Origin of the sequence: Bosea sp. F3-2, assembly GCF_008253865.1 — a bacterium.
GTDB lineage: Bacteria > Pseudomonadota > Alphaproteobacteria > Rhizobiales > Beijerinckiaceae > Allobosea.
In genome coordinates, this window is record NZ_CP042331.1 from 558,273 (window position 1) to 613,514 (window position 55,242).

Annotated in this window: 53 protein-coding genes and 1 pseudogene (2 of these 54 running past the window's edge); 27 read left to right on the forward strand and 27 right to left on the reverse strand. The window is 66.0% G+C overall.

What is annotated here, in order from left to right; all coding sequences use genetic code 11:
• The 4 genes from FQV39_RS02670 to FQV39_RS02685 form a co-directional block, all read left to right on the forward strand.
• A protein-coding gene (locus FQV39_RS02670) for a sarcosine oxidase subunit beta family protein (protein WP_149128904.1) crosses the window boundary here: on the forward strand, positions 1-85 show its 3' end. It extends 1,166 nt beyond the left edge of the window; 85 of the gene's 1,251 nt are visible here — the last part of the coding sequence; the start codon falls outside the window, past its left edge; the stop codon is at positions 83-85.
• Positions 86-311: 226 nt separating this feature from the next.
• Positions 312-623 (forward strand): sarcosine oxidase subunit delta, encoded by a 312-nt coding sequence (locus tag FQV39_RS02675; protein WP_149128905.1) that lies wholly within the window; start codon positions 312-314, stop codon positions 621-623.
• Positions 620-3,604, forward strand: a complete 2,985-nt coding sequence (locus tag FQV39_RS02680; protein WP_149128906.1) for a sarcosine oxidase subunit alpha family protein — start codon at positions 620-622, stop codon at positions 3,602-3,604. Before FQV39_RS02675 ends, FQV39_RS02680 begins: the two co-directional genes overlap by 4 nt.
• Complete coding sequence (locus FQV39_RS02685) at positions 3,597-4,214, forward strand: sarcosine oxidase subunit gamma (protein ID WP_149128907.1); 618 nt, start codon at positions 3,597-3,599, stop codon at positions 4,212-4,214. The genes FQV39_RS02680 and FQV39_RS02685 overlap by 8 nt, the downstream gene beginning before the upstream one ends.
• Before the next feature lie 22 nt (positions 4,215-4,236).
• Here FQV39_RS02685 and FQV39_RS02690 read toward each other — a convergent pair whose 3' ends face one another.
• The 11 genes from FQV39_RS02690 to FQV39_RS02745 form a co-directional block, all read right to left on the reverse strand.
• Positions 4,237-5,226 (reverse strand): ABC transporter ATP-binding protein, encoded by a 990-nt coding sequence (locus tag FQV39_RS02690; protein ID WP_149128908.1) that lies wholly within the window; start codon positions 5,224-5,226, stop codon positions 4,237-4,239.
• The gene (locus FQV39_RS02695) at positions 5,223-5,858 is read right to left on the reverse strand and encodes an ABC transporter permease (RefSeq protein ID WP_149128909.1); all 636 of its coding nucleotides are present in this window, start codon (positions 5,856-5,858) and stop codon (positions 5,223-5,225) included. The genes FQV39_RS02690 and FQV39_RS02695 overlap by 4 nt, the downstream gene beginning before the upstream one ends.
• Positions 5,851-6,486 carry an ABC transporter permease gene (locus FQV39_RS02700; RefSeq protein ID WP_149128910.1) on the reverse strand — a complete coding sequence of 212 codons (636 nt, stop codon included), beginning with the start codon at positions 6,484-6,486 and terminating at the stop codon, positions 5,851-5,853. Before FQV39_RS02700 ends, FQV39_RS02695 begins: the two co-directional genes overlap by 8 nt.
• Positions 6,487-6,739: 253 nt before the next feature.
• Positions 6,740-7,615 (reverse strand): glycine betaine ABC transporter substrate-binding protein, encoded by an 876-nt coding sequence (locus tag FQV39_RS02705; RefSeq protein WP_149128911.1) that lies wholly within the window; start codon positions 7,613-7,615, stop codon positions 6,740-6,742.
• Between the two features lie 116 nt (positions 7,616-7,731).
• Positions 7,732-8,403, reverse strand: coding sequence for a DUF1684 domain-containing protein (locus FQV39_RS02710; protein WP_149128912.1), 672 nt, complete (start codon positions 8,401-8,403; stop codon positions 7,732-7,734).
• Positions 8,404-8,541: 138 nt separating this feature from the next.
• On the reverse strand, positions 8,542-9,921 hold the full coding sequence (locus tag FQV39_RS02715) for an FAD-containing oxidoreductase (RefSeq protein ID WP_149128913.1): 1,380 nt from the start codon (positions 9,919-9,921) through the stop codon (positions 8,542-8,544).
• Positions 9,922-10,452: 531 nt separating this feature from the next.
• Positions 10,453-11,469 carry an ABC transporter ATP-binding protein gene (locus FQV39_RS02725; RefSeq protein ID WP_149128914.1) on the reverse strand — a complete coding sequence of 339 codons (1,017 nt, stop codon included), beginning with the start codon at positions 11,467-11,469 and terminating at the stop codon, positions 10,453-10,455.
• Entirely contained in the window at positions 11,466-12,503 is a 1,038-nt protein-coding gene (locus FQV39_RS02730) for an ABC transporter ATP-binding protein (RefSeq protein ID WP_149128915.1), read from the reverse strand. Before FQV39_RS02730 ends, FQV39_RS02725 begins: the two co-directional genes overlap by 4 nt.
• Positions 12,500-13,387 carry an ABC transporter permease gene (locus FQV39_RS02735; RefSeq protein ID WP_149128916.1) on the reverse strand — a complete coding sequence of 296 codons (888 nt, stop codon included), beginning with the start codon at positions 13,385-13,387 and terminating at the stop codon, positions 12,500-12,502. The genes FQV39_RS02730 and FQV39_RS02735 overlap by 4 nt, the downstream gene beginning before the upstream one ends.
• Positions 13,388-13,391: 4 nt before the next feature.
• Positions 13,392-14,345 (reverse strand): ABC transporter permease, encoded by a 954-nt coding sequence (locus FQV39_RS02740; RefSeq protein WP_149128917.1) that lies wholly within the window; start codon positions 14,343-14,345, stop codon positions 13,392-13,394.
• A 55-nt stretch (positions 14,346-14,400) separates the two neighbouring features.
• Positions 14,401-16,008 (reverse strand): ABC transporter substrate-binding protein, encoded by a 1,608-nt coding sequence (locus FQV39_RS02745; protein ID WP_149128918.1) that lies wholly within the window; start codon positions 16,006-16,008, stop codon positions 14,401-14,403.
• Positions 16,009-16,794: 786 nt separating this feature from the next.
• Here FQV39_RS02745 and FQV39_RS02750 point away from each other — a divergent pair.
• The 6 genes from FQV39_RS02750 (at position 16,795) to FQV39_RS02775 (ending at position 23,156) form a co-directional block, all read left to right on the forward strand.
• Entirely contained in the window at positions 16,795-18,387 is a 1,593-nt protein-coding gene (locus FQV39_RS02750; RefSeq protein ID WP_149128919.1) for an ABC transporter substrate-binding protein, read from the forward strand.
• Positions 18,388-18,453: 66 nt separating this feature from the next.
• Positions 18,454-19,467 (forward strand): ABC transporter permease, encoded by a 1,014-nt coding sequence (locus tag FQV39_RS02755; RefSeq protein ID WP_149128920.1) that lies wholly within the window; start codon positions 18,454-18,456, stop codon positions 19,465-19,467.
• A 3-nt stretch (positions 19,468-19,470) separates the two neighbouring features.
• On the forward strand, positions 19,471-20,370 hold the full coding sequence (locus FQV39_RS02760; protein ID WP_149128921.1) for an ABC transporter permease: 900 nt from the start codon (positions 19,471-19,473) through the stop codon (positions 20,368-20,370).
• 2 nt (positions 20,371-20,372) lie between these two features.
• Positions 20,373-22,091 (forward strand): dipeptide ABC transporter ATP-binding protein, encoded by a 1,719-nt coding sequence (locus FQV39_RS02765; protein WP_149128922.1) that lies wholly within the window; start codon positions 20,373-20,375, stop codon positions 22,089-22,091.
• Between the two features lie 38 nt (positions 22,092-22,129).
• Complete coding sequence (hpxZ, locus tag FQV39_RS02770) at positions 22,130-22,510, forward strand: oxalurate catabolism protein HpxZ (protein WP_149128923.1); 381 nt, start codon at positions 22,130-22,132, stop codon at positions 22,508-22,510.
• Complete coding sequence (locus tag FQV39_RS02775) at positions 22,488-23,156, forward strand: GntR family transcriptional regulator (RefSeq protein WP_149128924.1); 669 nt, start codon at positions 22,488-22,490, stop codon at positions 23,154-23,156. The genes hpxZ and FQV39_RS02775 overlap by 23 nt, the downstream gene beginning before the upstream one ends.
• On the opposite strand, the gene atzF is transcribed toward FQV39_RS02775, so the two are convergent.
• A complete protein-coding gene (gene atzF / locus FQV39_RS02780; protein WP_149128925.1) occupies positions 23,138-24,943 on the reverse strand; it encodes an allophanate hydrolase in 1,806 nt (601 codons plus the stop codon). The two genes, FQV39_RS02775 and atzF, sit on opposite strands and share 19 nt — an antisense overlap.
• Before the next feature lie 188 nt (positions 24,944-25,131).
• Here atzF and FQV39_RS02785 point away from each other — a divergent pair, with 188 nt between their 5' ends.
• Genes FQV39_RS02785 through FQV39_RS02795 form a run of 3 tightly spaced genes read left to right on the forward strand, consistent with a single transcriptional unit; the run spans position 25,132 to position 27,457 of the window.
• Positions 25,132-25,833: a cysteine hydrolase family protein gene (locus FQV39_RS02785; protein WP_149128926.1), complete on the forward strand. Its 702-nt coding sequence runs from the start codon at positions 25,132-25,134 to the stop codon at positions 25,831-25,833.
• Positions 25,830-26,057 (forward strand): DUF4089 domain-containing protein, encoded by a 228-nt coding sequence (locus FQV39_RS02790; protein ID WP_149128927.1) that lies wholly within the window; start codon positions 25,830-25,832, stop codon positions 26,055-26,057. The genes FQV39_RS02785 and FQV39_RS02790 overlap by 4 nt, the downstream gene beginning before the upstream one ends.
• Positions 26,054-27,457: an AtzE family amidohydrolase gene (locus FQV39_RS02795; protein ID WP_149128928.1), complete on the forward strand. Its 1,404-nt coding sequence runs from the start codon at positions 26,054-26,056 to the stop codon at positions 27,455-27,457. Before FQV39_RS02790 ends, FQV39_RS02795 begins: the two co-directional genes overlap by 4 nt.
• Here the strand turns inward: FQV39_RS02795 and FQV39_RS33005 are convergent.
• The 3 genes from FQV39_RS33005 to FQV39_RS02810 form a co-directional block, all read right to left on the reverse strand.
• Positions 27,431-27,685, reverse strand: coding sequence for a hypothetical protein (locus FQV39_RS33005; protein ID WP_248313214.1), 255 nt, complete (start codon positions 27,683-27,685; stop codon positions 27,431-27,433). The genes FQV39_RS02795 and FQV39_RS33005 overlap by 27 nt on opposite strands.
• Before the next feature lie 7 nt (positions 27,686-27,692).
• Positions 27,693-28,535 (reverse strand): type 1 glutamine amidotransferase domain-containing protein, encoded by an 843-nt coding sequence (locus tag FQV39_RS02805; RefSeq protein WP_149128929.1) that lies wholly within the window; start codon positions 28,533-28,535, stop codon positions 27,693-27,695.
• Between the two features lie 75 nt (positions 28,536-28,610).
• Entirely contained in the window at positions 28,611-29,306 is a 696-nt protein-coding gene (locus FQV39_RS02810) for a type 1 glutamine amidotransferase domain-containing protein (protein ID WP_149128930.1), read from the reverse strand.
• Positions 29,307-29,656: 350 nt separating this feature from the next.
• Here FQV39_RS02810 and FQV39_RS02815 point away from each other — a divergent pair, with 350 nt between their 5' ends.
• Positions 29,657-30,568, forward strand: coding sequence for a LysR family transcriptional regulator (locus FQV39_RS02815; protein ID WP_149128931.1), 912 nt, complete (start codon positions 29,657-29,659; stop codon positions 30,566-30,568).
• A 153-nt stretch (positions 30,569-30,721) separates the two neighbouring features.
• On the opposite strand, the gene FQV39_RS02820 is transcribed toward FQV39_RS02815, so the two are convergent.
• The 3 genes from FQV39_RS02820 to FQV39_RS02830 all read right to left on the reverse strand — a co-directional run bounded on the left by FQV39_RS02820 (position 30,722) and on the right by FQV39_RS02830 (position 33,755).
• Entirely contained in the window at positions 30,722-31,543 is an 822-nt protein-coding gene (locus tag FQV39_RS02820; RefSeq protein WP_187640142.1) for an ATP-binding cassette domain-containing protein, read from the reverse strand.
• Positions 31,519-32,601 (reverse strand): ABC transporter permease, encoded by a 1,083-nt coding sequence (locus FQV39_RS02825; RefSeq protein WP_149128933.1) that lies wholly within the window; start codon positions 32,599-32,601, stop codon positions 31,519-31,521. Before FQV39_RS02825 ends, FQV39_RS02820 begins: the two co-directional genes overlap by 25 nt.
• 128 nt (positions 32,602-32,729) lie before the next feature.
• Positions 32,730-33,755, reverse strand: coding sequence for a sugar ABC transporter substrate-binding protein (locus FQV39_RS02830; protein WP_149128934.1), 1,026 nt, complete (start codon positions 33,753-33,755; stop codon positions 32,730-32,732).
• A gap of 237 nt (positions 33,756-33,992) precedes the next feature.
• Here FQV39_RS02830 and FQV39_RS02835 point away from each other — a divergent pair, with 237 nt between their 5' ends.
• The 6 genes from FQV39_RS02835 (at position 33,993) to FQV39_RS02860 (ending at position 41,401) form a co-directional block, all read left to right on the forward strand.
• Positions 33,993-35,240 carry an ROK family transcriptional regulator gene (locus FQV39_RS02835; RefSeq protein WP_472840618.1) on the forward strand — a complete coding sequence of 416 codons (1,248 nt, stop codon included), beginning with the start codon at positions 33,993-33,995 and terminating at the stop codon, positions 35,238-35,240.
• A gap of 3 nt (positions 35,241-35,243) precedes the next feature.
• Positions 35,244-35,687: an RbsD/FucU family protein gene (locus tag FQV39_RS02840; protein WP_149128935.1), complete on the forward strand. Its 444-nt coding sequence runs from the start codon at positions 35,244-35,246 to the stop codon at positions 35,685-35,687.
• Positions 35,684-36,643, forward strand: coding sequence for a carbohydrate kinase family protein (locus tag FQV39_RS02845; RefSeq protein WP_149128936.1), 960 nt, complete (start codon positions 35,684-35,686; stop codon positions 36,641-36,643). The genes FQV39_RS02840 and FQV39_RS02845 overlap by 4 nt, the downstream gene beginning before the upstream one ends.
• A 47-nt stretch (positions 36,644-36,690) precedes the next feature.
• A complete protein-coding gene (gene zwf, locus FQV39_RS02850; protein ID WP_149128937.1) occupies positions 36,691-38,169 on the forward strand; it encodes a glucose-6-phosphate dehydrogenase in 1,479 nt (492 codons plus the stop codon).
• 62 nt (positions 38,170-38,231) lie between these two features.
• Positions 38,232-40,079 carry a phosphogluconate dehydratase gene (gene edd, locus FQV39_RS02855; protein ID WP_149128938.1) on the forward strand — a complete coding sequence of 616 codons (1,848 nt, stop codon included), beginning with the start codon at positions 38,232-38,234 and terminating at the stop codon, positions 40,077-40,079.
• A 302-nt stretch (positions 40,080-40,381) separates the two neighbouring features.
• The gene (locus FQV39_RS02860; RefSeq protein WP_149128939.1) at positions 40,382-41,401 is read left to right on the forward strand and encodes an amino acid ABC transporter substrate-binding protein; all 1,020 of its coding nucleotides are present in this window, start codon (positions 40,382-40,384) and stop codon (positions 41,399-41,401) included.
• Between the two features lie 146 nt (positions 41,402-41,547).
• Here the strand turns inward: FQV39_RS02860 and FQV39_RS02865 are convergent, their stop codons facing one another.
• The 3 genes from FQV39_RS02865 to FQV39_RS02875 form a co-directional block, all read right to left on the reverse strand.
• Positions 41,548-41,802: a hypothetical protein gene (locus FQV39_RS02865; RefSeq protein ID WP_149128940.1), complete on the reverse strand. Its 255-nt coding sequence runs from the start codon at positions 41,800-41,802 to the stop codon at positions 41,548-41,550.
• Between the two features lie 320 nt (positions 41,803-42,122).
• Positions 42,123-42,332: a hypothetical protein gene (locus tag FQV39_RS02870; protein ID WP_149128941.1), complete on the reverse strand. Its 210-nt coding sequence runs from the start codon at positions 42,330-42,332 to the stop codon at positions 42,123-42,125.
• Between the two features lie 448 nt (positions 42,333-42,780).
• Positions 42,781-44,076 carry an ISNCY family transposase gene (locus tag FQV39_RS02875; protein ID WP_149128942.1) on the reverse strand — a complete coding sequence of 432 codons (1,296 nt, stop codon included), beginning with the start codon at positions 44,074-44,076 and terminating at the stop codon, positions 42,781-42,783.
• A 321-nt stretch (positions 44,077-44,397) separates the two neighbouring features.
• Here FQV39_RS02875 and FQV39_RS02880 point away from each other — a divergent pair, with 321 nt between their 5' ends.
• Positions 44,398-44,727, forward strand: a complete 330-nt coding sequence (locus FQV39_RS02880; RefSeq protein WP_149128943.1) for a hypothetical protein — start codon at positions 44,398-44,400, stop codon at positions 44,725-44,727.
• 369 nt (positions 44,728-45,096) lie between these two features.
• On the opposite strand, the gene FQV39_RS02885 is transcribed toward FQV39_RS02880, so the two are convergent.
• Entirely contained in the window at positions 45,097-46,041 is a 945-nt protein-coding gene (locus FQV39_RS02885; protein ID WP_248313216.1) for a LysR family transcriptional regulator, read from the reverse strand.
• Between the two features lie 219 nt (positions 46,042-46,260).
• On the opposite strand from FQV39_RS02885, the gene FQV39_RS02890 reads away from it, so the two are divergent.
• The gene (locus tag FQV39_RS02890; protein WP_149128944.1) at positions 46,261-47,574 is read left to right on the forward strand and encodes an MFS transporter; all 1,314 of its coding nucleotides are present in this window, start codon (positions 46,261-46,263) and stop codon (positions 47,572-47,574) included.
• Positions 47,575-47,586: 12 nt separating this feature from the next.
• Positions 47,587-48,543 carry an amidohydrolase family protein gene (locus FQV39_RS02895; RefSeq protein ID WP_149128945.1) on the forward strand — a complete coding sequence of 319 codons (957 nt, stop codon included), beginning with the start codon at positions 47,587-47,589 and terminating at the stop codon, positions 48,541-48,543.
• Positions 48,544-48,673: 130 nt separating this feature from the next.
• Here the strand turns inward: FQV39_RS02895 and FQV39_RS02900 are convergent.
• Both FQV39_RS02900 and FQV39_RS02905 read right to left on the reverse strand, forming a co-directional pair.
• Positions 48,674-49,240, reverse strand: a pseudogene (locus tag FQV39_RS02900) (tetratricopeptide repeat protein); the annotation flags it as partial.
• 42 nt (positions 49,241-49,282) lie between these two features.
• The gene (locus tag FQV39_RS02905; RefSeq protein ID WP_149128946.1) at positions 49,283-49,924 is read right to left on the reverse strand and encodes a TetR/AcrR family transcriptional regulator; all 642 of its coding nucleotides are present in this window, start codon (positions 49,922-49,924) and stop codon (positions 49,283-49,285) included.
• Positions 49,925-50,118: 194 nt separating this feature from the next.
• Between FQV39_RS02905 and FQV39_RS02910 the strand changes: the two genes are divergently transcribed.
• From FQV39_RS02910 to FQV39_RS02925, 4 genes are read left to right on the forward strand one after another with little or no spacing between them, the layout of a single operon-like run.
• The gene (locus FQV39_RS02910) at positions 50,119-50,901 is read left to right on the forward strand and encodes a cyclase family protein (protein ID WP_149128947.1); all 783 of its coding nucleotides are present in this window, start codon (positions 50,119-50,121) and stop codon (positions 50,899-50,901) included.
• A 23-nt stretch (positions 50,902-50,924) separates the two neighbouring features.
• Complete coding sequence (gene kce / locus FQV39_RS02915) at positions 50,925-51,851, forward strand: 3,5-dioxohexanoate:acetyl-CoA acetone transferase (RefSeq protein ID WP_149128948.1); 927 nt, start codon at positions 50,925-50,927, stop codon at positions 51,849-51,851.
• A 9-nt stretch (positions 51,852-51,860) separates the two neighbouring features.
• A complete protein-coding gene (locus tag FQV39_RS02920; protein ID WP_149128949.1) occupies positions 51,861-52,880 on the forward strand; it encodes an SMP-30/gluconolactonase/LRE family protein in 1,020 nt (339 codons plus the stop codon).
• Positions 52,881-52,937: 57 nt separating this feature from the next.
• Positions 52,938-54,146 (forward strand): ABC transporter substrate-binding protein, encoded by a 1,209-nt coding sequence (locus tag FQV39_RS02925; protein WP_149128950.1) that lies wholly within the window; start codon positions 52,938-52,940, stop codon positions 54,144-54,146.
• A gap of 87 nt (positions 54,147-54,233) precedes the next feature.
• Here FQV39_RS02925 and FQV39_RS02930 read toward each other — a convergent pair whose 3' ends face one another.
• The 3 genes in view from FQV39_RS02930 to FQV39_RS02940 are tightly spaced (at most 55 nt apart) and all read right to left on the reverse strand, a layout consistent with a single transcriptional unit that may run on beyond the window.
• Positions 54,234-54,542: a hypothetical protein gene (locus FQV39_RS02930; RefSeq protein WP_149128951.1), complete on the reverse strand. Its 309-nt coding sequence runs from the start codon at positions 54,540-54,542 to the stop codon at positions 54,234-54,236.
• 55 nt (positions 54,543-54,597) lie between these two features.
• Positions 54,598-54,819 carry a hypothetical protein gene (locus FQV39_RS02935; RefSeq protein WP_149128952.1) on the reverse strand — a complete coding sequence of 74 codons (222 nt, stop codon included), beginning with the start codon at positions 54,817-54,819 and terminating at the stop codon, positions 54,598-54,600.
• Positions 54,820-54,862: 43 nt separating this feature from the next.
• A protein-coding gene (locus FQV39_RS02940) for an orotate phosphoribosyltransferase (RefSeq protein ID WP_149128953.1) crosses the window boundary here: on the reverse strand, positions 54,863-55,242 show its 3' portion. 304 nt of this gene lie beyond the right edge of the window; 380 of the gene's 684 nt are visible here — the last part of the coding sequence; the start codon falls outside the window, past its right edge; the stop codon is at positions 54,863-54,865.

The window sequence follows — 55,242 nt, forward strand, 5'->3', positions numbered from 1 at the left end:
CGCGACCGCCTATCGGCTCGATCGCTTCGCCACCGGGCGCCTGATCGACGAGAAGGGCGCCGGCGCCCAGCCCAACCTGCACTGAGGCGGGCGATGATAATGATTGTCACGAACGTGGCCGCACGGCTCCCCTTCTCCCCTTGCGGGAGAAGGTGGCCCGAAGGGCCGGATGAGGGATCGCACTACCCTCTCCGTACAGCGCGCTGCAAAGGGCAAAACCTCCGACACGTCGCACGACCCCTCACCCCAGCCCTCTCCCGCAAGGGGAGAGGGGGCAGGTCGCGCTTCCATACATTTCTGGACTTCTGACCATGCGCATCACTTGCCCCCATTGCGGCGCGCGCGACGCCCAGGAATTCACCTATCTCGGCGCGGCCGATCCGCAGCGCCCCGACGGGATGACGGCGACCGAGGCGGCTATGACCAACTATGTCTATCTGCGCGATAATCCCGCCGGCGCGCATCGCGAGCTCTGGTATCACGCAGCCGGCTGCCATGCCTGGCTGGTCGTGACCCGCGACACCCGCAGCCATGCGATCGCGTCGGTCGAGGATGCCAAAGCACGAAAGACGGCAGCGGCGGCCGAGCCCGCCAAGGCGCGCAAGATGGGAGCGGCGGTATGAGCGGGCAGTCCTTTCGCCTTGCCTCCGGCGGCCTGGTCGATCGTAACCGGTCGCTGACCTTCAGCTTCGATGGCAAGCCGTATCAGGGGCATGCCGGTGACACGCTCGCCTCGGCACTGCTCGCCAATGGCGTGCGGCTCGTGGGCCGCTCCTTCAAGTATCACCGCCCGCGCGGCATCCTCTCGGCCGGCCCGGAGGAGCCGAATGCGCTGGTCGAGTTGCGCTCCGGTGCGCGCCGGGAGCCGAACACCCGCGCGACAATCACCGAGCTTTTCGACGGGCTCGACGCAGCAAGCCAGAACCGCTGGCCCTCGCTCGCCTTCGACCTGCTCTCGCTCAACGGGCTGGTCTCGCCGGCTCTCGTCGCCGGTTTTTACTACAAGACCTTCATGTGGCCGGCGGCCTTCTGGGAGAAGCTCTACGAGCCGCTGATCCGCCGTGCCGCGGGCCTCGGTCGCGCGGCGGGGGCGGAGGATCCCGACCATTACGAGAAGGCCTTCGCCTTCTGCGACGTGCTCGTGATCGGCGGCGGCGCTGCCGGCCTGTCGGCGGCGCTGGCGGCAGGCCGCAGCGGCGCGCGCGTCATCCTCTGCGACGAGGATTTCCGCCTGGGTGGACGCCTGCTGGCCGAGAAGCGCGAGATCGATGGCAGGCCGGCCGCTGAATGGCTGGCTGCGACGCTGGCGGAACTCGAAAGCCTGCCCGAAGTGCGGATCATGCCGCGCACGACCGTCTTCGGCCTCTACGACCACGGCATCTACGGCGCGGTCGAGCGCGTCGGTGACCACCTGCCGGAGCCCGCAGCCCATCAGCCGCGCCAGCGCGGTTGGCGCATCTATGCCAGGCACGCGATCCTCGCCGCAGGTGCGCTGGAGCGGCCGATCACCTTCCCCGGCAACGATGTGCCCGGCGTGATGCTGGCCGGGGCGGCGCGCGCTTACGTCAACCGGTATGGCGTTCTGCCGGGGCGCGAAACGGTGCTGTTCACCGCTGGCGACGACGGCTGGGCGACGGCACGCGACATCGCCGCCGCCGGCGGCAAGGTCGCGGCGATCGTCGATGCGCGCGCCGATGCCGATCCGGCGCGCAAGGCGCTCGCCGACAAGCTCGGTGCAAGGCTGTTCGCAGGCGGCGTGGTTGAGGGCACCCGTGGCGGTCGCCAGCTCGGCGGCGTGACGATCCGCGATGCCTCCGGCGCGACGACGGCGCTCGCCTGCGATCTGCTTGCCGTCTCGAACGGCTGGAACCCGACGCTGCATCTGACCTCGCACCAGAACGGCAAGCCGGCCTGGGACGAGGGCCTGCAATGCTTCGTGCCGGGCGCTTTGCCGGCGGGGCTCTCCGTGGCCGGCAGCGCGGTCGGGCGCTTCACCCTGGCGCAGGCGCTGGAGGATGGTGCTCGGCTCGGACGCGAGGCGGTCGCCGGTGCGGGGCTGACGCCTGCGGCCGCGGAGCCGGTGCCCGCGACCGATCCCGAGACGATCGCGCTGAAGCCGGTCTGGCGGGTGATGGGCGCGAAGGGCAAGGCTTTCGTCGATTATCAGAACGACGTCACCGACAAGGATGTCGAGCTGGCTGCGCGCGAGGGTTTCCGGCCGGTCGAGCACCTCAAGCGCTACACCACGCTCGGCATGGCGACCGACCAGGGCAAGACCTCGAACCTTGCCGGTCTCGCCATCATGGCCGAGCAGACCGGGAGGACGATCCCCCAGACGGGCACGACGACCTTCCGTCCGCCTTATACGCCGGTCGCGATCGGCGCTCTCGCTGGCCACCATCGTGGCAAGGACTTCAAGCCGGTGCGGCTGGCACCAACCCATGAATGGTCGAAGGGGCAGGGCGCCGTCTTTGTCGAAGCTGGCCAGTGGCTGCGGGCGCAGTACTATCCGAAGCCCGGGGAGAGCGATTGGTTGGTGACGGTCAACCGCGAGGTGAAGGCCGTGCGCGCGAGCGTCGGCATCTGCGACGTCTCGACGCTCGGCAAGATCGATATCCAGGGCGCGGACGCTGCCGAATTCCTCGAGCGGGTCTACATCAACGGCTGGAAGGCGCTGCCGGTCGGAAAGGCCCGCTACGGGCTGATGCTGCGCGAAGACGGCTTCGTCATGGACGACGGCACCACCTCACGCCTCGGCGAGCATCATTTCCTGATGACGACCACGACAGCCAATGCCGGCAAGGTGATGCAGCATCTGGAGTTCTGCCATCAGGTGCTGTGGCCCGAGCTCGACGTCCGCATGGTTTCGGTGTCCGAGCAATGGGCGCAGGTCGCCGTCGCCGGACCGCAGGCGCGCGAGACCCTGCGCGGCGTCGTCGATCCCGCGCACGACATCTCGCACGAGGCCTTCCCCTATCTCACGGCGCGCGCCGTCACCGTTGGCGGCGGCATTCCGGCGCGGCTCTTCCGCATCTCCTTCTCGGGGGAGCTGGCCTATGAGCTTGCGGTGCCGGCCGACTATGGCGATGCGATGATGCGCGCCCTGATGCGGGCGGGCGAGCCCTTCGGCATCACGCCCTACGGCACCGAGGCGCTCGGCGTGATGCGCATCGAGAAGGGCCACGTCGCCGGCAACGAGCTCAATGGCCAGACCACGGCGCGCGACCTCGGTCTCGGCAAGATGATGTCGACGAAGAAGGATTTCGTCGGGCGGCTGATGGCGGGCCGGCAGGCCCTGGTCGAGCGGGGCCGGCCGTCCTTCGTCGGCTTCAAGCCGGTCGATCCGGCTCAGCGTCTGCGCGCCGGCGCCCATTTCATCGGCATCGGCAAGGCGGCGGTGATGGAGAACGACGAGGGCTACATGACCTCGGTCGCCCATTCGCCGCATCTGAACCACTGGATCGGCCTCGGCCTGATCCGGAACGGCGCCAGCCGCATCGGCGAGCGCGTGCGCGCCTACGACCCCGTTCGCAACGGCGACATCGTCGTCGAGATCTGCTCGCCGGTCTTCGTCGACCCCGAAGGAAACCACCTCCATGGCTGAGACAGCGACCTCTTGGGTTCCGCGCGGCGTCTGGGCCAGTGTCGCGCAGCCCGGCTCCTTCGGCAGGAGGGGGGAGGCTGGCATCGTTGCGACCCTCCTGGACAGTTTCGGCCTGGCGACGCTGATTGCCGGACCCGGTACGACGGCGGCCCTGTCACAGGCTGTGAAATGCCGGCTCGGTGTCGTCCTGCCGTGGACGCCGAGGATCGTTCAGGCGGCGGCGCATGACGTGGTTTGGGCGGGCCCCGGCCAATGGCTGCTGCGCGCCGACTTGCGCGATGGCTTTGCCGGGCTTCTTGGCGAACTCTCGGCCCACGCCGCCGTCAGCGACCAGAGCGATGCGCGTGCCGCCTTCCGGCTCTCGGGGCCACGTGTCCGCGATGTGCTGGCGAAGGGCATGATGCTCGATCTGCACCCCGCGGCCTTCGCCGTCGGTGATACCGCTTTGACGAGTGTGGCTTATATCGGCGTGCAGCTGTGGCGGCTCGCCGACGGGCCGGACGGGCCCGTATTCGAGATCATGGTCGCACGCAGCATGGCTGGAAGCTTCTGGTCCTGGTTTGCCGCATCGGCAGCCGAATTCGGCTGCCATGTCGCCGCCCGCGCCTGATAGCGCCATGTCTGGAGGTAACTCAGACGGCGTCCCGGCGCATGGAAACTGCGTCGCTTCCGGCAATGCTGCGACCGGCGCTGCGAGCCCGAAGCGCTGCAAGCGTGATCTGACCCTGAACATGGCCATTTTCATCGACGATGGTCGCGGCGTCGCGGCCCTCCGCGAGTAGCGCCGACAGGACCCCCCGGAGCGAGAGGGTATCCGGGAGCGTGAAGCTGCCCGGCGCACGGCCGGGCTCGACGGCGTCGGCGGCGCGCACCAGCGAGAGCCGGCGCAGGGCCCGGTCGGCGCCGACGAAATCCGCGACGAAATCATCGGCGGGGGCGGCGAGCAGGCGGTCGGGCGTATCGTACTGGACGAGCTTGCCGTCGCGCATGATCGCGACGACGTCGCCCATGCGGATCGCCTCGTCGATGTCGTGGGTGACGAAGATCACGGTCTTCCTGAGCCGTTTCTGGATCGCCAGGAACTCCTCCTGAAGGCGGCTCCTGAGGATGGGGTCGACGGCGCCGAAGGGTTCGTCCATCAGCATCACCGGCGGGTCGGCCGCCAGCGCCCGGGCCACGCCGACGCGCTGACGCTGTCCGCCCGAGAGATGGCGCGGATAGCGCGGCAGGTACTGCGCCGGATCGAGGCCGACGAGTTCCAGCATCTCCTCGCTGCGCGCCCTGATGCGTGCTGTGTCCCAGCCGAGCAGCTTCGGCACGGTTGCGACGTTCTCCGCGATCGTCATATGCGGGAACAGCCCGACGTGCTGGATGACGTAGCCGATATGGCGCCGGAGCTCGACCGGGTCGGCCTGGGCGACGTCGCGGTCGCCGACGAGGATGCGACCCGAACTCGGCTCGATCAGCCGGTTGATCATCCGCATCGTCGTGGTCTTGCCGCAGCCGGACGGGCCGATCAGCACGCAAAGCCTGCCGGTCTCGACGGTGAGGTCGAGCCTGTCGACGGCAGCTTGCGCCGCGCCGGGAAACGACTTGGTGACCTGTTCCAGCCGGATCGTCATGTTCGTTTCGTTCGCATCTGCTGGGTCGTCAGCCGTTCGAGGCCCGCGAAGGTGATCTCCGTCGCGAAGGCCAGGCCTGCGACCGCGACGGCACCTGCAATCAGCTGCGGGAAATTGAAGTTGGCCATGCCGCTGGTGATCAGCTCGCCCAGCCCGCCGCCGCCGATGAAGGCGGCCAGTGTCGCCGCCGAGACGATCTGGACGGCCGCCGTGCGGATGCCGGCGAAGATGACGGGCAGGGCCAGCGGAATCTCGATCCGCCTCAGCAGCTGGGCATCGGACAGGCCCTGGCCGCGGGCGGCGTCGACGATGTCGGCATCGACCTCGCTCACCCCGGTATAGGTGTTGAGCAGCAGGGCGGGCAGGCCATAGAGCGTCAGCGCGACCACCGAGGGCAGGAAGCCCGTTCCCAGGACGGGCAGCATGAGGACGAGCAGCGCCAGCGAAGGCACGGTCCGCAGGATATTGGCGAGCCCGATCGCGGGTTGGGCCCAGCTGCGATGACGGGTCAGGGCGAGGCCGCCGGGCAGGGCGATCAGCAGCACGGCGGCGAGCGACGCCGCACTCAGCCAAAGGTGGTTCTGGAGGGCGGTGACGAAGGTCTGTGGATGTGCCGAGATCCAGCTATACATCAGCCTGCTCCGCCTGATGGGCGCGCAGCCAAATCTCGAACCTGCGCAGGCTCTCGTCGCAGAAGATGGCGAGCGCCGAGGTCACGACGGCTCCGATCACGACTTTTTCGCCGAAGTCCTGGGTGATGCCCTGGAAGATGATGTCGCCGAGCCCGCCAGCATTGACGAAGGCGGCGACGGTGGCGACCGAGACCTGCGTCACCACGGTGATGCGGATGCCGGCGATGATCACGGGCAGCGCCAGCGGCAGTTCGATGGCGAAGAGGCGGCGCCTTTTGCCGTAGCCCATGCCGTCGGCCGCATCGAGGATCTCCGGCGCGATCTCGCGAAGGCCCGTCGCGGTGTTGCGGGTGATGATCAGCAGCGCATAGGCGACGAGCGCGACGATGGCCGGCCAGAAACCGAGGCCGAGATAGGGAATGAGCAGCGCGAAGATCGCCAGCGCCGGCACGGTGTAGAGCGCCCCAGTGACCAGCAGGACGCCGAGCGCGAGGCGAGGGCGCCGCGCCGACAACACGCCGAGCGGCAAGCCGATCGCCAGCGCGATCAGAAGGCCGGTTCCGACGAGCTGGATATGCTCCCAGAGCGCGACGAGCAGGCGGTCATAGTTCTCGATCGTCCAGGTCATGAGATCGGCCGCCCAGGTCCCGTGGAGACTTGGCCAAGCTGGCCTTGTTGCAGCACCGCCGTCATTCCGGGGCAGGCCGCAGACCTGAGCCCGGAACCCATGAACACTGTCCCAGCAGGAAGAGCGCTGCTCCGAACCGGTCCGACCCAATCTGGAGCGTCGTGTTCATGGGTTCCGGGCTCGGCCCAAGGGGCCGCCCCGGAATGACGGCGGCGGTTCCGAATGCGACCAATCAAAAGGCTAGAGCCGGAGTTCACAGGCCCCTGGCTTTCAGGAAGCTGGCCGCGACGGTGCGCGGCTCCTTCTTGTCGACCTCGACCTGCCGGTTGAGCTCCTGCATGACGGGGTTGTCGAGCAGGGCGTTCACCTTCTCCAGGGTGGCGACCACCGTCTCGTTCTTCGCGATGTCGGGGCGGACGACAGGCGCCAGGAAATAAGGCGGGAACAGGCCCTTGTCGTCGTCGAGCGCGACGAACTTCTCGGCCGCGATCTGCCAGTCAGTCGAGAAGCCGTTGGCGATGTCGATCTGCTTCTGCGTCAGCGCATCGTAGCGCAGGCGCAGCGCGGCGAACTGCTTGAACTCGCGGAACTGCGCGCCATAGACCTCCTTCAGCCCGGCGATGCCGTCGCGCCGGTCGACGAACTCGGTGCCGGCGCCGAGGCTGAGCTTGTCCGCCACCTTGCCGAGATCGCTGAGGGTCTTGAGGTTGTATTCCTTGGCCGTCTCCGGCCGGACCACGATCGCATAGCCATTGTTGATATTGGACGGCTTCAGCCAGGTCAGGTTGAACTCCTTCTCGTAGAAGGCCTTGACGATCTGGCGCACCTTCTCGGGATCGGTCTCGGTTGTCGTCGCCTTCATCACCGCGTTGAAGCCGGTGCCGGTATATTCCGGATAGAGATCGATCGCGCCGCTCTTCAGAGCCTCATGCGCGACCAGCGTGCCGCCGAGATTGATCTTGCGCTCGACCTTGAAGCCGGCCTTCTCCAGCGCGGCGGCATAGAGCTCCGCCACGATGAACTGCTCGGTGAAGTTCTTCGAGCCGATCTTGATGGTCTGCGCCGTGACGGCCGTCACGGACGAGGCGATGAGCGCGGCAGCCGCGAAGAGCGTGGAGATGAGACGCATGGCGGTAAGCTCCTGAGCGTCGGTGGATGACAGGCTAGCAAGCGGGGCGGCCGGTGCAAGCGGCACAGGAAATCAGCCTGCCGCGGTGGCTGGTGACCGGTCGGCTCATGCTCGAACTATCCGGTGGGCGGCGGGTTCCGTTCGCCGCCGCGGATCGCTGTCGGCAGACGGTTCTCGGCTGGCGAAAGCGGGCAGACCCAGGCGACGGAATGGGCGCAGGATGGAAAGTAGGCGAAGTTGAAGTCGAGGATCAGCCGGCCGTCATCATTCGTGCCGAGATCGGCGCTCTTGATCGTGTCGAGGAGATAGCGCCCGGCGGGGTAGGTTTCGTCGTGGTTGGTCAGGTCGCCGAAGGGCAGGAAGACGCCGCCGCCATAGCCGGTGATCCAATAGAGCGTGAGTTCCTTGCCAAGCTGGGCAGCGAGCCCGTCGGTGAGTGCGAACGGGACCAGCCGGACCGCCTCGTCTTCGCCGAGGCTGATATCGATGGCCTCGCGACCAGCGACACTCCGCAGTCCGACATCAAAGCGGAGTGCGGGATCATAGGGAAAACAGTCGATTCCGCGAAAGCGGGTGCGCCGTTCCGGCGGGAGCGGCGATTGGACGTGCTCGCGGAAGAGCCGGTCGCGCGTGCTGCGCCAGTGCTCCCAGCCCTCGCGCCCCGGCATGGAGCGGATCGCCGCGTAGAGATCGGCGACCTGCCGCCGCCAATCGTGCAGGCTCGAGAACTGCCCGAGCACGCCGGCATCCGGCCGGGTCCGAGCCGCCTCCAGGAGTTCGTCGGTCATCGAGGCTCCCTCCCATTCGGACCATCGCCGCTCCCTGCGATCGAACTCGGTTCACGACGACCTGAAAAAGGTTGCGCACGAAAGCAGCGTCTCGCTGTCACCTCACGTCAGTGGCGTAGCCTCTCGCCTTACGACAGCTCAGGCAATCGGCCGCAGATCTCCGAGCACGGTCGGGATCAGCTCCGAGACGGTCGGATGGATCGGCACGGCCCATTGCAGGGTGGGGTAGGGGGAGCCGGCGTTCATCATGTCGAGAATGCCGTGGATTGCTTCGTCGCCGCTGACGCCGAGGATCGCGGCGCCGAGGATGCGCTTTGTCTCGGCATCGGCCACGACCTTCATGAAACCCTTGGTCTCGCCGCGCTCGACCGCGCGGCCCACCCGCGTCATCGGCCGCTTGGAGACGAGCAGGGGCCGGCCGGTCTTGCGGGCCTCGGCCTCGGTCATCCCGACGCGACCAAGCGGTGGATCAATGAAGAGCGCATAGGCAGGGATGCGGTCGCTGACGCGGCGGCTTTCGCCGTTGAGGAGATTGGCGGCGACGATCTCGAAGTCGTTATAGGCGGTGTGGGTGAAGGCGCCGCGGCCATTGCAGTCGCCCAGCGCCCAGATGCCGGGAACGGAGGTCGCGAGGCCGTCATCCACGGTGATGTAGCCGCGGGCGTCCGTCGCGACGCCGGCCTTGTCGAGGCCGAGATCATCCGTGTTGGGCCGGCGGCCCACCGCCAGCAAGACATGCGAGCCGACCACCTCGGGTTCGCCGGAGGTGCAATCGACGCCGACCGCCACGCCGTCCGGATGCGGCTTGAAGGCGATGCAGGTCGCGTTCGTGCGCACCGCGATCCCTTCTTCCGACAGGATCTCCCGGATCGCCTCGGAGACGTCCTCATCTTCGCGGGCGATCAGCCGCGGTCCCTTCTCGACGACAGTGACCTCAGCGCCGAAGCGCCGGTACATTTGCGCGAATTCGAGGCCGATATAGCTCCCGCCCACGACGACCAGATGCTTCGGGACGGTATCGAGCCGGAGGATGGAGGTGTTGGTCAGGTAATCGACCTGGTCGATGCCCGGCATGTCCGGCACGCTGGCGCGCCCGCCGACATTGATGAAAATGCGAGGCGCTCGCAGGAGGGTCTCGCCCACCCGGAGGAGATCCGGCCCTTCGAAGCGCGCGTGCCCCTGGAAGACGGTCACACCGTCCATGCCGCGAAGCCAGGTTTCGACACCGGTGCGGGCGTTGATCGTGACGGTATTGGCGCGGGCCTGGACCCGCTTCATGTCGATGCGGATCGGGCTTTCGATCCCGACCCCGTACTCGGCGCCGCGGCGGGCCTGATGCGCCGCATAGGCGCTGGCAACCAGCGTCTTGGTCGGCATGCAGCCGGTGTTGACGCAGGTTCCGCCGAACAGGTGGCGCTCGGCGAAGGCCACCTTTATCCCCGAGGCGGTCAGCCGCGCCGCAAGGGAGGGGCCGGCCTGTCCGGCCCCGATGATCATGGCGTCGAAGCTGTGCTCCATGGCCTGGGTTCCCGTAAATGTTGCGGGCAGGGGGCAGCAATACTCTTCCGCAGCGTCCAAACTGATCGGGTCGACCTCAGTCCGCAGCGCTTCTGTTTGATCCGCGACCACTGCGGACTGCCGATGAGGATGGGAACTACTGCGCCCCGGAAATCATTGGGCGATTTCCTGCAGCAGCCAGCCATTGCCATCGGGGTCACCGAAGGTGGCCTAGGAGCGATAGCTACGCGCCTCAGGAGCGCGACCGCCGATTATCTGCCGGCCTGGACTGGTCCGATGGAACACCTCGCTTATCTCGGTGCCGCGCCTGACGAGGTCGGCCCATATCAGAGCCCGTCTTCAGGCAGCTGGCCCGTCAATTCCGGTGCGTGGGTCGTATTGTTTTATGGGACAAAGTATCACTCTCTCGCGCCACCGGATAAGCAGGGGAGTTGGCGCTTCAATCAAGTATTTTTCAAGCCGGCTCACCCGGCTTTCTCTTGGCCAGAGGTCGGAGCAGGTGGCTGCCGTGTAGCCCGATACGAGAAGCGTTCAGGGCTGGACGCGGGATCGGTCCGGCCCATCTGGCGTCAGGCTTGGAGCTCGCCAGCATCGCACGGTATGAGTGGGGTTGACCCGAACGTTATTGGGAACGTCCCGTGCGCATTCCTCGTGAAAGTCGCCGCAGCGGGGGCCGAAAGCGCAACCGGCAGGCGGGGCGGCCAAATCGGGCGGCGAGCCGGGAATGGCCTTCAGCCGCTCGTCTTTGCCGAGGGTGGCATGGGCGCGGGAGGCGAGCAGGCCGCGCGTATAAGGATGCGCTGGGTTGCGGATGACGTCCCGACACGAGCCGCTCTCGACGATGCGCCCCGCATACATCACTGCGATCCGGTCTGCGACCTCGACTGCGACGCCGATATCGTGAGTCACGAAGACGATGGCGAGGCCGAATTCACGCTGCAATTCCCGCAGCAGCAGCAGGACCTGAATCTGCACGGTTGCGTCGAGGGCCGTCGTCGGCTCGTCGGCTAGCAGCACTTTCGGCCTGCAGGCGAGGGCGAGTGCGATCATGGCGCGCTGACGCATGCCGCCCGACATCTCATGCGGGAAATTATCGAGCCGGCGCTCCGGCGAGGGAATGCGGACGCGCTCGAACAATTCGAGCCCGCGCTTGCGGCCTTCGGCGCGCGAGACGCCCTCGTGGCGCATCACCGTCTCGGCGATCTGGTCGCCTATGCGATAGACCGGATCGAAGGCGAGGCCGGGATCCTGGAAAATCATGGAAACGGTTTTGCCGCGATAGGCGCGCAGGGCCGAGGGAGAAAGCGCCAGCACATCCTCGCCATCGACCTGGATGGAGCCGCCAATCTTCGCGGATTTCGGATGGAGACGCATCAGCGCCCGCAAAGTGACACTCTTGCCGGAGCCGGATTCGCCGAGGAGGGCCACGGTCTCGCCGGGCTTCAGCGAGAGGTCGACGCCGCAGACGGCGCGGACCATGCCGCGCCCGGCCGCGAAATCGACGGTGAGGTCCCTGGCCTCGACGATGTCGGCTTTACTGTTGGTCATGCGGCCGCGAGCCTCGGATGGCCGGAAGCGGGATTGACGAGATGGCAGGCAGCGAAATGCTGGGGGCTGGCCGCAGCGAGCTCGGGCTCGGCATGGCTGCACAGCGCCGAGGCCATCCTGCAGCGCGGGTGGAAGCGGCAGCCGCTCGGCGGGTTGATCGGGTTCGGCGGGTCGCCGGTCAGCGGTGCCTCCTGCGTCAGGTTGTCGGGGTCCATCGACGGCATCGAGGAGAGTAGCGCGGCCGTATAGGGATGGCCCGGCTTCTCGAAGATCGGCTCGGAGGGACCGACTTCGGCGACCTTGCCGAGATACATCACCATGATCCGGTCGGACATGAAGCGCACGACGTTGAGATCGTGGGTGATGAACATGTAGGTCAGACCGAAATCGCGCTTGAGGTCGAGCAGGAGGTTGAGGACCTGCGCCTCGACCGACTTGTCGAGCGCCGAAACGGCCTCATCGAGGATGAGCAGGCGCGGGTTGAGCGAGAGCGCACGGGCGATGTTGACGCGCTGGCGCTGGCCACCGGAGATCTCGTGTGGATAGCGCCCGGCGAAGCGGCGTGGCTCCAGGCCGACGCGATGCAGCAGGTCATGTGCTGTGGCGATCGACGCCGCCGCCGAAGCACCATGGATGCGCGGGCCGAAAGCGACCGTGTCTTCGACAGTGAGTCTGGGATTGAGCGAGGCGTAGCTATCCTGGAAGACCATTTGGACCTGGCGGCGGAAGGCCTTGAGGTCGAGCGCGGCGGAGCCGACCTTCTCGCCGTCGAAGAGGATGTCGCCGGCATCGGGCTTGATGATCTGCATCACCAGCCGGGCCGTGGTCGACTTGCCGCAGCCGGATTCGCCGACGATGCCGAGCGTCTCCCCCTTGGCGACGCTGAAATCGACGCCATCGACGGCGCGGACGGTGCCGCTCGGCCTGCCGAAGAGCCCGCGCTTGCCTCCGAAATGCTTGACCAGCCCGCGCACGTCGAGGAGCGGCGTGCCGGCGCCGCCGCGGTCACGCGGATCGTTCGCCAACTCGCTCATTGCCGCACCTCCATCGCGCTCCGCAGCCCGTCGGAGAACAGATTGAAGGAGATCGAGGTGATGAAGATCATCACGCCCGGCAACGCCGCGACCAGCGGCTGGTTGTAGATCGCGGTGCGCAAGGTGTTCAGCATCAGGCCCCATTCCGGCTCCGGCGGCTTCACGCCCAGGCCGAGGAAGGAGAGGCCGGAGGAGAGGATCATCGAGACGCTGATCAGGCTGGTCGCATAGACGAAGATCGGCCCGAGCACGTTGCCGAGCACATGGACCCGCACGATGGTCAACATGCCCGCCCCGGATATGCGGGCAGCCTCGACGAAATCGCGGTTGCGTGTCTGGGTCGTGACCGATTCCGCGATGCGGGCGATCTGCGGCACAAACACGACGGTCAGCGAAACGATCGAGTTGAGGATACCGGCGCCGAGCGCTCCCGAGAGAGCGATCGCCAGCAGCACCGAGGGGAAGGCGAAGAACACGTCGATGACGCGCATCACCACGGTGTTGATCCAGCCACCGACATAGGCGGCGAAGATGCCGATCGACGAGCCGATAACGAAGGCGAGAATCACAGGCGTTACGCCCATGAAGAGCGAGAGCCGGCCGCCATAAATCAGGCGCGAGAGCAGATCGCGGCCGAGTTCGTCCGTGCCGAGCGGATAGCCCGTTGTGCCGATGGGCCGCAGCCGCCGCACCATCGAGCCGCGAAACGGATCGGCCGGCGCAAGGTAGGGTGCGAAGATCGCGGCGAGCACGATGAGCAGGATTACGGCCAGTGCGAACATCGCGACGGGATCGCGCACCAGCCTGCGGCCAACGCTCGACCAGTAGCCCTCGCTCCTGACGGGGGTGACCGTGACGATCGCGCCGGCGTCGATTGTGGTCATGCGGTCAACCTCGCTGGATGCGTGGATCGAGCGCGGTCTGGACCACGTCGACGATCAGGTTCAGGCCGACGAAGAAGAGCGCGAGCACGAGTATAGTGCCTTGCAGCAACGGCAGGTCCCGCTGGAAGATCGCGGTGTTGAGCAGGAAGCCGGTACCCGGCCAGGCAAAGACAGTCTCGATCAGAATCGAGCCGCCGAGCAGATAGCCAAGCTGCAGGCCCATCACGGCGAGTGCGGTGGGCGCGGCGTTGCGCACGACATGCTTGAACACGTCCCACTCGCCCATGCCCTTCGCCCGAAGTGCCTGGACGAAATCCTGCGAGAGGATGTCGGCGACGAGCGCCCGCACCGTGCGCGCGATGATACCCATCGGGATGGCCGACATCGTGATGGCCGGCAGGATGATGTAGCGCAGGTGCTCCCAGTCGAACCGCCAGGCGGTCGAGCCGCCGGGGCCGGCGCCGGTCGAGGGCAGCCAGCCGAGGATGGCCGAGAAGACGATCACCATCACCATGCCGAGCCAGTAATGCGGCACGCTGACGCCGAGGATCGAGACCAGCGAGGCGATCCGATCGAGCATGCTGCCGCGGAAATAGCCGGCGACGAAGCCGAAGAAGGTGCCGAAGCCGAAGCCGATCAGGGTCGCGAGCGAGGCCAGGATCAGCGAGTTGCCGACGGCGCGACCGACCTCGGAGACCACCGGGCGGCCGGACGCGATCGAGGCGCCGAGATCGCCGTGCAGCACCTTCCAGAGCCAGAGCCCGTATTGCACCGGCAACGGCTTGTCGAAGCCATAGGCGGCGCGCATCTCCGCCTGCTGCGCGGCGGTGGCATCGATCGGCATGATGGCGGTCAGGGGATCGCCCGGCGCGAGATGGACGAGCATGAAGCAGACGATGCTGACGCCGAAGGCGACAGGCAGAACGTAGACGAGGCGCTTCAGGGCGTAGAGGAGCAAGGATCATCTCCAGACGGGAGGCGCGGCCGCGCGAAGCGGTCGCGCCGTCGCGTTCTCACTTGTCCATCGTGATCGGCGAGAAGTCCTGGAACCAGTTCTGCGCCTGGACGAAGCCCTTCACCTTGGCGGTCATGGCGCGGGGATTGACGTCATGCGTCACCATCAGGAAGAGCGCGTCGTCGACATATTTCTCGTGGATCTTCTGCAGGATCGCGGTCTGCGCCTTCGGATCGAAGGTGTTGCGGACCTGGTCGAAGAGCTTGTCCATCTCCGGATCGCAGTAATAGCCCCAATTGGTGCCGGCCGGCGGGGCGAGGTTGCACTGGAGATGACGGATGAAGCCGGTGAAGGGGTCCTGGATGAAGTAGGTGTAGTTCATGCCGGTGCCGCCACGCGAGCTCGCGTCCTTGGCGCCGGCGCGCCAGATGTTGATGAGCTGGTTCCACTCGACCACCTCGAAATCGACCTTGATGCCGATATCGGCAAGGTTCTGCTGCACCAGCTCGTTCATCGGCAGCGGCTGCATCTGGCCGGAGCCCGAGGGTGAGATCAGGATCTTGGTGACGAGCGGCTTCTCCGGCGTGTAGCCAGCCTCCTTCATCAGCTTCTTGGCCTCGTCCGGCTTGTATTCGAGCTTGAAGCTAGGCTCGCCGAACCATTGGTGGCCGGGCGGATAGAAGCCTTCTGCTGGGATCATCATGCCCGCCAGCAGCTCCTTCATACCCTCGCGGTCGATCGCAAGATTGGCGGCCTTGCGGATGCGGATGTCGTTCCAGGGCGAGCCTTCGGCGCGCGACAGGTGCCAGGTCCAGTTGTGCGGATAGGCATTGGTGACGATCTTGAAGCCGGCCGATGTCAGCGATTTCGCCGCGTCCGGAGCCGGCGCCTCGATCCAGTCGACCTGGCCGGAGCGTAAGGCCGCGACGCGGGCATTGGCCTCCGGCAGCGGCAGCAGGATCATCTTGTCGAGCTTGGGAACGCGCGTCTTGTCCCAGTAGTCCGGATTCGGGGCCAGCTCGGCGCGCTCGCGCGGCACGAAGCCCGCCAGCTTCCACGGGCCGGTGCCGGAGGGCGATTTGGCGACATTTTCCCAGCTCTTGCCCTGCTTCTCCCAGTTGGCCGGCGAGGACATCAGGATCCAGGCGAGCTGATAGGGCAGGGTCGCGTCGGGCGACTTGGTGACGATCTCCAACGTCAGCGGGTCGACGGCGCGATATGAGGCGACGGCCGGGATGCGCGACTTGCCCTGCGCCGACTGGCGCTGGTCGAATTGCGGCGCGTCGTTCTTCAGAAGCTTGTCGAAGTTCCAGACCACGGCCTCGGCCGTGAAGGCCGAGCCGTCATGGAACTTCACGTCGGGGCGGAGCTTGAAGAGCCACTTGGTCTTGGTCGTATCAGCAGGATCGAGCCCCCAGCTGAGCGCCAGGCCGGGCACCAGGTCGGAAGGCTTGGTCGCGCTCGACAGGTCCCAGTTGATCAGCGCGTCATAAACCGTATAGCCCATGAAGCGCATGCCCTCGCCGCCATTGTCAGTCTGGCCGGTTGTCAGCGGGATGTCGGAGGCCGTCATGCCGATCCGCAGCGTGCCTTGCGCCCAGGCAGTGGCTTGAAGAGCCGGCAGGATGGCCAGCACGAAAGCGGTCTTGAGAATAGATTGGCGCATGGAGCCCTCCAGATGGCATCAAGCCACCTGAGCAAGCACCGTGCCATTCGAGGTATCCAGCTGGTTCGTGTAGCAGCGTTTGATGCCGCGGCCGGGGATGCTCAGGTTCTGTTGGCGGCTATGGTGCTTGTGCTGGCTCGACCGAATAGGAGCCCACCGCTTTGGCCCGAAGAGGCTTGCTCCAAAAAGAGCGCTCGGCCGTTGAATTGGGAGCCGCTGGATGCCAGCGCTTTGAAATCCAAGGTTTGGCATATTCTATGCTTTGAGAAATTAGCCCATCTGGGCGTTTCCTCCCTAAACTCAGCCCGCGCCATTTATGGCCGCGGGCTTCTTCTTACCTTGGCGCCGGCGGTCTCGAATGTTGGCTTCGCTGGCGTCTGCCGGGGTTCAATATTCAGTGCAGCAGGCCAGCTGGCAGTCTCGGCGCCAGCCACACGTGTGCCAACAGTCCCCGACGCGCATGCTCTCAAAAGCGCCGTCTCCCACATCTGATGATGAATTGTCGCAACGGACATTCAACGCGATCACGCGCGGCAGCGCGTTGGCCGCGGGTTCGTGCCAGGTAGGCTCTACCGGTGAGAGCTGATGAAATTCTCACCATCAATCACAGGAGATTAATTGTTGGGCAGATACCGGCTCATTGTATGCAAAAATGCAGCGGCCCATCGCCGGAGAAGCTCCTTATCGCGGTGAAAGGGCTCTAAACGCTCGGCACGGTAACTGCATTGCCTCTCCCGAACTGAAGCGTCCGGCGCCCAGAGCCGCCGGCAATCTCGGGAGAGCATCATGGCCATCACGCGTCGCGCCGCCATTGCCGGAGGCCTGTCCGCGCCATTCCTGATGACGGGGCGCGCCGGGGCCCAATCGCCCAGCCGCAGCGAGACGCTCCTGCTCGTGCAGGAATACGGCCCGAACAGCCTGGACATGCAGGGCATCGGCGCGTCGCAGCCCGTGAACGGCGTCGCGCTCAACTGCTACGACAGGCTGCTGCGCTTCAAGCCGGTTCCGATCCCGGCCGGCGGCGGCAACCAGGTCTCGATGGGCGAGCTCGAAGGCGAGCTTGCGGAGAGCTGGCAGATCGCCTCCGACGGCATGAGCTGCACCTTCAAACTGCGCGACGCCAAGTTCCATTCCGGCCGCCCCGTCACCGCCAAGGACGTGAAGTGGTCGCTCGATCGCGCCGTCACCATAGGCGGCTTCGCGACGACGCAGATGAATGCCGGATCGCTGGAGAAGCCGGAGCAGTTCGTCGTCGTCGACGACAAGACCTTCCGGGTCGATTTCCTGCGCAAGGACAAGCTGACCATGCCGAACCTGGCGGTCACGATCCCCTTCGTCTTCGACTCCGAACTCGCCATCAAGAACAGCGGCGGGGACCCGCTCGCCAAGGAATGGCTGAAGAACAACGTCGCCGGCTCCGGCGCCTTCAAGGTCGAGAGCTGGAAGCCGGGGGTCGAGACGATCTATGTCCGCAACGACGACTGGGCGAGCGGACCTCTGCCGAAGCTGCGCCGCATCATCGCCCGCGACATCGCCTCGCCCTCGACGCGGCGCGCGCTGATCGAGCGCGGCGATGCCGACATCTCCTATGGTCTGCCGCCGAAGGACTTCAAGGATCTGCTCGACGGCGGCAAGATCAATGTCGTCGGGGTGCCGATCCCGAACGGCGTCTGGGGGCTCTACCTCAACAGCCAGGTCGGCCCGTTCAAGGATGTCCGCCTGCGCCAGGCCGTCGCCTGGGTGCTGCCCTACGACAAGATGCTGCAGGCGTCGCTCTTCGGCCGCGGCGTCGACATGTCCGGCGGTCCGGAGACGCCGAAGCCGGCCTGGCCGACGCCTTTCGCCTACAAGACCAATGTCGAGAAAGCGAAGGCGCTCGTCGCGGCCGCTGGCGGCGGCTTCTCGACGACGCTGCAGTTCGACGCCGGCAACGCGACCGTGGCCGAGCCGATGTCGGTGCTGATCAAGGAAGCGCTCGGCTCGATCGGCATCGAGGTCGAGATCACCAAGGTTCCGGGCGCGAATTTCCGCACCGAGATCGCCAAGAAGACCAATCCGATGACGCTGAACCGCTTCGCCGGCTGGCTCGACTATCCGGACTACTACCTGTTCTGGACGATGCACGGCAACAATTCGATCTTCAACATCGCCAATTACCAGAACCCGGAACTCGACAAGCTGATCGACGCTGCGCGCTTCACTACCGACAAGGCGGCTTACGAGAAGTTCGTGGTCGACTTTGTCAAGCTGGTCGAGCGCGAGGTGCCGATGATCCCGATCGCGCAGCCGACGCATGACGTGGCGATGCAGAAGTCGATCGGCGGCTATCAGTTCCAGCCCTGCCGCGAGCCGGATTTCCGCTACTTGACCAAGGGCTGACGCTTCGCTGCGAGCGGGCGCGAAACGCCCGCTCGTCATGCACTGTCGAATACCAGGGAGCCTGGCATGCTGAGCATGATCGCCGCCCGCCTGAAGACCACGATCCCTTCGGTGATCGGCGTCATCATCGTGACCTTCCTGCTGACGCGCGTGTTGCCCGGCGATACGGCCGCCTATTTCGCCGGCCCGGCCGCCTCGAACGAGGCGATCGCCGAGATCCGCGGCAAGCTCGGGCTCGACAGGCCGCTGCCGGTCCAGTTCGTCTCCTATGTCACGGCACTGGTGAGGGGCGATCTCGGCACCTCGCTGACGACGGGACAGCCGGTCACGGCCGACCTCGCGCAGCGCCTGCCGGCCTCGGCTGAGCTCACCTTGTTCGGCCTGCTGATCTCGATGGCGGTCGCGTTGCCGCTGGGTGTGCTGGCGGCGGTGCGGCAGGGTTCCTGGATCGACCATCTCTGCCGGATCGTCGCCACGGCCGGCGTCTCGCTGCCGGTTTTCTTCACCGGGCTGCTGCTGGTCTATGTCTTCTATTTCATCCTCGGCTGGGCTCCCGCGCCGCTCGGGCGGCTCGATGTCTTCTTCTCCGAGCCGCCACGCGTCACCGGCTTCCTGCTGATCGACAGCCTGATCGCGTGGGATCTCGAGATATTCCGGGCTGCGCTCTCTCAGCTTCTGCTGCCGGCGCTGACGCTCGCGATCTTCTCGCTGGCGCCGATCACCCGGATGACGCGCGCTTCGATGCTCGCCGTGCTCGGCGCCGATTTCGTGCGCACGGCCCGCGCCAGCGGCCTTTCCGGCCGCAAGGTCATCGGCACCTACGCCTTCCGCAACGCCATGCTGCCGGTCGTCACCACGCTCGGCATGGTCTTCTCCTTCCTGCTCGGTGCCAATGTGCTGGTCGAGAAGGTCTTCGCCTGGCCCGGCGTCGGCTCCTACGCGGTCGAGGCGTTGCTGGCCTCGGACTACGCGCCGATCCAGGGCTTCGTGCTGACGATGGCGATCCTCTACGTCGCGCTGAACCTGATGATCGACATTCTCTACGGTGTCATCGACCCCCGTGTCCGGCTGGAGGGCTAAAGCATGAACGAGGTGAGCAAGATCGAGCCCGCCCAGTTGCGCTTCGAGGCGCCGCCCTCGACGTCGCTTCTCGCCCATGCCCGGCACATCGTCGCGGAAAACCCCGTCACCGGCTTCGCCTTCGGGCTGTTCGCGCTGATCCTGCTGGCGGCGATCTTCGGTCCCTGGCTCGTCCCCTATGATCCTCTGGCCTCGAATACCAACGCGGCCCTGCAGGGGCCGAGCACGGCCCACTGGTTCGGCACCGACCAGCTCGGCCGCGACATCTTCAGCCGCGTCGTCGCGGCGACGCGGCTCGACTTTTCGATCGCCGTCACCTCAGTCGCGCTCGTCTTCCTGCTCGGCGGGCTCGCCGGCGTCATGGCCGGCTTCTTCGGCGGCTGGGTCGACACGCTGGTCGGACGCATCGCCGATACGATCATGGCCTTCCCGCTCTTCGTGCTGGCGATGGGCATCGTCGCGGCGCTCGGCAACAGCGTGACCAACATCGTCATCGCCACTGCCATCATCAACTTCCCGCTCTATGCTCGCGTCGCCCGTGCCGAGGCCAATATCCGCCGCGAGGCAGGCTTCGTGCAGGCCGCTCGGCTCTCGGGCAATTCGGAATGGCGGCTGCTGCTGACGCAGATCGTGCCCAACATCATGCCGATCATGGCCGTGCAGATGTCGCTGACCATGGGCTACGCCATCCTGAACGCGGCGGGGCTGTCCTTCATCGGTCTCGGCGTCAGGCCGCCCACGCCGGAATGGGGCATCATGGTCGCCGAGGGAGCGAGCTTCATCGTCTCCGGCGAGTGGTGGGTCGCCTTCTTCCCAGGCTTGGCCCTGATGACCGCGGTGTTCTGTTTCAACCTGCTCGGGGACGGCGTGCGCGACCTCGTCGACCCGCAGCGGAGGAACTGACGATGAGCACGCCTCTCCTCAACGTCCGGAACCTCACCGTCGAATTCGCCACCCGCCGCGGCACGGTGCAGGCGGTGAAGGCGATCGACATCAGCGTCGGCAAGGGCGAAACGGTCGCCATCGTCGGCGAATCCGGCTCCGGAAAATCCGTGACCTCCTATGCCGTGGTGCGCATCCTCGACCGTGCCGGCCGGGTGGCCGATGGCTCGATCGCATTTTCCGGCGTCGACCTCGTCTCTGCGACGGAGGCGCAGATGCGCGACCTGCGCGGGCGCGAAATCTCGATGATCTTCCAGAACCCGCGCGCCGCGCTGAACCCGATCCGCAAGGTCGGCAAGCAGATCGAGGACGTACTCCTCCAGCACGTCCAGGCGACGCGCGCGACCGCGCGGGAGAAGGCGATCGAGGCGCTGGAGAAGGTCAGGATCGCGCGCGCCGCCGAACGCTACGACGCCTATCCGTTCGAGCTCTCCGGCGGCATGTGCCAGCGCGTGGTCATCGCGCTGGCACTGGCCTGCCAGCCGCAGCTCCTGATCGCGGACGAGCCGACAACCGGCCTCGACGTCACCACCCAGAAGGCGGTGATGGACCTCATCGTCGAGCTGACGCGCGAGCGCGGTATGTCGACCATCCTGATTACCCACGATCTCGGCCTCGCCGCCGCCTATTGCGACAAGGTGGTGGTGATGGAGAAGGGCCGCGTCGTGGAGACGGCGAGCGCCGCCGAGATCTTCCGCAACCCGCAGCACCCCTATACGCGCAAGCTGATGCAGGCGACGCCCCGCATCGGGATGAGCCTGCGCGATCTCTTGCCGAACGATCAGGCGAAGCGCGCGCCCTCCAGGCCGCCGGCCGCGCCGGCCGCCGCGAAATCCCGGCCAGCCTCGTCCGGCGAAGCGCCTCTTCTCGTCGTCGAGAACCTGATCAAGGAATATCCGCGCCCGGCCAAGGGCAGCTTCCTCGCGAAGCTCCGCGGCAAGGCCGAGCCCGAAAAGCCGGCCTTCCGCGCCGTCGACGGCATCGGCTTCGAGGTCCGGCGCGGGGAAACGCTGGGGCTCGTCGGAGAATCCGGCTGCGGCAAATCGACGACGTCGATGATGGTCAACCGCCTCCTCGACCCGACAGCGGGACGCATCGTCTTCGACGGCCACGACATCGGCGCGATCCCGGCGAAGCAGTTCGCCGCATCGCTTTTCCGGCGGCGCATCCAGATGGTGTTCCAGGATCCGACCGACAGCCTCAATCCGCGCTTCACCGCCGAGCGGGCCATCGTCGATCCGATCCTGCGCATGGGGAGCATCCGGGGACGAGCGGCGCTCCGGGCCCGCTGCGAGGAACTCGCCCAGCTCGTCGGCCTGCCGGTCGAGCTGATCGACCGCTTCCCGCATCAGCTCTCCGGCGGGCAGAAGGCGCGCGTCGGCATCGCGCGGGCGATCGCGCTCGACCCCGATCTCGTCATCCTCGACGAGCCGACGGCGGCCCTCGACGTCTCGGTCCAGGCCGTCGTGCTCAACCTGCTGGACGAACTCAAGCAGCGGCTCGGCATGAGCTACATCTTCGTCTCGCACGATCTCAACGTCGTGCGCCTGCTGTGCGACCGGGTCATCGTCATGCGCGGCGGGCAGATCATCGAGCAGGGCACGGCTGAAGAGGTGCTCGGTGCTCCCAGGGCGGAGTATACGAAAGAGCTGCTGACGGCGATTCCGCACCCGCCGACGTAGACATTGCCACCACCACGCCACGCCGAAGCAGCAGGCCCATGAAGATCAACGATCCAGCCGTCCTTGCCGAAGTCGAAGCCGCCTTCGCCGCCTACGAGAAGGCGCTGACCACGAACGATGTCGAGACGCTCGACCGGCTGTTCAGGAACGCGCCGGAGACGCTGCGCTATGGCGTTGGCGAGAACCTCTACGGCTATGCCGAGATCGCGGCGTTCAGGGCAGGGCGCTCGCCCGCCGGATTGATGCGGATGCTGGAACGCACCTGGATCACCACCTATGGCGATGATTTCGCCACCGCCAACACGCTGTTCCGGCGCGAGAGCATGCCCGGCAAGGTCGGGCGCCAGAGCCAGAGCTGGGTTCGGTTCCCGGAAGGCTGGCGCGTCGTGGCCGCGCATGTCAGCATCATCCCCGAGTAGCGGCGGCTTGCTCACCCGCACCGAGAACCTGCGCCTGCAGCTTGCTGACGAGATCGTCTCGGGTCTGCTCGCCCCCGGCCAGGCGCTCGATGAACAGGAACTGGCAAAACGCTTCGGCGTCTCGCGCACGCCGGTTCGCGAGGCGATCCGGCAACTCTCCGCCTCCGGGCTGGTGCAGGTCCGGCCGCATCGGGGTGCGTTCGTCGCGCTGCCGACTCGGGATCAGCTTCACGACATGTTCGAGGCGATGGCCGAGCTGGAAGCGCTGTGCGCCGGGTTTTCCGCTCGCAACATGACCACGGCCGAGCGCCACATGCTGGACGCGATCCACCAGGACCTGCGTGGGCTGGTGCATGAGGGCGATCCGCTGCGCTACCACGAGCGCAACGAAGCCTTTCACGGTGCGATCTACGTCGGCGCCCATAACGGCTATCTGGCCGAGATGACCGTGATGACCCGCAACCGCGTCGCGCCGTTCCGGCGCGCCCAGTTCCGCACGACCGGCCGTCTGGCCGAGTCGTGGCGGGAACACGACCTGGTCGTGCAGGCGATCCTGCGCGGCGACCGGCAGGCGGCGGCCGAGGCGATGCGCGCCCATCTCGGCTTCGTCCGCGATGCGTTCCGCAGCTATGCCGGGGCGGGCTGAGCCGCCTGCGCGGCGACGAAGGCCCGCCAGCCGCCGAAATCGGTGACGTCCTGCGCATCGTCCGTCGCAACCGCCTCGCACAGGAAGCCCTTGACCCGCGTGCCGTCGGCCAGCGCCAGCGTGCCGATCCCCAGCGGCGCGGGGATGCCGGCGACGAAGCGGCCGAACCCCTCCGGCGGCAGCGACCAGACCTCGACGGCGATCGGCCTGCCACCGGCCGCGACGCGCACCAGGCCCGGCCGCATCGGCGGGCCGCCCGGCAAGGCGTAGAGGCGGTAATCGGCGCTGGTCGTCGCGGTACGGACGAAACTGCCGCCCAACGCCGTCAGTTCGCCGTTGAGCGGCATGCCGGACAGATGGGCGCCGACGACCGCGATCTCGATCTCTCCGGGCGAAGATGCAGCCGGCCATTCCGGCGCAGCCGGCATCGGCAGGCCGGTCGCGCCGAGCGGCAGGCCGGCAGCCGCGTGGAGAGCCCGGCCGAAGCCGGCGAGCGCCGCATCCCGACCTGCCGGCGCGATCAACGTGACGCCCCTGGCCGTTCCGTCGCTCTCCAGGGCGGCCGGCACCGCCAGCGCGGCGAGATCGAGCAGGTTCACGAAATTGGTGTAGCGGCCGAGCATGGAATTGGCGCCGATCGGGTCGGCCGCCATCTCGGCCAGCGTCGCCGGACGCGGGGCCGTCGGCACCATCAGCATATCGACGGTCTTCATCGTCGCCTTCGCAGCAAGCGAGAGCTCCGCCAGGCGATAGCGCGCGGCGAAAGCCGCGGCGGCATCCGGAAGCGGTCCGCCGGCGATCACCTGCCGGATCACGGGCAGGATCGCCTCCGGAGCGCGCTCAAAGAGATCGCGGATGGCGAGCCAGCGTTCGGCCACCCAAGGACCGTCATAGAGCAGCCGCGCCGCTTCGTAGAAGGGCGCGAAGTCGAGCGGAACGATCTCCGCGCCCAGCGCGGCCGCGCGGTCCAGCGCCGCCTCGTAGCTCGCCTCAGACAGGCCGTCGCCGGCGAAGTCGCGCTCGGCAGGTCCCGGCACGCCGATGCGGATGGCAGGCGGCGCGGAGCCGGGCCGGCCGAGCGGCAGCGACCGGGAGAACGGGTCGGCAGCATCGGGTCCCGCCATGACCTCGAGGACGGCCCAGGCGTCCTCGACCGTCAGGGCGAAGACCGAGACGCAATCGAGCGTGCGGCATGCCGGCACGACGCCGGCGCTCGGCACCAGCCCGACGCTCGGCTTCAGCCCGACGATGTTCTGCAAGCCGGCCGGAACGCGCCCCGAGCCCGCCGTATCGGTGCCGAGCGCGACCGGCACGATCCCGGCAGCGACCGCGCTCGCCGAGCCGGAACTTGACCCGCCGGGCACGAGATCGGCGCGCAGCGCGTTGCGCGGCGTCCCATAGGGCGAGCGCGTGCCGTTGAGCCCGGTCGCGAACTGGTCGAGATTGGTCTTGCCGATGACGATAGCGCCCTCGGCCCGAAGCCGAGCGACGGCGCTGGCATCCTGCGCCGGCGTATAGGCGAAGGCCGGGCAGGCAGCGGTGGTCGGCAAGCCGGCGACGTCGATATTGTCCTTCACGGCCACCGGGATGCCCCAGAGCTTGCGCCCCCGCGGCCCCTCCGCCTGCAGCCGCTCCGCCTCGGCGAGGACATCGGCTTCCGCGCGCAGCGCGATGAACATCGCCGGATCGCCATGCGCCCGCCAGCGGACGTAGCAGCCTGCCACGGTCTCGCGGAGAAGCCGTGTCCCCGCCCGATGCGCGGCCAGAAGTTCGGTCAAGCTCAGCATGCGGCTCCTCCATCAGGCTGCCCAAACGACGGGCACTTCCCGCCGGCATGCATGCAAGAGTTGTGCGCGCTGCCCGCTGGCGACGTCGGGCGGCGCCGTGCTCGCGAGGGACGGAGCGATCTCCCCAGCTCCCCGGTGAGCGGGCACGCCCCTTGCACAGCCCCGGCATCCATCGCCAGGGAGCCGCCATGGGCAGCCTCGTCGTTCCGGCTCGTCCTTCACCCTTCGCGTTCCAGCCGGCGCGGACAGCGCTGCTCATGATCGACATGCAGCGGGATTTCCTCGAGCCCGGCGGCTTCGGCGAAGCGCTCGGCAACGACGTCTCGCGGTTGCGCGCCGCGATCGCTCCCTGCCGGGCGCTTCTCGACATGGCGCGAGAGGCCGGCCTCTTCGTCATCCACACGCGCGAGGGCCATCGCGCCGATCTTTCCGATGCGCCGTCCGCCAAGCTGGAGCGATCTCCTCCCGAGAAGCGCATCGGCGCCTGCGGCCCCATGGGCCGCATCCTGGTGCGTGGTGAGCCGGGCCACGACATCGTCCCGGAACTCGCGCCGCTCCCCGGCGAGCCCGTCATCGACAAGCCCGGCAAGGGCGCGTTCTACCAGACCGATCTCGAACTGATGCTGCGCAACCGCAGCATTGCGTCGCTGGTCGTCGCCGGTGTCACCACCGAGGTCTGCGTGCACACCACGATCCGCGAGGCGAACGACCGTGGCTATCGCTGCCTCGTGCCGGGCGATGCCTGCGCTTCCTATTTCGCCGAGTTTCACGAGGTCGGGCTGCGGATGATCGCGGCCCAGGGCGGCATCTTCGGCAGCGTCACGACCAGCGCCGAGATCCGAGCGGCCTTCATGGCCGCGGCAGATCGCACAGAGGGAACGACAGCATGACGACGGGCAGCGGTTCGCCGGGCGGGTTCGATCCCGCCCGTCATCTCGAGGTGATGGCGCCGACGCTGGGCCTGACCATCGGCGAAGAGCAGAAGCCGGTCGTGCTGCAGTTCCTCGCCATCGCCCACAGCATGGCGCGGATCGTCGATGCGGCGCCGCTCGCGGACGACAGGCTGGAGCTGGCGCCGAATTTCCGTCCCGGCCTCCCGGGGGATGGCCGATGAGCGACGCCTTTGTTCCGGCTCACGAGGCCGCGCGCCGCATTCGCGATGGCGAAGCCACGGCCGAGGAGGTGGTGACCGCGGCGCTCGCCCGCATCGCCAGGCTCGATCCACAGGTGAACGCCTTCACCGATGTCACGACGGAACGCGCCCTGGAGCAGGCGCGCGGAACCGATCTCGCGCGCTCGCGCGGAGAACCGCTCGGCCCGCTGGCGGGCGTGCCCTTCGCCGCCAAGAACCTGTTCGACATCGCCGGCCTGCCGACGCGGGCCGGCTCCAGGATCAACCGCGAGCGGCCGCCGGCCTCGCGCGACGCCGTGCTGGTCGAGCGCCTCGGCGCAGCCGGCGCGATCCTTCTCGGCGGCCTCAACATGGGCGAGTATGCCTATGACTTCACCGGCGAGAATGCCCATGACGGCCCCTGCCGGAACCCGCATGACCTTGCGCGGATGGCCGGTGGCTCCTCTTCCGGCTCAGGCGCTGCAACGGCCGCCGGTTTCGTGCCGATCGCGCTCGGCTCGGACACCAACGGCTCGATCCGCGTTCCCGGCTCCCTCTGTGGCGTCTTCGGGCTGAAGCCGACCTATGGGCGCCTGCCGCGCACGCGCTCCTTCCCCTTCTGCGACTCCCTCGACCATCTTGGACCGCTGGCGCGGGACGTGACCGACCTCGCTCTCGCTTATGATCTGATGCAGGGCCCCGATGCGGGTGATCCCGCCTGTGCGCAGCGGCCGATCGAGCCGACAATGCCGCAACTGCATGCTGGTGTCGCGGGGCTGCGCATCGCCGTGGCGAGTGGATATTTCGCGACCGACGGCATGCCGGAAGCCGAAGCTGCGGTCGCGACGGTCGCGAAGGCGCTCGGAGCCAAGCCCGGCCTCGACATCGCGGGCGCCGCGATCGCGCGCGCGGCGGCTTTCCTGATCACCAACGTGGAAAGCTCCAGTTTCCATTTGCCGCGCTTGCGGGAGCGCGTCGACGATTTCGACCCCGAGACGCGAGATCGTTTCCTGGCGGGCGCTCTGTTGCCGGCCGCGTGGTACGTCCAGGCCCAGCGTGCCCGTCGCTGGTTTCATGACGAGATGATAGGGCGCTTCGCCGATGTCGATCTCATCCTTGCGCCGGCTACGCCATGCCCCGCGCCGCTCATCGGCCAAAAGACCCTGGAGGTGAGGGGTGAAACCCTGCCGCTGCGCCCCAGCTTGGGGCTGTTCACGCAGCCGATCTCCTGCATCGGGTTGCCCGTCGTCGTCGTACCGGTTCAGGGGGCTGGGCTCCCGATCGGTGTCCAGCTCATCGCGCCGCCGTGGCGCGAGGATATTTGCCTGAGAGCCGCCTATGCACTGCAGGTCATGGGGGTTTGCCGCGCCGCTGGTTCAGAGGAGATCGAAAGCCTTCCCTGAACCGCACTCGACGACCGCCCGCATCGAGTACCAGGCCATGTCGCCCACGGCGCCCATCGGCTCGTCGGTCGGGTCGAAGCGGATATTCTCCCGATCCGAGAAGGGGAAATAGAACATGGTATGCAGTGAGCCGGGAAAGCCGATCAGCTCGGCGAGGGGAGGGGACGACGGTCTGGCCTCACGCGGCGTCCGCGCGAGGCTTGCGGGGCGCCGGCTTGCCGCGCTCATGGTTGGCCTACTTCAGGCGACGCAACAGTTCTTTCGCGACGTCCGGGGCTGAGGCGGGATTTTGACCGGTGATCAATTCACGGTCGGTGACGACGTATGAAGTGTAGGGAACGGTGTTGCTCTGGTACTTGGCACCAGCATCATGAAGCGCTGTCTGCGGGTAGAACTTCATCTCGCCGCCGTTGAGCTGGCCCTTCGCGATGTCTTCTTCCTGGTTGCTGATCACCGTCATCCGGTAGCCGGCATAGATCCAATTCCGCGCCTTTGCCGAACCGTTGGTCTCAAGTCCACGGACAAAAACTTGGGCGTCCGGCATGGCCGAAAGCAACGCGATGGGGCCATGGCAGGCCAGAGCCGTGGTCTTGCCCTTGTTGTGGAAGTCAGCGAGAAGCCTTCCCAGTTCCGGACTGACCAGCAGGTCCTGCATCGGTGCGTGACCACCGGGGACATAAACCGCGTCGAAATTGTCGTAGCCGATCTGCTCGACCCGGGCGAGGCTGACAACCGGTGAATCGCTCTTTGATGTGAGCTTGAGCTTGTCGAGTAGGGCGCTGCTCTCGCGCATCGCCGCTTCGTCACCGCCGAAATGCATCTTGTCCACCGAGGACTTGTCCAACGTCGGCGCCATGCCGTTGGGAGTGGCAAAAGTGATCCGATGGTTGGCATCAAGCAGCGCCTTTACCGGCTGCATCAGTTCATTGAGGTAGAAGCCGGTTTCGAGGACTTTGCCGTCCTTCAGGTCGAGGTGATCGGAGTCCGAGAGGACGACCAAAACATTCCCAGCGTAGGCGCTGGCAGTGCTGAGGCTGAGCGCCAGCGCGGCGGCGGCGGCGATATGGAATGGTTTCATCTTTAATCTCCAGGCGAACGCCATCCACCGCCCTTCCGGGCGGATAGGCCATCGCCATGAATGCTGCTCGATCAGTTAGTTGGCGGTCAGGAGGTCGCGGAGGGCCTCACCCACACCGGTCGCCGATTGCGGATTCTGGCCGGTAACCAGCCTGCCGTCGACAATCACCTTGGCAGTCCAGTCGGGAGCCGCGTGGTGATACGCACCGCGCTCGGTAAGCGTGCTGGCAAGCAGGAAAGGCACGACCTTATCGAGCTTGACCGCGCGCTCCTCGTCGTCGGTGAAGGCTGCGACATTCTTGCCGGCGACAAGATGCGCTCCGTTGCTGAGCGAGACATTTACCAGCGCGGCTGGGCCGTGGCAGACGGCGGCAACGACACCGCCGGCCTCGAAAATGGCGCTGGTGACGCTGTTGACAGCCGGGCTCGTCGGGAAATCCCACATCGCGCCATGGCCGCCGGCAAAGAAGATTGCGGAGTAACGTTTCGGATCTGCATCGGCGAGGCGCAATGTCTGGCGAATGCTGTTGCGGAAGCCTTCGTCGTTCCAGTAACGCGCGTTGGTCGCGTCCTTCAGATCGAGGCCATCGACCGGTGGCTCACCGCCTTCGATAGAAGCGAATTCCACAGGAATACCAGCTGCCTCGAGGACTGCCAGAGGATGTGTAACTTCGCCGAGGAAGAAGCCGGTCGGCTCGCCGCCTTCTCCCTTTTCGCCGTGACTGGTTAGGACAAACAGGACAGGTTTTTGTCCCTGAATTGCACTAGGCATGAACTCTCTCCTGATTGAAACGACGGATGCGCGAAGCGACGTCAGCTCAGAGGAGAACTATTTCTGCTCTGTGGGGCGATAAAGATCAGTTCAAGGAATTCATTTGTTCGCCAACGAGCAAAATGGCGCGGCAGTGAGCGGAAGGGATATTCGATGGCTCTCCGGCCATCCGTCTCGCCTAGACCAAGGCCTTGCCGACGGAGGCGCCACCGTCCACGGAGATTGCCTGGCCCGTGATAAGCCGGCGTCTTCTGACAGGCGAAACTCTAAGCCGACCAAGGCGCTTTATTGTCGCCTCCATGACGAATAAATCTTCCTGGAAGGAATTGATTTATTCGTAAGGGGCAAGAATGGGTCGTCGATTTGACCACCTTGGTGACGTGGAAGCGCTCGTAACCGTCGCGGAAAAGGGGTCGATGACCGAAGGAGCGGTCGCGTTGTCGACCACGCCTTCGGTCCTCAGCCGGGCTATTACCCGACTGGAAACGCGCTTGGGTGCTCAGTTGATGCGCCGGACAACCCGACGGCTGAGCCTGACCGATGCCGGTCGTGCCTATATCGAGCAGGCGCGTGCCGCTTTTTCACTGATTGATGATGCGGAGCGGGCAATTCAGGGAAAAGAAGGAGAGCTGCTGACCGGCCATGTGCGTCTCAGCGTGCCTACGACCTACGGCCATTACAGACTGCCAGTCATGCTAAGTGGGTTCGCGCACGCTTATCCCGAGGTGCAGATCGAACTGAGTATCACCAATCGCAATGTCGATCTGATAGCCGAAGGCTACGATCTGGCGATCCGCCTCGGGCCTCTGCCCGACAGTGGTCTGGTCGCTCGCAAACTGGAGGATGCTCCGCTCCGCCTGGTCGCCGCTCCGGGGTATGTCGAGCGGATGGGCGTGCCTCAGTCGATTGAGAATCTGTTGGAGCACGAGTGTTTGCCCTTCGTCATGCCGAGCACCGGCCGCTGTGCACCGTGGCTATTCCACGTCGACGGTCGCGACATCGAATGGACGCCGCCTGGCCGCATTCGGGTCTTTGACGACGTGTTGGGTGTGATGTCGCTTGCGGAAAGCGGTTTGGGCATCTGCCAGACTTACGATTTCATCGTGCGCAATCGCATCGAGCAGGGGCGCCTGGTCGAAGTGCTGGAACACGCGCGGGGGCGAACACGCCCATTCTCCGTTATCTTCGCTCCGCATCGCCGGCTCTCGGCCGCTACGCGGGCGCTCATCGACTACCTCACACGAACTGCTTCAGGCGTTTGAGCCCGTCGTCGGACGAGCGCAAGCCACTGACGCGATAATATGATCCCGCACGTAGGCGACCCGGGGATGGCGCAGCGTGCCTTTGTTCCAGACGAGGTAAAGAAGGTTCTCCGGGCCTTGGCGTAGGGTGGGTAGTCCGGTCGCGGCCTATGCTCAGGCCGCCATCTCGACCGGCGCTTTTGCCCCGGTCATGAAGGAGACCGCGTCCGACATCGAATAGGTCTTGGGATCGATCACCGTCAGGCGACGGCCGAGGCGATGGATATGGATGCGATCGGCGATCTCGAAGACATGCGGCATGTTGTGGCTGATCAGCACGATCGCTACGCCGCGCCGCCGGACATCGAGGATCAGTTCGAGCACGCGCCGCGATTCCTTGACGCCGAGGGCCGCAGTCGGTTCGTCCATGATGACAACGCGCGAGCCGAAGGCCGCTGCCCGCGCCACGGCCACACCCTGCCGCTGGCCGCCGGAGAGAGTCTCCACACGCTGGTTGATGTTCTGCACCGTCAGCAGGCCGAGCTCGGTTAGCTTGTCCCGCGCGATGCGCTGCATGGCCTTGCGGTCTAGCATCCGACAAACCGAGCCGAGCACGCCCGGGCGGCGCAACTCGCGGCCGAGGAACATGTTGTCGGCGATCGACAGGCTCGGCGACAGCGCGAGCGTCTGATGCACGGTTTCTATTCCGGCGGCCTGGGCCTCCAGCGGTGAGCGGAACGCGACCTTCTCGCCATTGAGTCTGATCTCGCCTTCGTCTGGAACCAGCGCGCCGGACAGCGCACGGATCAGGGAAGACTTGCCGGCACCGTTATCGCCGATGACGGCGAGGATCTCGCCGGGATAGAGATCGAAGTCGGCATGATCCAGCGCGGTCACGCGTCCGTAGCGCTTGACCAGGCCACGAGCCTGGAGGACGGGCTCGGTCGGTTGCGTTGTTCTGAGTTCGATGGTCATGCCGACACCTTGCGGATCCATTGATCGAGGGCGACTGCGATGATGATCAGGCAACCGACGGTGAAGTCCTGCCAGAGTACGTCGGTGCCGGAGAGCGCGAGCCCATTCCGAAAAACACCGACGATCAAGGCTCCAATCAGGGTGCCGACGATCGAGCCGCGCCCGCCGAACAGGCTGGCTCCGCCGACGACCACCGCGGTGATGCTGTCGAGATTGGCTGTTTGACCGGCTTGCGGGCTGATTGACCCGATCCGTCCGATCAGGGTCCAGGCGCCGAGGGCGCAAATGATCCCGGCCAGCACATAGACGATGAAGAGGATGCGGTCCGTGCGAATGCCGGAGAGCCGCGCTGCGTCGGGGTCGTCGCCGACGGCATAGAGATGGCGGCCGAAAGCGGTGCGGTTGAGCACGAACCAGACCAGCCCGACCAGCGTCAGCATGAAAAAGGAACCGTAGGTGAAGCGGGCACCGAGCACATCCACCGGCGTTCCGAGCCACTGCAGGAACGGCGCCGTCCGTGCCACCTCTTGCGAGCGGATCGTCTCCGAGGCCGAGTACCAGAGATTGAGCGCGAAGAAGATCGACAAGGTGCCGAGCGTGACGATGAAGGGCGGTAGTCTGAACCGTGTCACCAGCGTGCCGTTGATTGCGCCGCAGCCGGCACCGGCGGCGATACCCGCCATCAGCGCGACCGGCGCCGGTATGCCCATCATGACGGCGAGCTTGCCCATGATCACTGAGCACAGCACCATGATGGCACCGACGGATAGGTCGATGCCGGCGGTGATCACGATCAGCGTCTGGGCGATCCCGATCACGCCGATGATCGTCACCTGTTGGATGATCAGTGACAGGTTGAAGGTGGATAGAAAGCGAGAGCCGACGATCATGCTGAACGCCGCGACGCCGAGCAGCAACACGATGGCGGGTACTGCGGTGGGGTTGGCGTGCAGGAAGTGCTGAAGCTTCTGCAGCGGCGACTTCGCCTGCACGTCGAACTCGGCCACCCGGGTGTCGCGTTGCTCCAGCACGGTCTCGAAGGCTTGGATGCCGGGGCGGCTATTGCCAATATCGGTCATCGTGGTTTCCTCACCGAGGGGCTGGCCTCCTGCCGCGTCGGCATGGGCTCCCCGCTTCTTTTCGGGCGCCTCCGAGGTGGGGGCGCCGGTGCTCACAGGCGATGCGCGGCCGCCAATCTGAGCCGGGCCTAGCCCCAGCACTTCTTCAGCGCGGCGGCGCTATCGATCGAGGACAGGCCGGCGACCGGTTTGTCCGTCACCAGTTCCACGCCGGTATTGACGAAATCGAGGCCTTGCGAGGCCTGCGGCTTGGCGCCGTCGGTGGCGAATTTCTTCACCGCTTCGACGCCTTTGGCCGCCATCAGCAGCGGAAACTGCATCGATGTCGCTCCGATGACGCCATCCTTCACATTGCGCACGCCCGGGCAGCCACCATCGACCGAGATGATCAGCACGTCCTTGTCGCGGCCGACCGAGCGCAGAGCCTCGTAGGCTCCGGCCGCCGCCGGCTCGTTGATGGTGTAGACCACCGAGATGCCGGGGTCCTTCTGCAGCAGGTTCTCCATCGCCTTGCGGCCGCCTTCTTCGCTGCCGAGCGTGACGTCATGGCCGACGATGCGGGCATCCTTCTCGTCGCCGATCCTGGCGGGATTGCCGATGTCGATGCCGAACCCTTTGAGGAAACCCTGATCGCGGGCGACGTCAACCGAGATCTGATTCACATTGAGATCGAGCAGGGCGATCTTGGCCGATGCCGCTTTGGCGCCGAGTGTCTTGGCGGCCCATTGTCCGATCATCTCGCCCGCCTGGAAATTGTCGGTGGCGAAGGTGGCGTCCGCGGCCGTCGGCGGATCGAGCGGCGTGTCGAGCGCAATGACCAGGATGCCGGCGGCGCGGGCCTTCTCGATGGCCGGCACGATGGCGCGTGAATCGTTCGGCGTGATCAGGATGCCCTTGGCGCCGGAGGCGATCAGGTTTTCGACGGCGGCGACCTGTCCGTCATTGTCGCCGTCGACCTTGCCGGCGAAGGAGCGTAGTTCCACGTCATGGGCCTTGGCAGCCTCCTCGGCGCCAGCCTTCATCTTGACGAAGAACGGGTTGGTGTTGGTCTTGGTGATGAGGCCGATGATCGGTTTGTCGGCCGCGCAGACGCCTTGAATCCCTGACGCAAGCGCGAGCGCGGATGCGGCGAAAAGCCGGAATGGCTGACGCATTTTTCCCTCCCTGGGACTGTTGTCGATTGGCGCGGTTCGGCCGAGCGCATGTTGTTTCTGCGACCCTATCAGGCACGAGGCGGGATGATCTGTCAATTAATAAATCATTCCGATTTATTAATTGACAGATGCCCTCGACCGCCCCCATTCTCGTGAGCGCAATGCGCCTATCCGCTTCGCGAAAAACTGAGCTGCGGACCGTGGCAATAACAACAAGAACGAGTTTTTAGGGAGTCAATGATGGGAGAGGGCGCGCCGTTCCTGGAGGCGGATGGGGCCGTCGCTGTGGTCTCGCCGGGGAGTCGAGGGACCAGTCAGACGGGTGTGCGCCTCTATAACGAGCGGTTGATCCTATCGCTCATCCGCCGTCACCGTAGTCTTGCCAAGGTTGAGATCGCCCGGCTGACCGGCCTCTCAACCCAGACTACGACCGTGATTATCAATCGGCTGGAGGCCGACGGGCTGCTGCTCCCCGGTGAGCCCCAGCGCGGCCGGGTCGGCCAGCCTTCGATCCCCTATTCGCTCAATACCGACGGTGCCTTCGGACTCGGCCTGATGATCGGCCGGCGCAGCACCGACCTTGTCCTGATGGACTTCACCGCCGGCATCCGCGCCAGACGGCGCATGATCTATCCGTTCCCGGTGCCGCAGGACATTTTGGCCTTTGCCGAACGCGAGATGCCGAGCCTGCTTGCCACGCTGCCCGGCGAACAGTGGGAGCGGATCAGCGGGCTCGGCGTCGCCATGCCCTTCGAGCTGTGGAATTGGGAGGCCGACATCGAAGTAGCGCCAGGTGCGCTCGGTGCCTGGCGGGATCTGGACGTCGCCGGGGAGCTGTCGCGCCGCTTCGCGCCATGGCCCGTGCGGCTCTGCAACGACGCGACCTCGGCCTGCGCCGCCGAACTCACCTTCGGCGCGGGACGCGCCTATCGGGATTTCGCCTATTTTTACATCGGCGCCTTCATCGGTGGCGGCATCGTGCTCAATGGCAGTCTGTTCCCCGGCCGCAGCGGCAATGCCGGGGCGCTCGGCTCGATGCCGATCATGCGGCGCGAGGCGAATGGCGAGGCGAGCCTTCAGCAATTGATCCGCACCGCCTCGATCTACCGCCTGGAGCGGAAGCTGATCGCCGCCGGACAGCGCGGCACCGACATCTGGCTGTCGCCTGACGACTGGTCGAACTTCCGCGAGCCTCTTGAAGCGTGGATCGCGGAAGCGGCCGAAGCGCTGGCACAGGCCATCGCCTCCGCCTGCGCGGTGATCGATTTCGAGGCGGTTATCATCGATGGCGCCTTTCCGATCAATGTCCGCCGGCGCCTCGTCGAGCGCGTCCGTGAGCGCCTCGCGGGCATCGACCGCCAGGGACTGACGGAGGCGACCGTGGTGGAAGGTTCGATCGGCCGCGATGCGCGCGCGATCGGCGGCGCGGCGTTGCCTCTGCTCGCCGCCTTTGCGCGCGACCACGACGTGCTGTTCAAGGATTGACGCATGCTCAAGGGCATCACCCCTCTGTTGGGCCCCGAGCTTCTCGCCATCCTGCGGGCCATGGGCCATGGCGACGAGATCGCCATCGTCGATGCCAACTATCCCGCCGAAGCCCATGCCAGGCGGCTGGTGCGCATGGATGGCCATGATGCACCGGTGATCCTCGATGCCGTGCTGTCGCTCATGCCACTGGACGCCGCCGTGAGCGATGCTGCATTTCGCCCCTGCGCCTTCGGGGATTGCGGGCGGCTGGAGCCGGTCTTCGCCGAATTCGAGGCCACCATTGCGCAGCGCGAGCCCGGCTTCAGGCTGGTGCCGATCGCCGGAGAGCCGTTCTACGATCGTATTCGCGCCGCCTATGCCGTTGTCGCGAGCGGCGAGCGGCGACTCTACGGCAACATCATTCTGCGCAAGGGTGTCATCGCCAGCCCCGGAGACGCACCATGATCCTCGTCTGTGGTGAAGCCCTGATCGATCTGTTCGTCGGCCCGCCTGAGGGCACCGAAATGCCGGCACGCGCAGTTGCCGGCGGATCGCCCTTTAATGTCGCCGTCGGCCTCGCCCGACTCGGGGCTGAGACGGCTTTCCTCGGCGGCATTTCGCGCGACCGCTTCGGCGCGCTGCTCGCCGAAATCCTGGTTCAGGAGGGCGTCGATGACCGTTTCCTGGTGCGGACCGACCGACTCTCCACCATCTCGGCTGTTGCGACGGGGCGCGACGGCCAGCCGAGCTATTCCTTTCACGGCGAGGGCGCGGCCGATCGTTCGCTGCAGCCGGATGATCTGCCGGCTGCTCTGCCTTCCGAGATCGAGGCGCTGACCTTCGGCTCCTACACCATGATGGTCGAGCCGATAGGCTCCGCCTTCGCCGGCCTGGCCGAACGCGAGAAGGGGCGCCGCGTCATCAGCATCGATCCCAATCTGCGCCCGACCGTGGTCGGAGACATGGAGGGCTGGGGCAGGGCCGCCGAGCGATTCTACCGTGCCGCAACTCTGATCAAGGCCAGCGATGAAGACGTGCGCATCGCCTGGGGCGGGCAGATCACGATCGCCGAGGCCGCTAGTTATTGGCTCGACTGCGGCGCCCAGCTCGTCGTGGTGACCGAGGGGGTCCAGGGCGCGACCGCCTTCTGTGCTGCCGGCAGCATCTCCGTGCCCGGCCGTCCGGTCGTCGTGCGCGATACGGTGGGGGCCGGCGACACCTTCCACGCCGCCCTGCTTGCCCAGCTTGCGAAGACTGGACGGCTTCATCCGGACGCGATTGCTGCGCTCGACCTGCCGGCGATCGGCGAGCTGCTGACCTACGCGACCGCTGCCGCAGCGATCACCGTCGCCCGCCGCGGGGCAGATCTGCCGACGGCAGCCGAAGTTGATGCGTTTCTCCATCCGCACCTGGCAGGCTGAGGGCAGGGGCGGCCGGGTCTTTGGGATTGAACCGAGAGAGGGATTGCATGACCAGCCGGGTCATACCTGTGGCGCCTTTTGTTCTGACGGTGTTCGGTGCGACGGGCGATCTTGCCCGCCGCAAGCTGCTGCCCGCGTTGTTCCATCGCGATTTCGCCGGCCAGCTGCCGCAGGAGGCGACGATCATCGGCATCGCCCGGCGCGCAATGACCGAGGCCGAGTTCCTCGCCCTCGCGCGGGCGGCCATCATCGAACATGTGCCGGCGTCGGAAACGGCCGGTCCGGAGCTCGACCGCTTCCTGGCGCGGCTGAGCTATGTGACTGTCGATGCCGAGGGCGAGGAGGGCTGGGCTGAGCTTGCCGCGGCGATCGCTCCCTATGCCGGTCGCATCCAGGTTCATTACCTCGCTACGGCGCCGCATCTCTTCGGCCCGATCTGCGAACAACTCGGCAATTTCGGCCTCGCCAGCAACGACGCCCGGGTGGTGATCGAAAAGCCGATCGGCAAGGATCTCGCCTCGGCGATCCGGGTCAACGAGGCCATCGGCAAGGTCTTTCCGGAAGAGCGCGTTTATCGGATCGACCATTATCTCGGCAAGGAGACGGTGCAGAACCTGATGGCATTGCGCTTCGCCAATGCGCTGTTCGAGCCGCTCTGGAATGGTGCCCATATCGACCATGTCCAGATCACGGTCGCAGAGAGCCTGGGTGTCGAGGAGCGTGCTGGCTATTACGACACCGCCGGTGCCATGCGCGACATGGTGCAGAACCACCTGCTCCAGCTGCTGTGCCTCGTCGCCATGGAGCCGCCACCCTCGCTCGAAGCCGATGCCGTGCGCGACGAGAAGCTCAAGGTTCTACGGGCGCTGAAGCCGATCGACGAAGGCAATGCCGCCAGCCTCACCGTGCGCGGCCAGTATCGTGCCGGCGCCTCGGCGGGCGGCGCGGTGCCGGGCTATCTCGACGAACTCGGTTCCAATCTCAGCCAGACCGAGACCTTCGTCGCCCTGAGGGCGGAAGTCGCGAACTGGCGCTGGGCCGGCGTGCCCTTCTATCTGCGCACCGGCAAGCGCCTTGCGACGCGCGTCTCGGAGATCGTCGTCGGCTTCAGACCGGTGCCGCATTCGGCTTTCGGCAATCAGGTCGGGCCGATCCATGCCAATCAACTTGTCATCCGGCTTCAACCCGACGAGGGGGTGAAGCTGTGGCTGATGATCAAGGATCCGGGTCCCGGCGGCATCCGCCTGAGCCATGTCCCGCTCGATATGAGCTTCGCTGAGGCCTTCAAGGTCCGCAATCCAGATGCCTATGAGCGGCTCATCCTCGATGTCGTCCGCGGCAACCAGACATTGTTTATGCGTCGCGACGAGGTCGAGGCCGCCTGGCGTTGGGTCGACCCCATCCTGGGAGCCTGGCGCAGCATGAATGAACCGCCGCGCCCATATACCGCTGGAACCTGGGGACCTTCCGCCTCGATCGCCCTTATCGAACGCGATGGTCGGACCTGGCAGGAGGATGGCGCATGAGGTGATGCCGCGACCGCGCCATGTCCATGGCGAATCCAACCCGAGCCAGGAAGGAGGTCTAGATGACCGCTCAATCCAACAATCGCACGATCAACGCCCGCATCGGCGAGGTGACGGAGCGGATCGTGCGCCGCTCGCAGGACGGACGCCGGCGCTATCTCGACGGGGTCGCGGCCGCTGCGGCAGCCGGGCCGCGCCGCCAGCGTCTCGGCTGCGCCAACCAGGCCCATGGCTTCGCCGCCTGCGGGCCGGGCGACAAGGCGATGCTGCGCGCCGGCGCGGGCGCCAACCTCGCCATCGTCACCGCCTATAACGACATGCTCTCGGCCCACCAGCCCTATGAGAACTTCCCGGAGCTGATCCGCCAGGCGGCGCGCGCGGCCGGCGGCGTGGCCCAGGTCGCCGGCGGCGTGCCCGCCATGTGCGACGGCATCACCCAGGGCGAGGCCGGCATGGAGCTCTCGCTGTTCTCGCGCGACGTCATCGCGCTGGCGACGGCGGTCTCGCTCTCGCACCAGACCTTCGATGCGGCCGTCTTCCTCGGCATCTGCGACAAGATCGTGCCCGGCCTTGTCATCGGCGCGCTCGCCTTCGGCCATCTGCCGGCAGTCTTCATCCCGGCCGGTCCGATGACGTCGGGCCTCTCCAACGACGAGAAGTCGCGGGTGCGCCAGCTCTTTGCCGAGGGCAAGGTCGACCGCGATGCGTTGCTCGAAGCCGAGTCGCGCTCCTATCACGGCCCCGGCACCTGCACCTTCTACGGCACCGCCAACACCAACCAGATGGTGATGGAGATCATGGGGCTGCACCTGCCGGGCGCATCCTTCGTCAATCCGAACACGCCGCTGCGCGAGGCGCTGACCAAGGCTGCGGCCGAGCGGGCGATGGCGATCACCGCGCTCGGCAACGACTACAAGCCGGTTGGGCGCATGCTGGACGAGCGTGCCTTCGTCAACGGCGTGGTCGGCCTGCACGCCACCGGCGGTTCGACCAACCACACCATGCATCTCGTTGCCATGGCTGCCGCAGCTGGCATCCGGCTGACCTGGGACGATTTCGCCGATCTCGCGGCGGTGACGCCGCTGCTCACCCGAATCTATCCGAACGGCAAGGCCGACGTGAACCATTTCCACGCCGCCGGCGGCATGGGCTTCGTCATCCGCGAGCTGCTCGGCGATGGGCTTTTGCATCGCGATGTCGAGACCGTTTGGGGGCAGGGGCTCGACGCCTATGTCCAGGAGCCGGTGCTCGCGCCGGACGGCGGCCTGGCCTGGCGCGACGGCGCCGCCACGAGCGGCGACGAGGCTGTGCTGCGCGGCGTCGCGGCGCCCTTCCAGGCGACCGGCGGCCTGACCTTGCTGACCGGTGATCTCGGGCGGGCGGTGATCAAGACCTCCGCCATCGCCAGCGAGCGCCATGTCATTGAGGCGCCCGCCCGCGTCTTCCATAGCCAGGAGGCGCTGCAGGCCGCCTTCAAGGCCGGCGAGCTGACCGGGGACGTCGTTGCTGTGGTGCGCTTCCAGGGACCTCGCGCCAACGGCATGCCGGAGCTGCACAAGCTGATGCCGCCACTCGGCGTGCTGCAGGATCGCGGCCTTAAGGTCGCGCTGGTCACTGATGGCCGGCTCTCCGGCGCCTCCGGCAAGGTGCCGGCGGCGATCCATGTCACACCGGAAGCCGCCGATGGTGGGCCGATCGGGCTGATCTGCGACGGCGACCTGATCCGCGTCGATGCGGTTGCCGGCAAGCTGTCCGTGCTCGTGGACGCTGAGGAATGGCGCGCGCGCACACCGGCCGAGGCGGATCTCGAACCATCACATTGGGGCGTCGGCCGCGAGTTGTTCGGCTCCTTCCGCGCTGTCGTCGGCAGCGCCGATACCGGCGCGACGATCTTTGGAAGCCCACAGTGACCGAACTCAACGAACAGGCTCAGTGGCCGCGACATGGCCTGCTTGCGGCGGCTGGGGCGCTCACGAGCAGGCATAGCCAAATGACCATGCGTGTGAGTGGCGGATGCTCCCTTGGGGGCGCAGGCTCGATCTTTGTATCCCGGCCCTCGGCTTCTTCTCGATCAGCCGGATGCTGACAGCATCGTGGCGCTGTGACGAGCCGTCCTTGGTTGATGCGGTCGCGCAGGATGGGCCTTGGTCCGGGACTTGCTACCCCAAAGCGAGCGGGCTGGAACCCGTTCCGCAAACAGGGGGACAACAACATGAAAAAATTTATCGGCGCGGCGCTCGTCGCCGGCACTGTTCTAGGCGCCAGCGGAGCATTCGCGCAGTCGCCTACGCTCGCTCAGGTGAAGAGCCGCGGCCTTCTCCATTGCGGCTCCGGCACCGGCCTCGCGGGCTTCGGGATCCCGGATGCTCAGGGCACCTGGTCCGGTCTCGATGTCGATGTCTGCCGTGCCATTGCGTCGGCGATCTTCAACGACCCGACCAAGGTCAAGTTCATCCCGCTCTCCGCGAAGGACCGCTTCACCGCGCTGCAGTCGGGCGAGGTCGATCTGCTCTCGCGCACCACGACCTGGACAATTTCGCGCGACACCTCGCTCGGCCTGAATTTCGCGGGCGTGAACTACTATGACGGCCAGGGTTTCATGGTCCGCAAGAAGCTCGGCGTACACTCGGCGCTGCAGCTCAGCGGCGCCTCCATCTGTACCCAGCAAGGCACCACGACAGAACTCAACCTGGCCGACTACTTCCGGGCGAACAAGATCAAGTACGAGGTCGTCGCCTTCGCGAGCAACCAGGAGACGGTGAAAGCCTACGAGTCCGGCCGCTGCGACGCCTTCACGACCGATGCTTCGGGCCTCTATGCCGAGCGCCTGACGCTCGCCAATCCAGACGAGCACATTGTTCTGCCGGACATCATCTCGAAGGAGCCGCTCGGCCCGGTCGTGCGCCATGGCGACGATGGCTGGCTCGACATCGTCAAATGGGCGCTATTCGCGATGGTCAACGCTGAAGAGCTCGGCATCACCAAAGCGAATGTCGACGGGATGCTGAAGTCCGAGAACCCGGAGATCAAGCGCTTCGTCGGCACCGAGGGCAAGTTCGGCGAGCCGATGGGCCTGACCAATGACTGGGCCTACCGGATCGTCAAGCATGTCGGCAATTATGGCGAATCTTTCGAAAAGAACGTGGGCGCAGGTTCGCTTCTGAAGATCGCCCGCGGGCAGAACGCGCTGTGGAACAAGGGCGGTCTGCAATACGCGCCACCGATCCGCTGACAATCCGGCGCTGCGCCGCAGTCAGCCGCGCAGCGCTGTCGATCTCGCTGGCCGTTCAGCTGCATGCAGCTCGCGCTCGGTGGGCCGTAGAAGCTCGATCGTATTGCCTTTTGGATTCCGAATGACGGCACGCTCTCCCCATTGGCTCAGTCGGGGTAAAGATGCGGATTGGGCCCCATGTGCGAGGGCTTCCTTCGAAGTCGGCCGAACAAGTCCGCCACGTGACGAAGAGGGATGGGCGATCGGCCGAAGGCGGCGCTGACGCAGTCCGTCGACACTTGGTTGGACCGGACGTTTTGAAGCACTTCGAAGTAACGGATGCCTCCGATCTCTTTCGTCAGATGAGCATAGGCGCGATCCGGCTCCGCGAAGCCGATCAGATCGCCGAGGCGATCGAACAAGGGGAGGGTGGTCCAATCCTGATATCTCGGTATGCGGACCGTGATCTTCGCTTCCTGCCAGCGGATCAGCTCCGGGCAGGTCCAGCGTTCGCCAGCATGTGTAATCGCTCCCTGGCGAACCGTCCCAGAACGGCGAAGATGCCTTCGATCAGCTTGGCGGCCGCGTTGTAGGGCTGGGCCCGCGTGATCTGCGACGCGCGCAGCTCGGCCGAGCCGATCAGCCGCTTGCCGTTATCGCCGATCAGCTTGAGCGCGTCGTCGATGAACGGCGCCCAGTTGTATTCGCTGCCGTTGTCGAGATAGAGCGCGCCGGGCGCGCCCTAGGCTTCGACCATGTTGACGAAGCTGCGGATGACATGGGCATTCGTGATGCCCTTGCCCTTTGGCAACAGGACAAGATCGAGCCAGATGCGATTGGTCGCCATGTCGAGCCAGCCGATCGCGCGGGCATGCGCCGTCGAGCCGTGCTCGCGAGCCAGCATGATATCGACCGGGTGAACGTCGCCGACCACGATCGCCATGGGCATCATGCCCTCGCGCGTCCTGCGGATGCCGGGCTTCTGATCCTCATAGGCCTCACGGTCGCGCTGCTTGAGCGCCTGGCGCCGGTGGATGCGCTCCGAGTTGAGGAAGTGCGAGGGGGCAGGATTCGATATCGAGATCGCAACCGGCCTCGCGTGAGAGCTTGTGCAAGCGGAAGGCCGCCAGCTCGGCAAGGATCGCGGCGGATTCGCCGGCCACATGCAGACCGCACCACCGGGCTACGCAGCACGGCAGCAATTGTCAGAACCCGTTAGACAAGTCTCTTCGTGTCCTCATTAGAGATGTCACCAGTTGAATGCGCCGATGTCACCTGAGACAGATCTTCAGGAAAACTCTAGCAGCGCGGCGGAGCTGGTCAGGGTTGCTCAGCCGCGCTGCGGTGTCATACCGGGAGCCTTAGATTTTTGCTGCGAGAGTGAATTTAACCCCAAGCGATCAGCCCGCCTTGAAGAGGCTCTTGCCCTGGCCCTGCCGTCGTGGCGCACGGCCGCTGCGCTTCATGTTGAGCTCCTTCTGGCGCTCGGCGATGTAGGCCAGAACCGGCCCGAGCCGCTTGTTCTCGACGATTGCGGCCTGATCAACCTGCTGTACCTTGTCGAAAGTCCGATAGGGCAGGTCGAGGCCCTGGTGCCGGATCGCAAATCGACCATCCGGATAGTCGTAAATCGTCACGCGCTGGCGGGCGAGGGGGCGCGTCACCGGCGTTGGCTCAAGGATGAAAAGCATCTTGTCGTATTGAAGCGTCAGGTTCTGCGAGACCGTCCGCTCCTCCTTCCAGGCAAAGGCCTCGTCGATATCATCGTCCCCGGCGAGCGGACGATGCAGGTCTTTGTCGTTGAACGGCACCTTGGCGAAGCGCCGGTTGAAGTCCTCCATGAAGCCCGGCAGGAAGGCGTTCCCGGCCTCGAGCGATGAGACCCCGGCGAGCCGCAGCTCCTTCACCAGCCGGTCCTGTAGCGTGCCATTGGCGCGCTCGACCCGGCCTTTGGCCTGCGGGACATTGGCACAGATGATGTCGATGTTGAGCTGATCCAGCGCCCGGCCGAACTGGGTCATGCCATTGCCGCCGGTCGCACCGACCTTGTTGACCCGAAACGTCGCGTGCTTGTCAGAGTAGAACGCGACCGGCTTGCCGTGGCGCTGCAAATAGCTCCGCGTCGCAGCAAAATAGTCGAAGGTCGACTCCGCCGTGACGAATTGCAGATGCATCAGCCGGCTGGTCGCATCGTCGATGAAGACGAGCAGGGTGCATTGCGGGCCACGGTCCTCAAACCACCAATGCTGCGAGCCGTCGATCTGGACGAGCTCGCCGACGCAATCGCGCCGGTAGCGCGGCTGGTGCACCGGCTTGAGCCGCTCCCGACGATCGCGCCAGATCCCGTCGGCGATCATCCAGCGCCGCACCGTCTCGACGCCCAACCGCAGCCCATGCCGTTCCGCGAGCTTCTCCGCCGCCAGCGTCGGCCCGAAATCCGGATAGTTCGCCCGGATCAGCGCCAGGGCATGCGTTCGCACCATCGCTGGGTAGGATCGATTGCTCCGGTTGCCGCGCTTCCGCGAGACCAGCGCTGCCGGACCGCGTGCCCGGTACGCCCGCAGCAGCCGAAACACGTGCCGGCGCGTCAGACGCAGCAACTGCGCCGCCTCAGTCGCCGAAATCCGCTCCGCCACGACATCCCGCAGCACCTGAACCCGGTCGAGTTCGGCAGGGCTCATCGACACCACCGTCATCACGCAAAGCTCCCAGCAAGCCAGCACTCAGCACGAGTGACATCTCTAACGGGGAGACCGGTGACCTTTCTAACGGGGGCCTACAGCAATGATTCGCATAAGACATATTATGGAACTAAGAGGCGCCTTTGCGCGTCTTGCGTTCTGCCGCCTGCCGCCTGCCATTCGTGTTGCGAGCGGCAATGTAAGCTGCGGTTTGTGCGTTGCTTTTGCCGCTGGGTTCCATGACGGCCTTCGATCCATCCGGCGGATCGTATGTGCCGATATCCTTCGCTGAATGCGCCCCACAAACGTCGACACGGCGCGCCGACCTGTCGATCATTGACGCGCGACGCCGTGGACCGTCAGATCAACGTGGACCGGCTCGTCGCCGACGGCGATTTCGACCACATCGAGGAATGCCTCGCAGGCTTCCTCGCAAAGCTTCGCAACGACGCCGTCGTTCACGGCATCAAGCGCTCGGCTGCATGGGCCTCGGCGCTTAATTTCGTCATCGACATGCTGCATCACAGCGGTGCCGCTGAGGCGGCGCACGCAAATTCAGTTGCACTTCGGTTGCGCCGGCTGGAAAGCCCTTATCGCCAATCGCGGCCGAATCCGGACCGACCCCGACGAGCAAGGCGCTCCATTGGCTCGACGTCGAGCAGATGAGCGACGATTCAGATCCAGGTTATGAAGCTCCGGGTCTCGAGACAGCGGCGTCGCGCCGACAACTGCCGGTGCAGGTGAAATTCTTACAATAGCAAACACTTATGGAGATAAGTTCTGCGGTCGAGCGAGCTCTCCGTAACCCCGCATGTCTCAAAAGGGTAGGCCGCTAACCCTCCGGGCGCCGAGCGAGATCTTCGAGATGGCGCGTGCCGCATTGTCTCCGGCCGCTCGGAAATCTCTCCAGAAGAAGGCCCCTGCCCTATGTCCTGCCGCGACCTTCGACATTCATCGTCGCACTGAGGCGTGCCGTGCCGGGTGGAACTGAATGACAGGGGCCGCCCGAAAACCTGACATCGAGCAGCAAGAACCTCACGAGCGGCCGAGGGCCAGGCACTGTTTCAGGCAGCGAACAAATGCATCCGTGCTCGCTGAGCGCGGCTGTTCCTTGAGGCTCAGGATGCCGTAGGAGCCCATGATCGGTGGAAGCGCGACGTCGAGATGGTGCAGCAGGCCGTGCTGGACGGCGAAGGTCGCGACGTCGCCGGGCATCACGGCGAGCATGTCGCTTTCCTGCAGCAATGCGACCATCGTCATCATCGACGAGGTCTCGACGACATCGAGAGGTTGATGCGCCATCATCGCGGCGAAGAGCGGTGCAAGCACCTTTCGCATCGGGCTGTTGGCCGGCAGCAGCGTCCATGGCCATGACGCCAGATCGGCCAGGCTCAAGGCCTGGGCCGACGCCAGAGGATGGCCGACGCGCGCGACGATGCGCAGCGGCTCGTCGATCAGGTCCTCGTAGTCGAACTCTGGTCGCCCTGCGAGCGCCAGCGGGCGGGCAAGCAGCACATCGAGCTCGCCTTTTGCCAGCATCGGGACGAGCGCGTCGCTGGTTCCCACCTCGATCGCGATGTCGAGGCGCGGCTGATCGCGTTTCAGCGCCGCAACGGCTCGGGCGAGCAGGAAGGGGATGGCGCTGATGACGGCGCCGATCCTCAATCGGCCCGTCGCCCCGGAGGACAATGACTCGAGTTCCAGGCGCGCGCGCTCGAGATCGTTCAGGATCAGCCGGGCATGGCGGATCATCACCTCGCCATAGACCGTCGCGCGAACGCCGCGCCGGCCACGGTCGAAAAGAGAGAGGCCCAGCGTGGCTTCGAGATCCTGCAGCAGCTTGGTTGCGGTCGGCTGCGTCATGTTCAGCGAGGCCGCCGCACGCCGCAGGCTTCGGCTCTCGTCGATCGCGGTGAGGAGAAGCAGCTGCCGGTTTTTCAATCGTCGCAACAGCGACGGCGCGTTCGCGATGGCGGGCATCCGACTGTTTCCAGCGATATCGTTTTGGCTATCACATCATCACTAATCTTCATTGCAACGGCATACCAGATCGCATGTAGCGTCTGCTTCGATAACGCTGGCGGCACGCATCGCCGGCGACAGGGAGAGATGCCGCCTGCGAGTCCGTTCGAACGGCCCCAGCGACTGCATCCTCATGGAAACGCAGCAGGCGCCGGCGGAGCCGGTCGGAGAGGCATCATGTCAGGATTTGATCGGGCTCATACGCCGCAGGGCGGCGGCGTCCATGCAGGGGCAGCCGCGTCTGGCGCCACGACGGTGCGCTGGCGCATCTTCGGCATCATCTTCGTGCTCGTCGTCATCAACCTGATCGACCGCACCGCGCTGTCGATCGCGATGCCGACCATCGCCAAGGAATTCGGGCTGGAGCCTGCGATGCAGGGACTGATCCTGAGCGCCTTCTTCTGGAGCTATGCCGCGCTGCAGATCCCGGGCGGCTGGCTGATCGACAAGTTCGGCCCACGCGCACTCATCACTGGCGCGACCGTCGGCTGGGGCATCTTCCAGTCGATCGCAGGCCTCTGCACCGGCGGCGTCACCCTGCTGCTCAGCCGCATCGGCCTGGGCGCGGCGGAGGCACCGCTGTTTCCGGCGGGCGCCAAGCTCAATTCGATCTGGCTCTCGCCACGTGAGCGCGGACGAGGAGCCGTGTTGATGGACAGTGGCGCCCCGCTCGGCGCGGCGTTTGGCGGCGTCATCATCGCCTGGCTCATATTGGCGCTTGGCTCGTGGCGCACGGCTTTCATCGTCGCTGGCGTGGCCACCATCCTGCTCGGCTATCTCTCCTGGTGGTATCTTCGCGATGACCCGGCGGACCACCCGAGCATCAACGCCGACGAACTGCGCCTGATCGAAGCTTCGGCAGTTGGCGGAGCCTCGGCGGCGACCATAGCTCCAAAGGCCATCTCGCGACGCTCGCTTGCCGCCATCCTCACGGGCCGGATGAGCTGGGCCATGATCAATTTCGGCCTGCTGACCTGGGGGCCAAGCTATCTTGCGCAGGCCCGTGGCTTCGACCTCAAGCAGATGGGCGGCGCGACCTTCGTGATCTTCCTCTCCGGCATGTTCGGCTCGCTGCTCAGTGGCTTCCTGGTCGACAAGCTGCAGGCGAGAGGCATGCGCCGCAGCACGACCTACAAATCCGCGCTCGGGATCAGCGGGCTTGGCGTGATGCTGTCCTTCCTCGCGCTGCCGCAGGTGGCGGACCCGGTGATGGCGGTGGCGGTCCTCTCCGTTACTCTGTTCCTGCTGTATTTCGGCAGCCTCTATTGGAGCCTGCCCGCGATCCTCGCGCCGCGCGAGAAGGTTGGCATCGTCGGCGGCGCGATGAACTTCGCCGGCAGCGCCAGCGGCATCGCCATCCCGATCATCACGGGTCTGATCCTGCAGGCGACGGGCACCTATCTGATGGTGCTTTATTTCTTCGCCGCCTGCGCCGCGCTCTACGTCGCCGGCACGATGCTGATCGATTTCCACGACGCCGAAACGTATTGAGGGACGAAAGGCATGACACAGCCGGAACTCTGGCAAGGGCCGATCGTCGATGCGCACCAGCATTTCTGGGATCCGATCCGCAATCCCCATCCCTGGCTGAAGCCGGACGTCAACATTCCGTTCCGCTATGGCGATTATTCAGCGATCAAGCGCCGCTACCTGCCGGACGATTACTTCGCCGATGCCGCAGGTCACGACGTTCGTCAGACGGTCTATGTCGAGACGGAATGGGACGAGAACGACCCGATCGGCGAAACGCGCTATGCCGCGGGCCTCGCCGGAGAATTTGGCGTGCCCAATGCCATCGTGGCGCAAGCCTGGCTCGACCGCGCCGATATCGGCGCGGTCCTGGCCGGACAAGCGGCTTTCGGCCTCGTGCGCAGTGTCCGGCACAAGCCGGGAGGACCCCTGCGACCCGATGACGTCGGCTCACAGCGCACGCTCATGTCGGATGACCGCTGGCGGCGGGGCTATGCGCTCCTGTCGCGCCATGGCCTGAACTTCGATCTCCAGACACCGTGGTGGAACCTGAAGGAGGCGGTCGACCTGGCTCGCAGCTTCCCGGACACCACCATTGTTCTGAACCACGCCGGCCTGCCGGCCGATCGCAGCGAGGGCGGACTATCGGGCTGGCACATGGCGATGGCGCATCTCGCCGAATGCGCGAACGTTCGCGTCAAGATTTCCGGCATCGGGCTCGCCGGCCGGCCCTGGACGGTGCCGGATAATCGCTGGATCGTGGCGGAAATCATCGCCATGTTCGGCGCGGACCGCGCCATGTTTGCCAGCAATTTCCCGGTCGACAGCCTCTGCGCGTCCTTCGACACGATTTATAGCGGCTTCAAGACGATCGCGGCTCGCTATTCGCAAGCCGAGCAGGGTAAGCTCTTTGCTGCAACGGCTCGCGAGACTTATCGACTGACGCAGGCTGAATCAGCTTCTAAAGCCCCGATCAGCATATCCGCCTGAAGCCCCTCCTCTGAGATCTGCCAAGGCTGCCCCAATGCCGACAATGACTTCTGTCGAACGCGGCCCATGCAGCTTGCTGCTTGCTCTCGCAGAGCGCCCGTAGATCGCCCGGCCGGCACTCGACGACTGGCTACTCCGGCAGCCCTGCCAACCGCAGCGCGTCACCAAGGGCCTCCGCAAGCGCAGGAGCGCAGTTCACGCCTGCAAACTGGCGACCAAAGCGGAACGTCGGGTGGAGCTCGAGGACCCGTGCGGCGGCGCGCCTTGCTTCTTCCAGCCGTCCGAGTTTGGCGAGCGCAGCCGCCAATTGCACATAGGTGATGCTGTGTGCGGGATTGGCCTGAACGGATTTGTGGGCCGCACTGCAAGCTTCGTCGTAGCGGCCACGCAGCAAATGGCTCATCGCCCGCGCATCGAATGCGGCGAAAGCCCATGAATCGAATGGGCTGAGCCGCATGCCCCGCTCGCTCCACTCAATGGCACGCTCCGCCTCTCCGCCCCATCCGAGCATGACGCTGCCCAGAATGTAGGTCAGCGCCGATGACGGGCTGATGGCGAGCGCGGCTTCCAACGCGGTGAAGGCAGCGCCGCGGTCATGGCCATCCATTCCAACCGAAAATCCCGCAAGGGTCAGTGCGGTCGCATCGTCCTGGCCATGGATGAGCGCGGAACGGGCGTGGCGGATCGAGGCTGCGCGGAACCCAACGCCTCGCGTCAACCCGTCACCGCAATCGCTGCGCTACTCAGTCAGCAACCGATCGATGCCGGCTGCGCAGAAGCTCGTCAGGCGCTCCAGCAGAAGTTCGGCAAGGCCGGTCGCGGGCAGCGCGATGCGCGTATCGTCGAGACGCGCGGCGCGGTCGCTCGCGGCCATGGTCATGACCAGCGCTCCGACCATGAACAGATAGGCATCCACCATCGCCCCGCGCGACGCCTGCGGATAGAGTTTTGCGAACGCGGCCAGGAACTCCGTCGCGGTCGGGTCGAAATGCTCGGCTAGAACGCCGCGGGCGGATTCGCGCGGATCGACCGCCTCCCGCGCCGTCATCATCGCGAAGGCCGCGCCCTGCACACCCTCGGCGAAGCGCTGCCGCACCGAAGGGCCGATGAAGGCCTCGACCACCGCGCGGATATCGGGTGCCGGTGCTGCCATGGCCCCGGCGAGCGCGGTGCCGCGCGCCAGCGCCAAAGCATCCGCGCGGCGGGCGAAGACGGCCCGGTAGAGCGCCTCCTTCGAGCCGAAATAATAGCTGAGCTGCGACAGCCGCACGTCGGCTGCGGCGGCGAGATCGCGCATCGAGGCGCCGTCGGCTCCGCCTCGCTCGGCGAATGTCCGCTCGGCCGCGTCGAGAATGCGCTCGCGCGTCGGCGCCGCTGCCATCGAATCCCTCCTTCGCAGCGCCCCTGCCCTGCGTGATTGGCTCTTATCAGAAAGCGCATTCTACGCTATTGGTCGGACGTTCGTCCAAATTCATGCCGGCAAGAGCCCGAAGCATTTTCAAGCGAAGTGGGCACCGGTTCGCGTGAAGAAAATGCGGTAAGACAAAGACTTAGAGACGGCAGGAGGAAACCAGCATGATGCCGACCGGGCGCCTCGTCGATCTCTCGATTCCGCTCGAAAACGACGTGCCCGCCGATCCGCCCTTTCAGAAGGTCAGGATCGACTACCGCACCCATGAGGGCACCGCGAAGGACATCGCCGCGGCCTTCCCCGGCCTCAGGCCCGAGCAGCTCCCGGACGGCATGGGCTGGGCGGTCGAGCTCGCGACGATCTCGACCCATAACGGCACCCATGTCGATGCGCCCTGGCACTACCATCCGACGCAGGATGGCGGGGCGCCGGCGCTGAAGATCGACGAATGCCCGCTCGAATGGTTCCTGCAGCCGGGCGTGAAGCTCGATTTCCGCCATCTGCCGGACGGGCATGTCGTCACGCCCGCCGAGATCGACGCCGAGCTGGAACGCATCGGCCATCGCCTGAGCCCGCTCGAGATCGTCGTCGTCAACACCCGCGCCGGCAGCCGCTATGGCGAAGCCGACTACATCGATTCCGGCTGCGGCTTCGGCCGCGAGGCAACGCTGCATCTCGTCCGGCAGGGCATCAAGGTCGTCGGCACCGATGGCTGGAGCTGGGATGCGCCCTTCAGCCATACCGCCCGGCGCTTCGCCGAGACCGGCGACGCCTCGCTGATCTGGGAAGGCCACAAGGCCGGGCGCGAGGCCGGTTACTGCCAGATCGAGAAGCTGCACAATCTCGAAGCCCTGCCGGCGACCGGCTTCATGATCAGTTGCCTGCCGGTGAAGGTGCGCAACGGCTCCGCCGGCTGGACGCGGGCCGTCGCCATCCTTCCGGCCTGAACCGACAACCAAGGGAGAAGCGCATGAGCAAGGTCATCATCACCTGCGCGGTCACCGGCGGCATCCATACGCCGACCATGTCCGACCATCTGCCGATCACCCCTGACGACATCGCGACGCAAGCGATCGCTGCGGCGGAAGCCGGTGCCGCGATCCTGCATCTGCACGCTCGCGACCCGAAGGACGGCCGCCCGACACCGGATCCGGCGGTGTTCATGGAGTTCTTGCCACGCATCAAGCAGGCGACCGACGCTGTGGTGAACATCACCACCGGCGGCGGCCTCAACATGAGCGTCGAGGAGCGGCTCGCCGCCCCGCTCAAGGCCGCCCCCGAGATGTGCTCGCTCAACATGGGCTCGATGAATTTCGCGCTGCATCCGCTGGCGGAGAAGTACAGCAACTGGAAGCACCCCTGGGAGCAGCCCTATCTCGCCGGCACCAAGGACTTCATCTTCCGCAACACCTTCGGCGACATCGAGCGCATCTACAAATTGCTCGGCGAGGAGCACGGCACCAAGTTTGAGCACGAGTGCTACGATGTCGGCCATCTCTACAACCTAGCGCATTGCCTCGACCGCGGCTGGTTCCGGCCGCCGGTCTTCCTGCAGCTCATCTTTGGCATTCTGGGCGGTATCGGCGCCGACCTCGACAACCTGATGTTCATGAAGCGCACCGCCGACAAGCTGTTCGGCAAGGATTATCACTGGTCGGTGCTTGCCGCCGGGCGTCACCAGATGGCCTTCTGCACCCAGGCGGCGATGATGGGCGGCAATGTCCGCGTCGGGCTGGAGGACAGCCTGTTCATCGGCAGGGGCAAGCTCGCCACCTCCAATGCCGAGCAGGTCGCCAAGATCCGCCGCATCGTCGAGGAACTCGGCTACGAGATCGCCACCCCGGAGGAAGCCCGCGCCACGCTCGGCCTCAAGGGCGGCGACCGGGTGAACTTCTGAGGCGCCCGGATGCCGCCTCGCCCGAACCCGCTCGACGGCTTCACCGTCGACCCCGCCGCGATCCGCTATGTCGGTGAGGGGCTGCAGCGGCCGGAATGTATCCTCGCCGAGCGCGACGGCTCGCTCTGGAGCGCCGATGCGCGCGGCGGCGTCGTCCATATCCGGCCGGACGGTACGCAACGCCTGATCAGCCAGACAGCGAGCCGCGGTTTCGCCGAGGCCACGGACGAGGAAGCGCGCTTCGTTTCGGGCACGCTGCCGAACGGCCTCGCCTTCGCCCGCAATGGCGACATCCTGATCTCCAATTTCGGCACCGACCGGCTTGAGATCATGACGCGGGATGGCGAGACCCGCATGCTCGTCGACACGATCGACGGGCAGCCGATCGGCAAAGTCAATTTCGTCCTGCGCGACAACAGGGACCGCGTCTGGCTGACGATCTCGACGCGCACCAAAAACTGGATGAAAGCGATCAGCCCGCATGTCCGCGACGGCTATGTCGCGCTCTATGACGGCGGGCGCTTGCGCATCGTCGCCGACGGCTTCGCCTTCACCAACGAGATCAGGCTCGATGCCAACGAGGAATGGCTCTACGTCGCCGAGACCTGCGCGCGCCGGGTGACGCGGCTCAGGGTCCTACCGGACGGCAGCCTGACCGACCGCGAGATCTTCGGGCCCGAGGATCATGGCGCCTGCATCGACGGCATCGCCTTCGACGCCCATGGCAACCTCTGGGGCACCCATGTCTTCACCGACCGGATCTTCGCGATCACGCCGGAAGGCGAATTGCGCATCCTGCTCGACGACGACCGCGGCAGCGAAGCCGGCAAGGCCTTCCTCGCTGCCTTTGTCCGCGACGAGGCGACGCCGGAATTGATGCTCGCTTGCGGCGGCGCGATCGCGCCCTGGTGCGCCAGCATTACCTTCGGCGGGCCCGACCTCAGCACCGTCTATGTCGGCAGCCTGAAGGGCTCGCGCATTCCCTATTTCCGCTCGCCCGTCGCCGGACTGCCGATGGCGCATTGGTAGGACCGGCGCGGTGCCACGACGCCACGCTGCAATCAGAACAAGGATCTGGGAGGAACCATGAAACGCATCATCTCTGCCCTCGCCGGCGTATCGGCGCTTTGCCTTGCCGGCGCGGCCCAGGCCGAGATATCGGGCGGCACCGTCAAGATCGGCGTGCTCACCGACATGTCCGGCGTCTATTCCGACATCACCGGCAAGGGCTCGATCGTGGCCACGCAGATGGCGGTCGACGACTGCCTGAAGGCGGAATGCGCCGGCATGAAGATCGAGGTCGTCTCGGCCGACCACCAGAACAAGCCCGACATCGGCTCGACCATCGCGCGCGAATGGATCGACCGGCAGGGCGTCGATGTGCTCGCCGACATGTCGAACGCCTCGCTGCAGCTCGCCATTCCGCCGCTGCTGAAGGAGAAGAACCGCGTCGGCCTGTTTCCGGGCGGCACCGCGCGGCTGACCGGCGACGCCTGCCAGCCCGACCACATCGTCCAGTGGATGTGGGACACCTATGTCCAGGTCGCCGGCATCGCCAATTACCTGACCAAGCCCGGCACGAAATGGTACCTCGTCACTGCCGACTATGCGCTCGGCCACCAGCTCGAAGCCGATGCCAGGACGCTGGTCACGGCCAAAGGCGGCACCTATATCGGCTCCGTCCGCCACGCCTTCCCGGCCGTCGACCTCTCCTCGCAGCTCCTGACGGCGCAGGGCTCGGGCGCCGATTTCATCGCGCTCGCCAATGCCGGCGGCGACACCATCGCCGGCATCAAGACGGCGCGCGATTTCGGCATTGGTCAGGACAAGCAGAAGCTCGTCGCCTTCTTCCTGACCGCCATGGACGTGAAGAGCGTCGGCCTTGCCGCGGCGCAAGGCACGGTGCTGACCGAGGGCTTCTACTGGAACCTCGACGAGCGCACCCGCGCCTTCTCGGGGCGCTTCAAGGCCAGGCACGGCGCCGTGCCCTCGGCGATCCAGGCCGGCATCTACTCGTCGGTGCGGCACTATCTGAAGGCCGTGGCCGCCGCGAAGTCGGATGATGCGAAGACAGTGATCGCCAAGATGCGCGAATTGCCGATCGAGGACGATGTCGTCCGTAACGCCAAGCTGCGTCAGGACGGCCGCATGGTCCACGACTTCTACGTCTTCCGCGCCAAGCAGCCGGCGGACTCGAAGAGCGAGTGGGATCTGTACGACCTCGTCGCGACGGTCCCCGGCGACCAGGCCTTCCGCCCGCTGAGCGAAAGCTCCTGCCCGGCGATCAAGCGTTAAGGCGAAAGACCGGTACCGCCGCCCAGACGTTTCCTTGTATTCGAATAGCCCGTTGCAAAGGTCTGAGATTCCATCATTGCCTCGCAATCAGGCGAGTTCGCTGGCGCCGATTTCGTTGAGCAGTGCAATCTGGCTGGCCAGATCTGCAGCGCTTTCCCTGCCGGCCCTCTGGAGAAGTTCAGTGAGCCGGTCCAACGCCCGAGTTGCGATTTCGGCAGAGAGCGGCTGGCCGTCATAGGCATCGGCGAAACGGCCGGCGAGATCGGCGAGCAGGCGCAGGAGCGCGGCGCGCTCGGGCTCGTCGGCGCGCAAGGCCAGCGCCCGATCCTGGAATTCGACATAGGTGCGAAGGCTGCCCTTCTGCTGCAGCAGCCAATTCAGAAGCTCTTTCATCATCTCTCCGCGAGATTGCGTCGGTGTCGGCGATAGGTCAGCAAGATGGGCCCGCAGGTCAGGTGCGCGGCGGGGTTGGCGGCTTGGCGCGCGAGGGGGCGGTCATGGCCTCAATGCGCAGCAGCAACGCGTCGAGTTCGGCGATGCCCCAATAGGCGCCCGCCGGCACATCAGCCTCACCGAGCAGATCATGCTCGCGGCGGTTCGAAACCTGCGCCAGCGCAATGGTCTGCGTCGTGGCGAGCTGCGCGCCGTCCGGGCGGAGCGCAGCATCGGCCATGCCGGCTTCCTTTCGATCTCGCGCAATCATGTGCCTGTCCGCTTCAGGTCCGCGGGGCCAGGCTGGCGCGACCGCCATGACGGGTCGACCAGGCCACGGGATCGGCCAGGAAACGCTCGATCTCGGCGCGATCCTCCGGCGCAAGCCTGCCGCTGGCCTCAGCGCGCAGCACATCGCTCCAGTTCGCCAGGGCGTGGAGCGTCAGGCCCGCTTCCTGCAGCCGGGCATCAGCGCCGGGGAAGGCGTCGTGATAGAAGATCGTCAGGACATGCTGGACCTCAGCCCCAGCCGCCCGCAGGCCGCGGGCGAAATTGAGCTTGCTGCCGCCATCGGTCGTGAGATCGTCCATCAGCAGGACGCGCAGGCCCTCGACCGGTCCGCCCTCGACCTGGGCATTGCGCCCGATGCCGAGCGGGCGCTTGC

What these genes read in the sequence shown, in the direction of transcription:
- FQV39_RS33005 (WP_248313214.1), bottom strand. Translation starts at nt 27,685, where the DNA reads ATGAGCGCGGCAAGCCGGCGCCCCGCAAGCCTCGCGCGGACGCCGCGT.
- FQV39_RS02775 (WP_149128924.1), top strand. Translation starts at nt 22,488, where the DNA reads ATGTCAGCATCATCCCCGAGTAGCGGCGGCTTGCTCACCCGCACCGAG.
- FQV39_RS02935 (WP_149128952.1), bottom strand. Translation starts at nt 54,819, where the DNA reads ATGGCCGATGCTGCGCTCCGCCCGGACGGCGCGCAGCTCGCCACGACG.
- FQV39_RS02760 (WP_149128921.1), top strand. Translation starts at nt 19,471, where the DNA reads ATGAACGAGGTGAGCAAGATCGAGCCCGCCCAGTTGCGCTTCGAGGCG.
- FQV39_RS02695 (WP_149128909.1), bottom strand. Translation starts at nt 5,858, where the DNA reads ATGTATAGCTGGATCTCGGCACATCCACAGACCTTCGTCACCGCCCTC.
- FQV39_RS02815 (WP_149128931.1), top strand. Translation starts at nt 29,657, where the DNA reads ATGGGTCGTCGATTTGACCACCTTGGTGACGTGGAAGCGCTCGTAACC.
- FQV39_RS02820 (WP_187640142.1), bottom strand. Translation starts at nt 31,543, where the DNA reads ATGGATCCGCAAGGTGTCGGCATGACCATCGAACTCAGAACAACGCAA.
- FQV39_RS02690 (WP_149128908.1), bottom strand. Translation starts at nt 5,226, where the DNA reads ATGACGATCCGGCTGGAACAGGTCACCAAGTCGTTTCCCGGCGCGGCG.
- FQV39_RS02715 (WP_149128913.1), bottom strand. Translation starts at nt 9,921, where the DNA reads ATGGAGCACAGCTTCGACGCCATGATCATCGGGGCCGGACAGGCCGGC.
- FQV39_RS02835 (WP_472840618.1), top strand. Translation starts at nt 33,993, where the DNA reads ATGATGGGAGAGGGCGCGCCGTTCCTGGAGGCGGATGGGGCCGTCGCT.
- FQV39_RS02705 (WP_149128911.1), bottom strand. Translation starts at nt 7,615, where the DNA reads ATGCGTCTCATCTCCACGCTCTTCGCGGCTGCCGCGCTCATCGCCTCG.
- FQV39_RS02890 (WP_149128944.1), top strand. Translation starts at nt 46,261, where the DNA reads ATGTCAGGATTTGATCGGGCTCATACGCCGCAGGGCGGCGGCGTCCAT.
- FQV39_RS02920 (WP_149128949.1), top strand. Translation starts at nt 51,861, where the DNA reads ATGCCGCCTCGCCCGAACCCGCTCGACGGCTTCACCGTCGACCCCGCC.
- FQV39_RS02870 (WP_149128941.1), bottom strand. Translation starts at nt 42,332, where the DNA reads ATGATGCCCATGGCGATCGTGGTCGGCGACGTTCACCCGGTCGATATC.
- FQV39_RS02795 (WP_149128928.1), top strand. Translation starts at nt 26,054, where the DNA reads ATGAGCGACGCCTTTGTTCCGGCTCACGAGGCCGCGCGCCGCATTCGC.
- FQV39_RS02830 (WP_149128934.1), bottom strand. Translation starts at nt 33,755, where the DNA reads ATGCGTCAGCCATTCCGGCTTTTCGCCGCATCCGCGCTCGCGCTTGCG.
- FQV39_RS02750 (WP_149128919.1), top strand. Translation starts at nt 16,795, where the DNA reads ATGGCCATCACGCGTCGCGCCGCCATTGCCGGAGGCCTGTCCGCGCCA.
- FQV39_RS02930 (WP_149128951.1), bottom strand. Translation starts at nt 54,542, where the DNA reads ATGATGAAAGAGCTTCTGAATTGGCTGCTGCAGCAGAAGGGCAGCCTT.
- FQV39_RS02885 (WP_248313216.1), bottom strand. Translation starts at nt 46,041, where the DNA reads ATGCCCGCCATCGCGAACGCGCCGTCGCTGTTGCGACGATTGAAAAAC.
- FQV39_RS02825 (WP_149128933.1), bottom strand. Translation starts at nt 32,601, where the DNA reads ATGACCGATATTGGCAATAGCCGCCCCGGCATCCAAGCCTTCGAGACC.
- hpxZ (WP_149128923.1), top strand. Translation starts at nt 22,130, where the DNA reads ATGAAGATCAACGATCCAGCCGTCCTTGCCGAAGTCGAAGCCGCCTTC.
- FQV39_RS02785 (WP_149128926.1), top strand. Translation starts at nt 25,132, where the DNA reads ATGGGCAGCCTCGTCGTTCCGGCTCGTCCTTCACCCTTCGCGTTCCAG.
- FQV39_RS02765 (WP_149128922.1), top strand. Translation starts at nt 20,373, where the DNA reads ATGAGCACGCCTCTCCTCAACGTCCGGAACCTCACCGTCGAATTCGCC.
- kce (WP_149128948.1), top strand. Translation starts at nt 50,925, where the DNA reads ATGAGCAAGGTCATCATCACCTGCGCGGTCACCGGCGGCATCCATACG.
- FQV39_RS02725 (WP_149128914.1), bottom strand. Translation starts at nt 11,469, where the DNA reads ATGACCAACAGTAAAGCCGACATCGTCGAGGCCAGGGACCTCACCGTC.
- atzF (WP_149128925.1), bottom strand. Translation starts at nt 24,943, where the DNA reads ATGCTGAGCTTGACCGAACTTCTGGCCGCGCATCGGGCGGGGACACGG.
- FQV39_RS02845 (WP_149128936.1), top strand. Translation starts at nt 35,684, where the DNA reads ATGATCCTCGTCTGTGGTGAAGCCCTGATCGATCTGTTCGTCGGCCCG.
- FQV39_RS02840 (WP_149128935.1), top strand. Translation starts at nt 35,244, where the DNA reads ATGCTCAAGGGCATCACCCCTCTGTTGGGCCCCGAGCTTCTCGCCATC.
- edd (WP_149128938.1), top strand. Translation starts at nt 38,232, where the DNA reads ATGACCGCTCAATCCAACAATCGCACGATCAACGCCCGCATCGGCGAG.
- FQV39_RS02875 (WP_149128942.1), bottom strand. Translation starts at nt 44,076, where the DNA reads ATGACGGTGGTGTCGATGAGCCCTGCCGAACTCGACCGGGTTCAGGTG.
- FQV39_RS02910 (WP_149128947.1), top strand. Translation starts at nt 50,119, where the DNA reads ATGATGCCGACCGGGCGCCTCGTCGATCTCTCGATTCCGCTCGAAAAC.
- FQV39_RS02905 (WP_149128946.1), bottom strand. Translation starts at nt 49,924, where the DNA reads ATGGCAGCGGCGCCGACGCGCGAGCGCATTCTCGACGCGGCCGAGCGG.
- FQV39_RS02710 (WP_149128912.1), bottom strand. Translation starts at nt 8,403, where the DNA reads ATGACCGACGAACTCCTGGAGGCGGCTCGGACCCGGCCGGATGCCGGC.
- FQV39_RS02755 (WP_149128920.1), top strand. Translation starts at nt 18,454, where the DNA reads ATGCTGAGCATGATCGCCGCCCGCCTGAAGACCACGATCCCTTCGGTG.
- FQV39_RS02810 (WP_149128930.1), bottom strand. Translation starts at nt 29,306, where the DNA reads ATGCCTAGTGCAATTCAGGGACAAAAACCTGTCCTGTTTGTCCTAACC.
- FQV39_RS02680 (WP_149128906.1), top strand. Translation starts at nt 620, where the DNA reads ATGAGCGGGCAGTCCTTTCGCCTTGCCTCCGGCGGCCTGGTCGATCGT.
- FQV39_RS02860 (WP_149128939.1), top strand. Translation starts at nt 40,382, where the DNA reads ATGAAAAAATTTATCGGCGCGGCGCTCGTCGCCGGCACTGTTCTAGGC.
- FQV39_RS02730 (WP_149128915.1), bottom strand. Translation starts at nt 12,503, where the DNA reads ATGAGCGAGTTGGCGAACGATCCGCGTGACCGCGGCGGCGCCGGCACG.
- FQV39_RS02805 (WP_149128929.1), bottom strand. Translation starts at nt 28,535, where the DNA reads ATGAAACCATTCCATATCGCCGCCGCCGCCGCGCTGGCGCTCAGCCTC.
- FQV39_RS02790 (WP_149128927.1), top strand. Translation starts at nt 25,830, where the DNA reads ATGACGACGGGCAGCGGTTCGCCGGGCGGGTTCGATCCCGCCCGTCAT.
- FQV39_RS02925 (WP_149128950.1), top strand. Translation starts at nt 52,938, where the DNA reads ATGAAACGCATCATCTCTGCCCTCGCCGGCGTATCGGCGCTTTGCCTT.
- zwf (WP_149128937.1), top strand. Translation starts at nt 36,691, where the DNA reads ATGACCAGCCGGGTCATACCTGTGGCGCCTTTTGTTCTGACGGTGTTC.
- FQV39_RS02700 (WP_149128910.1), bottom strand. Translation starts at nt 6,486, where the DNA reads ATGACCTGGACGATCGAGAACTATGACCGCCTGCTCGTCGCGCTCTGG.
- FQV39_RS02735 (WP_149128916.1), bottom strand. Translation starts at nt 13,387, where the DNA reads ATGACCACAATCGACGCCGGCGCGATCGTCACGGTCACCCCCGTCAGG.
- FQV39_RS02685 (WP_149128907.1), top strand. Translation starts at nt 3,597, where the DNA reads ATGGCTGAGACAGCGACCTCTTGGGTTCCGCGCGGCGTCTGGGCCAGT.
- FQV39_RS02895 (WP_149128945.1), top strand. Translation starts at nt 47,587, where the DNA reads ATGACACAGCCGGAACTCTGGCAAGGGCCGATCGTCGATGCGCACCAG.
- FQV39_RS02745 (WP_149128918.1), bottom strand. Translation starts at nt 16,008, where the DNA reads ATGCGCCAATCTATTCTCAAGACCGCTTTCGTGCTGGCCATCCTGCCG.
- FQV39_RS02675 (WP_149128905.1), top strand. Translation starts at nt 312, where the DNA reads ATGCGCATCACTTGCCCCCATTGCGGCGCGCGCGACGCCCAGGAATTC.